We start from the raw sequence: 57,671 nt of genomic DNA, 5'->3' as shown, positions 1-57,671 counted from the left end.
TGAGAAATAAAAAATGACAGAGAACAATAACGCTTCGCAATCAGTAAGCACAAAAAAACGTAAAAAAGCTCCGCTTATTGCTACTGCGATCATGCTGTCATTAGGTCTTGCTGGTGCCGGATATTGGTACGGCTATGGCCAATACTTTGAATCTACCGACAATGCCTATCTACAAGGCGACATCACTAATATAAGCCCGAAGGTGTCGGGTTATATTGTTAAGTCTTACGTGAGTGATAACCAATCGGTTAAACAAGGTGACTTGTTGGTTCAAATCGATGATCGTGATTACCAATCTGCACTTGCTCAGGCGAATGCGCATTTAAGCGTCGTTCAATCAAGCGTACACAACCTTATCGCTCAACAAACGTTACAACGTAGCCAAATAAATCAAGCTGACAGCCGTGTTGATTCCGCACAAGCTGAATACGAGCGTGCAATCCAACAAGTCGTGCGTTCTCGTAGCTTATTAAAGCGTAACTATGCTTCGCAAGATGAAGTCGACAGCATGGTCGCACAACAAAAAGTCACCCAAGCAGAACTTGAAGAAGCAAAAGCAAACCTCGTCGCAAGTAATGATCAACTAATCGTGATTGCGAGTGAAATCGAACAAGCAAACGCATCCGTGACTGAAGCTCAAGCACAAAGAGATCAAGCACAACTTAACCTTGATTACACCAAGGTTTACGCGCCAGCGGATGGCGTGATTGGTAAACGTAGCGTCCGCGAAGGCTTGCTGATTCAAGCAGGCGCACCACTTATGAGCTTGGTACCAAACAACCAAGTGTGGATTGAAGCTAACTTCAAAGAAACACAGCTAAGCGGCATTCACAAAGGCCAAACGGTAGAAGTCGAACTGGATGCCTTTCCGGGTCAGCCACTTGAAGGCATGGTAGACAGTTTCTCCCCTGCAACTGGCGCCAAGTTTGCGCTCCTACCACCAGAAAACGCGACAGGTAACTTTACTAAAATCGTTCAACGTGTACCGGTGAAAATTACCATTCCAGATCAGCAAGAATTGAAAGGTCGACTGCTTCCTGGTTTGTCTGTGGTAGCGACCATCGATAAACGAGGCTAGACCATGAGTAACGCTGGTGTTGTCACCCACACTAATGATGATGGCGAGGTTTCAAGACGTCATTGGATCGCCCTATTTGGCGGTTTGATTGGCGCGTTCATGGCGATTTTGGATATTCAGATCACCAACTCGTCTCTTAAAGATATTCAAGGTGCGCTATCTGCCACCTTAGATGAAAGCTCGTGGATCTCTACGTCTTATCTTGTCGCAGAGATGATCGCTATCCCACTCAGTGGTTGGCTTTCTAAAGCGCTCGGTAAACGCCGTTATATCACGTGGACGACGGCCATTTTCACCATTTCATCTTTGTTGTGTTCGTTCTCTTGGAACATGACCTCGATGATCGTATTCCGAGCGATGCAAGGCTTCAGTGGTGGCGCTTTAATCCCGCTTGCTTTCTCGTTAGTGATTCAGTTATTGCCTGTTAACAAACGTGCTGTGGGTATGGCACTGTTTGGCGTAACCGCGACCTTTGCTCCATCGATCGGCCCAACATTTGGTGGTTGGTTGACGGAGAACTTTTCATGGCACTATATTTTCTACATCAATATTCCGCCTGCTTTGCTTGTGATCACCATGATCCGATATGGTTTGGATGATGAAAAGCTCGACCTTGGCACACTGAAAAAAGCCGACTGGTTTGGTATCGCCACCATGGCGTTAGGGCTAGGTTGTTTGGAAGTGGTACTAGAAGAAGGTAACCGTGAAGAGTGGTTCAGTTCGAGCTTTATTATTGGCTTGAGTATCGTGTCGGCGGTGAGTTTGGTTTACTTCGTGATAAACGAACTCCAACACAAAAAGCCATTAGTTAATCTGCGGCTATTGCGGGATGGGCAGTTTGCTATGTCTTGTATCGCCTATTTGATTCTAGGAATGGCGTTGCTTGGCTCTATCTATGTGCTGCCGATGTATCTCACTCAAATTCAGCAATATAACGCGATGGAAATTGGTGAAGTATTAATGTGGATGGGTTTCCCACAGCTTCTGATATTCCCAATTGTGCCTAAGCTAACACAGATTATTAAGCCTAAGTACTTGGTTACCTTTGGCTTCGCGATGTTCGGTTTTAGTTGTTACGTAAATACACACATGACAATCGACTTTGGCGGGCAACAACTGATTTTGTCCATGGTTCTGCGTGCTATTGGTAGCCCATTTATTATGGTTCCGCTGTCTTTGGTTGCCATGAAAAACATCAGCAAAATGGACACGCCAGATGCATCTACCTTAACCAACGTAATGCGCAACCTAGGGGGTGCTTTTAGTATCGCGATTATCGCTACGCTACTCGACAACAAAACGCGCGAGCATTTGGCGCATATCAAAGAGTCGCTGCCTTCCGTGAGTCAACTTGGTTGGCAAACGCTTCAGCAACAACAAGCGTTTTTCATTCAGTCAGGAAGTGATGCCGCAACGGCGATGCAACAAGCGCAAGCAAGCTTACTTGGTACAATGCAACGTGACGCTGCCATCATGGCTTACAACGATGTGTTCTTAATGATGACGGCGTTCTTGGCTCTAGCGGCAGTATTGATTTTTAACATGCGTGATTAGCGCTAGTTTTTTAGTTAGTAATGCTTCAAAAAGGCTACATTTCGGATAAAAAATCGAGTAAGAAAACAGAGAGGTAAGCTTATCGGCTTACCTCTTTTTTATTTCTAAAACACGGATAACCCCACAAAAATAAGGTAAACGCAGCCTGCGTTTGAAGGCTTTCATAAATGTTATCGAATACTCTTTAATTACCAATAGTTTATTGAGTGTTTGTATGTGATATAGGCACCTTGACAATGTGCAACCTGACACCTAAATTAAACATAACATTTGGTATTGAGGAAAATGGATTTGACCTTACCAACAGACCTTCGGGTTTTGATTGTCGACGACTCTAAGAGCGCAACAATACTTATTAAGCAGCAACTCTCGAGCTTGGGCATTTCACATGATTGCATCTTTATTGCGACCGATTATCGACAAGCCATCAAGGCGGTCGAGACGCACTCATTTCATGTACTCCTCATTGACTACCACTTAGAGCAATCCTTCACGGGGTTTGAGCTTTTGGGGATCCTTTATCGAAACAGGCTCATCGATCATACAGTCGCCACGATTCTTGTTTCTGGGGATATGCGTCAGGAAACCGTATTGACGGCCCTTTCAGGCGAAGCACATCACTTTGTTTCTAAACCGATCAATACTCAATCTTTAGGCAAGAAGATTCAAAGTGCTGTGTCCGTTTCGAAGAAACTCACCCAACTGAATGACTTATATCCGATCACTAATCTGGAACGATTGACACAAGCGTTAGCGATCTCCCCTAATGGCAATAGCGTTCAGTTTGAAGCGACGTTGATTGAGCACTTAATTGGAGGCAAAGAATGGGATTTGCTTTCAAGCACAATCAACAACTCGAACACGAAAATGCACCCGACCAAATTAGTCGCAGAGGCATTAATTCTAGACAGCTTGGGTAAACCGAACCTAGCCATAGAAAAGCTCCACAACTACCTGATTGCTCAGCCGTTGTCATTAAACGTTATTGATTGTTTAAGCTGCATCTATGAAAAACATAATATGTTACTGCCTGCACTTAAACTGGCCATAAGAGCGTTTGAAATGACGCCTAGCATCAGTCACCGTGCGATAAGAGCAATCGACTTGGCAGAAAACGTCGATAACACCCTTATGCTTATCAAGCTTGGTGAGATGTACGCGACGCATATATCGTCTGCCGACATTGATATTATTCATTCCATTGACGCTCACTTCAGTTCACTAAAGGCGACCTACCAACGTGAGACTCAATTAAAGTACAAACGTATCCTGCTGGAACATGCTAATCAATTCACAGAGTTGGTAAACCTCAAACTTCCCGTAAAACAACAGCAACAAGTTCTGGCCAGCCTTGCCCTATTTCAAAGTAATATTTTACTCATTGAGAACAGCCCTCAAGTTTCTCACAAGAAAGTGATTCGAGCCTCGACACTGTTAGCAAATAACTTTTACAACCAACCCACTCACTTATTGCTTCAATTGCTGCCTCTTCTGACTTACTTTGGCGAGTACTCCCTGTACCACTTAGTTGCAGAGTGCTTAAAAGCTCGAGGGGAGACAATAAACCATCAACTTGAATCAAAAGATGTAGATCCTTCTACTTGTGTAAATATCGAAAATTCCGATTCCATCCAAGAACTAAAGGACTACATTCACAATTACCCATATTCAATTGCGGCGAAACTTGACTATATATATGCCGTCCATAAAGCTCATATAGAAGAAAACCTTAGACACGAATACTTGAAACAGCTCGCACAGCTAGAGCTTCCACCAAGATGGAGCCAATGGCTCAGTGATTCATTAAGATCTGGTTTTTCTACTAAGCCGCCCAGCCCATTTTCAACATACAGCCGACAGGAGTCTATATGCTAGATTTTGATGCCCTAAATGCCTACTTAGATAATGACAAAGAAGTAATTTTCGCTGTGTTGTCTGTGTATCAAGAAGACCATGGCAATTCATTAGAAGAGATACAAGAACTGGTACAGCAACAGGATTGGGGCAAGCTTCATTTTACCGTACACACATTAAAAGGCATATTAGCCAGCTTCGGCGAAGAAACCGCCACCGTGGCCTTAGAAAGAGTCGAGCAAAACACACTTAATAAGCTTGCACCTCAAGATGATGATCTTTCTGTTATCTACAGCGAAATGAAGATCATCAACAAACAAATCGATGAGGTGCTCAGCACTTATTAGTCAATTCACTGAGCTTTTAGTATTCCGTAACAGCTTTTAGTCTCCACTAATAGTTTTATAGTTTTACGCAGCAAACAATGTCAGCTGAACAGGTTAAAGAGCTGAGGTGCTTTGGCAACATGGAACCTCGACTCTTGCCATTTTCTCCTCATTATCCCCTGTCAATTACATAGTCCAAACACACCTATAAATTCACCTCACTTATCTACATATAACGATGCATAACACGTGCTTTATAAACCCTGCATGTTCATGTTTTATCTGCAATAACGTCCCTCTCAATAAGATGTAACTTAGTTAAATATTTGTAGTTCTTTTTGTGACAAAAACATACGAAATTGCATTTTATTTATTGGTAAAGAAGAAACTGTTATCTACACTCTAATGAAACCAAGCGTTAATCACTTGGTGGCATAATAATAAAGTGAAAAAATAAAACGTTCAGTCGGCTAAAAAAGGACAAGGAAATGAACAATGACAGTTTTGCTGCGTTTCAGGGGCTCACGGATGACACACCCATTAAAGAATCATTTTCTACCACTGCAGAACCTTATGCTCACTATCTAAAGGATATTGTGGGGATTGATCTACTGTCGCGTGAAGATGAGGTGTATTACGCAAAATTGAATCGCGCGGGTGACAAGCAAGCACGTGACATCATGATCGAATCAAACCTGCGACTTGTTGTAAAAATCGCAAAGAGTTACCTAAAACGTAAAGGCAACAACTTCACGCTGCTCGACCTGATTGAGGAAGGTAACATCGGCTTAATCAAAGCAATCGATAAATACGACCCCGAACCCGGTTATCGCTTTTCGACTTACGCCGTATGGTGGATTCGAGAGAATATTGAAGCGGCATTGATGAACAAAGGTCGTACTGTCCGATTGCCCGCCCACGTATGCAAAGAAATAAACAGCCTCGCGTCCAAAAAGCTCGATGTAAGTAAAAAAATGAGTAGAGAGATTTCTATTTCAGAGTTGTCAGACAGCTCTGGCGTTAAGGCAAAACGTGTCGACCAACTCGTGGCGCTTAGCGGGTTTATTGACGTGACAACAACGGTTGGTATCAGCCACGCACCGATAGTACTTGAACAGTGTGAAAGTGAGTATATCCCCGACCCGCAAAAAGATTGTGAAGACCAGTCTTTTACCCAAGCTCTAGAGCAAATCATAAACACACTGCCACCCAAATTACAGAAGGTTCTCATTCACCGTTTTGGTTTCTTTGATAACAAGGTGAAAACACTGTCTGAGGTGGGACAAATGCAAGATGTAAATGTTTCTAATGAGCGTGTTAGACAAATGCAGAAAGAAGCAGTCGAGAGAATTCAAAAACGACTCAAATTTGATGGTTGGGTGTAAGTCTCACCCCTACTGAGAAGTTATAACGACAGGAAAGAACAATAACGTTAGACAAAAGCATCGTTAATTGAGAGCAACAACGTTAAGTAAAAAGAACCTTAAGGGTGAGCCTCAAAGCTTGCCCTTTTGTTTGCCTGTTTTGTTTACCTGATTCGCTAGAAAAACAAAAAGATCGTAAGCACACGAACCGTAAGTCGCTAATGGCTAATGGCTAATGGCAAGTGCCACTGCATTAACTTACTTTAAAGAAGTGACTCGCTCACTGCGTAAAATGAGATAATTGATGTAAGTGGTTTCAAGGCAATCTTGTTCCCACACAGATAAAATCCGTTTGGCCGCAAAATAATAATCTTTGTTTCTCAACAGCATCCCAACGGTGCCGCTGAGCTTTTCAAATCGAACGTGATCGCTCGCAGAGATGTAGTCATCTTCACTTTCAATAATGGGTGCTAAACCATCAGCAAACCAATTATTCAATATTTCTCGCATCTCTAATTCAGACTCAGGCACGTCCACACTAGACAACTCTCGATGTTGAGGTGGTGGCACGATGTACTTCGACGCTTGCGGTGAACTGACATAACGATACATGTCGTCCCTCCTTTCTAACTAACTCTTCTAATAATTAAGGACATTTTTATCTGTTCTCAAGTTTATTTAGCGAAACAAACAATATTATTTAGAACAACAAGCAATAAAAAAGCCATGTATCAATAACCCTACATGGCTTTAATGAGGGCAACTTTACGCTGCCCTATCTACTTGTTGGTTTAGACTAAATGTCGGTTCAGACTAAAACTAAGCCTTCTCGATTAAATCGAGCTTTGGTCGAAGTCGTTGCCTTGATCTGTTCCAGTTTGAGAATCTGAATCGAAGCTTCCAGAGTCGTCCGTGAAGTCAACACCTTGATCTTGACCACCTGAACTTGTCCAGTCGCTGCCTCCAGATTCCATACCCGCCATGTCTGGTTGCTGCTCTTGGGTAGAACCTTGCATGGTGTATTGATCATCGACCTCAACCTCAACAGAACCGCTAGCACCGTCTATTGAACTACCCAATTCGTCGTAACCTTGGAATTGGATCTCGCTAGTACCTTCATAACCTTCTGGAAGTTCAACGGATACAGGCTGCTCTAGGTTGCCACTGATTGTGAAGCTACCATCACCGTTATCCAGTGCGTTGCTCACAGTAGCGCCCTCAGGTAAGCCAGACATATCAGCGTAATCAACCGATTCGTTACCACTCACCTCATCTGGAATTGAGATAGAGATGGTATCGCCCGGTGCCGCGGTTACATCTGCTGTGCTGCCTTCAGCTTCAGCATCTTGAGCTTGGTCATCAGCTTGTTGAGCCACTTCCACTTGTTGCTCTTCTGTTGCTTGAGCAGCTTGGACTTGTGGTTCATCACTTTGCACTGATTCATCGGCCACTTGGATACTTACACTGTGGCTTGATACTTCACCGCCATCGTTAACGTCAACATTCATTGCTAAGTTGCCATCGAAGTCTTCGTTTGGCCAGTAGGTCCACTCACCTTCGCCAGATTCAGCAAAGAAGCCTGCATCATTCGCGTCTGCAACATCGACAACTTGTGCAGAATCACTCACGCCTAACTCATCCACCAGCTGTGACTCGGTAATAGTTAGTGAACCATCATCAGCTAAGGCATAACCTTCACTCGCCGCTGCTTCATCTCCGCCTTGGATATCCACATTGAAGAAGCTTTCGATGCGATTTTCGCCATCGGTCGCTATAAATCCAACTTGAACATCACCGGTGTAGTCTTCAGCAGGTGTGAATTGATAGTTACCTTGGTTATCGCTCTCAATTACGCCCTGACCTTCCATCAAGCTTACTGACTCAATGCTCAAGCTATCGCCTTCTGCATCGCTCAGGTTCGCTAACATGTCTTGATCAGTGAACGACAAGGTTGCATCCGCTGCGATTTCCGTCGTCGTGATGCTGTTAACTTCTGGTGCTGCATTCTCTTGTGAGTCTCCTTCTTTCACGACCACGCCAGTTTGCTCATCATGAAGCACGCCATCTTTATCAACCACGTAAGCAATGTCTGCTTCACCCGTGAAGCCAGGTGCTGGTGTGAACGTCCAAGTGCCATCGCCATTATCGACAATCTCACCTTGGCTGCGGTCTGCTAGATGAACCAGTTTCACTTCATCGTCGCTGTCAGCATCCACATTCTCAGCTAAACCGATTAGGTCGTCCGCGGTTAGGATGATGGAATCACCCGCTACCGTTTCGAAATCACCTGAATCGATGCCATCTTCGAACGCTTCTGGCTCATCTCCGTAATCGACTGTTGTTGCACTTACGGTTACGAAGAACTCACCATGGAAGTCTTCAGGAGGCGTCATTTGAATGTTTGAGATATCCCAGTCAAACAGGTCGATATATTGACCCGGCTCGGTGATCATCACGGTATTCACACCATCCGTCACCTCGAACCCAACAGGGAAACCTGTCATCACCAAGTTACTTAGTGTTTCTGAATCATCGACTAGGCCAACGTTCAACCCTAAGTGACCCGTTTCATCTTCACCGAAGACTAACGGACCGTCATGGTCAGTTGAAATAACCGCACCATCTGCGACTGGACGGACAAACACAGGAACATCGAGAACCGTTTCAAACTCACCGTCACTCACGACCACTTGTAGGTCAGAAACGCCTGCAAAGTCGCCCGTTGGTGTGAATGTCCAAGTGCCATCGCCGTTATCCGCTACCTCACCACCATCTTCACCGTCGGCGGTGATAATGCGTGAAACCACAAGGTCAGCCGTATCGATGTCACCGAACAAGTTCATCAAGTCGCCAGCATTGAAGGTGAACGCGCCATCTTCGTCTGTGGTCATCATCGCGTTACCGACATTAAATGGAGCGTCGTTAACTGGAATAACATCCACATTCAGCGAACCATCAACCACCTCTTCGCCATCAGTTGCTTGATAACCCAGTTCTACCAAGCCATTGAAGTCTTGAGTAGTCACTAAGTGATACATGCCGTCTGGCTGCTGAGTTAAGGTTGCATTGGCTGGAGCACGAACCGTAATGCTTTCGATGCTGATCTCGTCACCATCAAGGTCTGTGACTTGATCCGCGATGTAAGCCGGGTCAATCACCATGACCACATCTTCTTCGCCTTGCATCTCAATGGTTGGCGCTTCAGGTGCATCGTTCACTGGCGTAACATCGATGTTGCCGTCGACTGAGATTGTCTCTTGGCCATCGCTAACGTTAAACGTCATTGGCACATCGCCATTGAAGTTCTCGTTTGGTGTGAATGACCAAGTACCATCTTCGTTGTCTAGTAACTCACCCAAGCTAGGGTCGATTTGTAGACCAGATGCTGACAGCTCATCTGCGGTGTTATCAATGTCGGTAGCTTGAGCTAACAACATGTCTTGTGTGATAAGAATGGTGCTGTCTTCGGCTGTGGTTAGTTTCACATCCTCCGATTCAGGTCCATCGTTCACGGCCAGAACTTCGATACCCGCCGTTGTTGTGGCTGTTGCACCGTCATCATCGGTTACAACCACATCTAGGCTGATATCACCGTCAAAGTTCTCACTCGGCGTGAAGGTCACAGAACCATCATCGTTTTGAACCAATTCGCCGTCAGAGCCAGTGTAAGTCACGCTTTCAAGCGACACTTCACCATCAACGTCTGAGCTGTTCGCAATCAACTGCTCAGGGCTAATGGTAATCGTGCCATCTTCGTTCATTTGGTAAGACGTTGAACCCGCCACTGGTGCATCGTTAATGTCGGTTACGGTCACATCAATATTGGCATCGACTGTCTCAGTGCCATCGGACACTGTGAAGCCAAGGTTTACATCGCCATTGAAGTTCTCGTTCGGAGCAAAGCTGTAAGTGCCATCACCGTTATCCGTGAACACACCTTCTGCGCCCGTGTAAGACACATCCGTAATAGACAAGTCATCGCCGTCAATGTCTGCAGCGCCTGCTAACAGGTCTGCATCAGTGAAGATTAACGTTCCATCTTCTTCAACGGTGAAACTTTGGTCTGCGGCTGTTGGTAGGTCATTGACTGGGTTAACCGTTAGGTCGACGCCAGCTTGAACATTTTCAAGGCCATCTGACACATCGAAGCTTAGGTCAATGTCGCCGTTGAAATCAGCATCCGGCATGATAGTAAATGAACCATCTTCGTTTGCTGTTACGGTTGCATTGTCACCCGCAGATAGATTGCTTGCAGTCAGTGCATCACCATCAACATCGGAAGCATTCGCCAACAACTGTTCTTGAGATAGCGTAATTGAACCATCTTCATCAACCGAGTAAGCCACGTTACCTGCTACTGGTGCATCGTTGACAGCAATCACTTCAATACCAGCCGTGGTTTCAGCCGTTGCGCCATCGTCATCAATTACCGTCACATCAAGACTGATGTCGCCGTTAAAGTTTTCATTTGGTGCGAACGTTACCGAACCATCTTCGTTTTGAACCAAGATACCGTCTGCACCCGAATAGCTAACACTATCAAGTGATACTTCACCATCTACATCTGAGCTATTCGCAATCAATTGCTCAGGGCTTAATGTGATGGTGCCATCTTCGTTCATTTGGTAAGACGTTGCGCCCGCCACTGGTGCGTCGTTAACGTCTGTTACCGTTACGTCGATGTTTGCATCAACCGTCTCTGTACCGTCAGATACTGAGAAGTCCAGGCTTACTTCGCCATTGAAGTTTTCATTTGGAGCGAAGGTGTAAGTACCATCACCATTGTCGGTGAACACACCCTCTGCGCCTGTGTAAGACACATCAGCAACTGAAAGCTCATCTCCATCTATATCAGAAGCACCCGCTAGCAGCTGCTCATCCGTGAAGGTTAATGAACCGTCTTCTTCAATGGTGTAAGCCACATCTTCAACAACCGCGACATCATTCACTGGGTTAACAGTAAGGTCTGCCGTTGCGACAACCGTTTCAGTACCGTCAGACAGGTCGAAGCTTAGGTCAATGTCGCCATTGAAGTCAGCATCTGGAGTAATGGTAAATGAACCATCATCGTTTGCCGTTACTGTTGCGTTGTCACCTGCCGTTAAGTTAGCTGCGGTAAGGTCATCGCCATCCACATCAGAAGCTTGAGCCAGCAATTGCTCTTGGCTTAGGGTGATTGAACCATCTTCATCCACTGAGTAAGCCAAATCGCCAGATACTGGAGCATCGTTAACCGCAATAACATCTATACCCGCAGTCGTTTGAGCGGTTGCACCTTCTTCATCAGCAACGACAACATCAAGGCTGACATTACCGTTGAAGTTTTCGTTTGGTGCGAAGCTGTAAGTACCATCGCCATTGTCAGTAAAGATACCGTCTGCACCCGAGTAAGAAACGTCACTAACGGATACATCACCTTCAATATCTGAGCTGTTCGCAAGAAGCTGAGCATCAGAGATAATAATCACATTATCTTCATCAACGCTGTAAGTCGTTGAACCTGCAACCGGTAGGTCATTGACGGCAATTACGTCGATACCTGCCGTTGTTTCAGCGGTTGCGCCATCTTCATCCATAATGGACACATCAAGACTGATGTCACCGTTAAAGTTTTCGTTTGGCGAGAAGGTGTAAGTGCCATTACCATTGTCAGTGAACACACCATCTGTGCCGCTGTAGCTTACATCGCTAACAAACACTTCCCCTTCAACATCCGAACTGTTCGTCAGAAGTTGTGCATCGCTTAGGGTTATGCTGCCATCCTCTTCAACACTGTAAGCGGTGGTTCCAGCAACCGGTACGTCATTAATTGGGACAACTTGCACATCAATGTTTGCCGATACAACATCGGTACCGTCACTGACATCGTAAGTTAGGTCGACGCTGCCATTGAAGTTCTCGTTTGGAGCGAAGGTGTAAGTGCCATCGCCATTATCCGTGAACACACCGTCGGTGCCTTCGTAATTAACCGACTCGACAGAAAGGTCATCGCCATCAATATCCGTTGCACCAGCCAATAGCTGTTCATCGGTAAAGGTCAGCGAACCATCTTCATTAATGGTGTAGTCGTGGTCGTAAATTACAGAAAGGTCGTTAACTGCTGTTACGGTCACGTCTAGTTCCGCTGGAGTAACCCCACCGTTGCCATCGTCTACGTTGTAGCTAATCGAGAATTCACCATTGAAGTTCTCTTCCGGTGTAATGGTGTAAGTACCATCACCATTGTCAGTGATAAGAGCGTTCTCAATGGAAACATCTCCAACACTTGGTTCGTTTCCACCCGTATCACCAGAGTCATCACCTTCATCGCCAGTTAGCAATTCAGAGATATCAATGCCGTTTTCATTCGCGAGCGCTTCTTCTGCCGTTGGTAAATCAAACGCATTCTCGCTGCCTACATCTTGGCTTGGAACAATAACGCCATTCACGATATCAAATACATGCCAATGGTCACCTGATGGGTTATCAGATAAATCTGGGCTGAAGGTTTCAACCAATGTATCGCCTACAAATACCTGAACCTGTACATCTTCAACACCATCGACATCCCAACTTCTGCTGGTGTAGTTGTGTACTGAATAGTGCATGTCAGCATCTTGATAATTTGGAATAGTGATGGTTTCAGGACCACCGCCATTCGTGTCATCTACATCTTGCTGAACGACATTACCTTCACCCAAATCATGGCTCATGTCGCGATAGTAAATATGGTCTAGCTCACTGCCATTCTCTGTATCGTAGAGCCATAGGTGGTTGTCCATATCACGTGGACTGTCGCCCCATGTGACCACGATACGCATATCTGTTTCTTCAAGTACTTCGGATATAGCGGTTACGCCACCGTTGGTATCTTCGCCTGCTGGAACTAGGAAGCTGCTAGTAATTGAGCCTTCTTGTTCAATCGTAACGGTACCTTGGTCAACAACTGGACCGCTCACAGAGTAGTTACCAGATTGATCGGTCACCGCTGTGTAAGAATGACCTGCGTTGTCGGTTAGCGTGACATCCGCACCTGCGATTGGATTGCCAGTTTCAGCATCCAACACAGTACCGGTAACGGTCGTTTCATCGCCCTGCTCTCCGATAATTGCGGTCATGTCATCGTCTTCGATGTCAGTCGCGAATTGTAGGAGCTCTTCTTGAGTAATGGTGTATGAACCGTCTTCTTCAATGGTTATCGCCACATCAGCAGAAACAATTGGCGCGTCGTTAACTGGGTCAACGGTTAAGCCTAAGTTAGCGGCAATTGGTGTGTCGCCATCGCTGATGCTGTAGGCAACATCGATGTAGCCATTGAAGTTTTCGCTTGGAGTGATTGAGAACGTGCCATCGCCATTGTCGACAATCGTTGCATCGTCACCCACTAAGGTTAAGTCGGAAGCGACAAGGTCATCACCCTCAATATCAGCGGCATTCGCAAGTAGCTGCTCCTGCGTGATAGTGATGACATTATCTTCATCAACGTTCGCGTAAACATCAGATGTCGTTGGCAAGTCATTGACTGGGTTTACCGTCAGATCGGCGTTCGCCACAATTGACTCAGTGCCGTCTGAAATATCAAAGCTTAGGTCGATATCGCCATTGAAGTTAGCATCTGGCGTTACCGTAAAGGTGCCATCGCCATTATCAACAACAGTTGCATTATCGCCTGCGCTTAGGTTGCTTGCGGTCAGGTCATCGCCATCCACATCAGAGGCTTGAGATAGCAACTGCTCTTGAGTCAGAGTAATCGAACCATCTTCATCAATGCTGTATGCCAAGTCACCCGATACTGGTGGATCATTAATTGGAAGAACATCAATACTTGCGCTGGTGGCTACTGTCGCACCGTCTTCATCAGTCACCACTACATCGAGGCTAACATCGCCATCGAAGTTTGCGTTCGGTGCAAAGCTGAATGTGCCGTTACCGTTGTCAGTAAAGATACCGTCAGCGCCTGTGTAAGTAACGCTATCAATCGCCACTTCGCCTTCAATATCCGAAGAGTTCGCCAACAGTTGCTCTGCACTGATGGTGATAACTTCATCTTCGTTGACTGAGTAGCTGGTTGAGCCTGCGATTGGCGGATCGTTCACCTCAAGTACAGTGATTCCCGCTGTGGTCGCTTCTGTTGCCCCTTCTTCATCGGTAACAACAACCGCTAAGCTCACATCCCCATTGAAGTTCTCGTTTGGCGAGAAAGTATAAGTGCCGTCACCGTTGTCTTCGAACACACCATCACTGCCAGTGTAAGTCACGCTATCAATCGCAACCTCACCTTCAATGTCTGAAGAGTTGGCTAATAGCTGTTCGTTACTGATCGTGATTGAGTTGTCTTCATGTACGGTGTAAGACGTGCTACCCGCCACTGGTGGATCGTTCTCAGGCGTCACGCTCACATCGATGTTCGCTTGAACCGTATCCGTGCCATCTGAAACATCAAAGCTGAAGTTCACATCACCATTGAAGTTCTCGTTTGGCGCAAAGCTGTAGCTTCCGTCGCCATTATCAGTAAGAACGCCATCAGCACCCGTGTATGTCACACCTTCGACTGTTAGGTCATCACCTTCAACATCCGTTGCACCTGTTAACAGGTCAGCGTCAGTGAAGTTAAGAACCCCATCTTCACCAATAGTGAATGCTTGGTCTTGTGGCTCTGGCGCATCATTGACAGGTGTTACCGTCAAGTCTAGGCCAGCAGCGACCATGTCTTCCCCATCGGTGACATCGTAACTAAATTCGATATTACCGTTGAAGTTTTCACTTGGGGTAATGGTGAAGCTGCCATCGTCGTTCATTTGAACGGTCGCATTTTCATCATTGGTAGTTAGGTTGATTGCTGATAGATCATCACCATCAATGTCAACAGCGTGCTCTAACAACTGCTCTTGAGTTAGCGTGATGCTATTGTCTTCGGCTGTCACAGCACTGATATCACCATCAACTTCTGGAGCATCGTTCGCTGGCGAGATGTGAATCGTCACATCTTGCGTTGCCGTTGCGGTAGTGCCCGTATCAACATCAGTCGATGTCGCATTCACGGTTAGAACCACATCACCATTGAAGTCACCTGAAGGGATAAACTCTAGCCCTTCTAACTCGCCTGGTTGCAATGACCATGTGCCATCACCGTTATCGGTACCTGCAGAAAGCGAGCTGCCTTCCGGCACGTCTTCAATCAAGATAGCAAGGTTTTCTGAGCCATCGGTATCGGTTAGAGCGGCATCAATATCAAGCGGTACAGGTGTATCTTCGGTACCAATGATTTGGTAATCCGCGTCAGACACTGTGATTTCAATGTTATCGATGCCAAACGACTCATCACTCACACCTTGGTTCAAGGTTGAACCGAAGCCTAACTCAAGTTGGCCATCTTCGACGGGTACCGTTAGGTTGATTTGGTGTGCTTGGTCGTTCCAACCACTGAAGCCTTCACCTTGCGACGCGCCGTGAACAACTTCACCGACTTCATTGCCCGCTGAATCGTACAACGTTGTCGTGCCATCTTCGGTACGGAACGCAGAATTATCTAGCGAGGTAAGCTCTTCGCCGCCTACAAATATTTGGAACGACTCACCATCCCAAGAATCAATTTCGTAGAAGCTGAATGAGATATTCACTTCACTCACATCACTTGGAATGTCGTAAGTTTTACTGACCGCTTCATCGCCACCAGTGCCACCAATACGACCCAACATGTCACCCGACTCAAAGCCTTGTGAGCTTTCAGTACCCGCATTCCAGCCATTTGAGCCAGACTCGAAGTTATCTGAAGCAATCACCAAGTCAGAGGCAATCGACAGCTCAGGCATATCAACCACAGATTGAACATCAATCGTCGCTTCTGCTGGTACTGTCGCTGTACCGTCATTCACGTCGAACGTCACATTCACATTGCCGTCAAAGTTTTCATTCGGTGCGAATGTGTAAGTACCATCGCCATTATCAACCAAAGAACCGCTGTCAGAAGCGACATTTTCAACCGACAAGTTGTCGCCATCAATGTCACCTGCATTTTGCAGCAGTTGCTCTTCTGTGAAGGTAAAGCTGGTGTCTTCCTGAGTGGTGAATTGTGGTTCACCGACTGTTGGCAAGTCATTCACAGGGTTAACCGTGAGATCTGCCGTTGCTTGAATCGTTGCATCACCATCGGTAATGTCGAAGTTCAAATCGATGTCGCCATTGAAGTTCGCATCTGGCGTAATGGTAAAGCTACCGTCATCGTTTACAGTGACGGTCGCATCACCACCAACGGTTAGATTAGCCGCTGTTAAGTCATCGCCGTCAATGTCACCAGCTTGAGCAAGTAATTGCTCTTGGCTCAAGGTAATCGAACCATCTTCATCAACGCTGTATGCCAAGTCACCGGATACCGGAGCATCGTTAACAGGCAGAACATCAATGCTTGCGTTGGTCGCTACGGTTGCGCCATCTTCATCAGTCACGACAACATCAAGGCTTACATCGCCATCGAAGTTAGCGTTTGGTGCGAAGCTAAATGTGCCATCACCATTATCGGTAAAGATACCGTCTTCGCCGGTGTAGTTAACGCTATCAATCGCCACTTCACCTTCGATGTCTGAAGCATTCGCCAACAGTTGCTCTGAACTAATGGTGATGACTTCGTCTTCGTTGACTGAGTAACTGGTTGAACCCGCAATTGGTGGATCGTTCACCTCAAGTACAGTAATTCCAGCTGTCGTTGCTTCAGTTGCACCGTCTTCATCGGTCACAACAACATCTAGACTAACTTGGCCATTGAAATTTTCGTTTGGCGAGAAGGTATACGTACCGTTTCCGTTGTCTTCGAATACACCATCGACACCGGTGTAAGCCACGCTATCAATCGCCACTTCCCCTTCAATATCTGAAGAGTTAGCTAATAGCTGTTCGTTGCTAATGGTAATCGAGTTGTCTTCATGAACCGTGTAAGACGTATTGCCCGCAACCGGTGGATCGTTCTCTGGTGTCACGCTCACATCAATATTGGCTTGAACCGTATCGGTACCATCTGATACATCAAAACTGAAGTTCACATCACCATTGAAGTTCTCGTTTGGTGCAAAGCTGTAGCTTCCGTCGCCATTGTCAGTAAGAACACCGTCGGCACCTGTGTAAGTAACGCCTTCAACCGATAGGTCATCCCCATCGATATCGGTAGCACCTGTTAGCAAGTCTTCATCTGTGAAGTTCAAGATGCCGTCTTCGCCAATGCTTAACGTTTGGTCTTGAGGTTGTGGAAGGTCATTAACTGGATTAACGGTGAGGTCAGCCGTCGCAACCAGCGTATCTGCACCGTCATTAATGTCGAACGTTAGGTCAATGTCGCCATTGAAGTTCGCATCTGGTGTAATGGTAAAGCTACCATCATCGTTAGCAACGACTGTCGCGTCTCCATCAACAATTAAGTTAGAAGCAGTAAGGTCGTCTCCGTCTACATCGATAGCTTGAGAAAGAAGTTGCTCTTGGCTCAAGGTAATTGAACCGTCTTCCTCTACGCTGTATGCCAAGTCTCCTGATACTGGAACATCATTGATTGGTAAGACATCAACCGTAATATGAGTATCAACTTGAGCGCCGTCTTCATCTTGAATGGTCACATCCAACTGTACTTGGCCGTTGAAGTTTTCATTCGGTGCAAAGCTACATGTGCCGTCACCATTGATGGAGAAGATTCCGTCTGGGCCGTCGTAGTTGATCTCAACAAGTTGTACGTCACCTTCAATATCAGAGGCATTCAGCAGAACTTGAGACTCATTAAAGGTCAGTACCGAGTCTTCATCGATAGTATAAGACGTTGGGCCAGCAACTGGCGGATCGTTCACTTCTAGAACCGTAATGCCCGCAGTCGTCGATACGGCTGCATCATCTTCATCCACAACAACGACATCGAGGCTAACTTCGCCATTGAAGTTCTCGTTTGGAGAGAAGGTGTATGTGCCGTTACCGTTGATTTCGAGAACACCGTCACTACCACTGTAGGTCACGCTATCAATCGCGACTTCCCCTTCAATATCTGAAGAGTTTGCGAGCAATTGTTCGTTACTGATGGTGATGGAGTTGTCTTCATGAACTGTGTAAGACGTGCTACCGGCCACTGGAGGATCGTTCTCTGGCGTTACGCTCACATCAATGTTGGCTTGAACCGTGTCCGTACCATCTGACACATCAAAACTGAAGTTCACGTCACCATTGAAGTTCTCGTTTGGCGCGAAGCTGTAGCTTCCATCGCCGTTATCTGTGAGAACACCGTCTGCGCCAGTGTAAGTCACACCTTCAACACTTAGGTCGTCGCCTTCAATGTCCGTTGCACCCGTTAATAGATCTTGGTCATTGAACGTTAACACGCCGTCTTCACCGACGGTGAATGTCTGGTCTTGTGCTTCTGGGCCATCATTCACTGGTGAAACGGTTAACTCAAGATTGGTAGAGACAACATCATCACCATCCGATACATCAAATGTGAAGTTAACATCACCGTTGAAGTCAGCATCTGGCGTTAATGTGTAAGTACCATCACCGTTATCGGTAATCGTAACGCTGTCATCATCAGTGGCTAAATTCAGAGCGGTCAGCTGGTCGCCATCGAGATCACGAGCATTAGCTAACAAGTCTTCTTGCGTAATGATGATAGAACCATCTTCTTCCACAGTTGCAGCAACAGGAAGTGCTTCAGGTGCATGTTCAATGTGGGCGCCTGTCGCGTTAATGTAGATGGTTTGAGAGACCGTTTCAGAATCATCATTCGATAGCTCTGTTGCGGTTGCTGTTACATGAACTTCAAGCTGTTCGTTGAAGTCTTCTGGTAACTGGATTTGTAGTGCATTTTCGATAGCCGTTGTTGGTAGGTTCACCGTACCATCAGGACCAACCGTCACTTCACCACTGTAGATTTGGCTGTTCACTTCACCGACATCGATTGTGAAGTTGAAGTCTGAATAGTCAGCATCACCGCCGCCATACAAATCTTCAAAGCCGTAAACCAGCTCGCCGTCTTCATTAACCGTTGTGCGCGTATGTTCGATACCATCTTGGTTGAGCTGAGAGCTTGAGCCACCATGGAAGATCGCGTCACCATTCTGCCCTTGAACTACAGTTTCAGTTCCATCGGCAGCAACAAATACAAGTTGAGGATCAACCGTATCCATGTTTGCAGGCGAACCATCCGCTGCACGGAACTCGTACTGACCTTCCTGCATCGCGTCAAAGTCATTGTGCTGATGCCCGTTTGGAATCAAGAACAGGTTGAAACTTTCACCTTCTTCAACTTGGAAGCTGAACTGATCTTGCCCAGGGACAAGGTCACCGCCGCCACCCACTTGTGATGCATTCTCGTAGACAACTTCAACACCTGTAATGTTGCCGTCTTCATCGACTTTGTAGTAACCCGCTGCGTTTTGGTATCCCGCGGTTTCACCTTCAAACGTTACTGTGATTTCAGTATCGTTGTAACTGGTGATACCGTTTTCTTGGTCATTCAGAACGCCTTCATTATCGTATTGAATAACCGAACCTTCTGGCACACCATCTACTGTTACCGTCAGTGTTTCTGATAGATCTTGGTCTACTAGCGCAGCCGCAATATTCAGTTCAACAATGCCGCCTGGCTCAACCAAAATCGCTTGGTCATCGACGTTAACGCCATCGCTATCGGTAATCACAAGATCCGGCGCATCTGCGACCGCTTCAATGTGAACATTGAGGTCTTGTTCTACTTCAGTTGTGCCGTCGGTAACTGTAAAACTGAACTGTAGATCGCCACTAAAGTGCTCTTCAGGTACGAAGCTGAACGTGCCATCGCCGTTATCGGTGACTGTGCCTTCATCGCCAGAATAATTGATACTGGTAACGCTTAAGTCATCACCATCAATATCAATCGCACCACTCAACAGATCTTCTTGAGTGAACAGGATGCTGCCATCCTCTTCAATGTGATACATGCCTGGAGCAACGATTGGAATGTCATTCACCGGATTCACGGTCAATGTCATGTCATTAGACGTGCTCAGCTCACCGTCGCTCACCTCATAAGTGAATGCGATATCACCATTGAAGTTTTCCGAAGGCGTCACTGTGTACGTGCCATCACCATTATTTACGATGGTGGCGTTTGGATCATTGGTTTCCAGCGCACTCGCAAACAGCTCATCACCATCTTGATCGCTCGCGCTTTCCAACAACATCTCTTGCGTAACGAGAATTGAACCATCTTCGTCGACATCTGCAACCATTGGCGTCGCTTCTGGCGTATCATTGACGAACTCAACTTTTAGGTCGATGTTTGCCGCCACCACCTCCATGCCGTCGCTCACATCAAACGCTAAATCAACATTGCCGAAGAAGCCCTGCTCTGGCGTTAATGTGTATGTACCGTCACCGTTGTCCGTGACTTCTACCGTGTCGCTCGCGCTAGTCACATTCACAACAGACAGCTCATCGCCTTCAACGTCTGTCGCTTGTGCTAATAGTTCAGCTTCGGTAATGGTGATTGCTTGACCATCTTCCGTTGTGAAAGACATATCCGGTACGTCTGGCGCATCGTTGATTGGATTTACGGTCAGGTTAAGATCGGCTGCCACTGTCTCAATTGCGTCAGTGACATCGTAAGTGAACTCAATCTCACCAAAGAAGTCTGCACTTGGTGTGATTGTGAAGCTACCGTCTGAGTTTTCTACAATAACCGCATTTGGATCGTTGGTCGCAAAGTTAACCGCTTCAAGGTTGTCACCATCGACATCGGTTGCATTCGCCAACAAGTCCTCTTGCGTAATGGTGATTGAACCATCTTCATCAACCGCCGCTTCAATTGGGCCGCTAACTTCAGGGCCTTCGTTGACAATTTCAACGTCGACTGTTGCAATGCTTGGCGCGCTTGCTTGACCATCACTGATATCGAAAGTCAGATTCACTTCTCCAGAGAAGTTCTCTGTAGGCTCGAAAGTGAACGTGTTATCGCCATTATCCGTTAATGTACCTTGCGTTGGGTCTGCAAGTAGTAAGTTTTCAACATGAAGAATGTCGCCATCAACATCGGTCGCACCAGACAATAGATCTTTTGCTTCGATGATTATGGAGCCGTTTTCAAGCATTTGGGTGTGTAGCGGCTCACCTGGAACAGGAATATCGTTGACTGGTATAACTGTTAGGTCTAGATGTGTTGCTACTTCATCGGTGCCATCAAAGACTTTGTAATCGATGTCGATTTCACCATTGAAGTTTTCATTCGGCATGAAGGTAAATGTGCCATCGCCGTTATCGACCAAGTCACCGTTATCACCACCATAAGTGATGTCAGAAATAGACAGCGTATCGCCTTCCACATCTGTGGTGTTCGCTAACAAGTCATCCGCACTAAACGTGATACCTTCATCTTCATCTGTCGACAGAACAATCGGGCCAGAAACGATTGGTGCATCATTCACCGATTCGAAGTTGATATTGATGATGTTGTTGTCTGTCAGCTCACCATCGGTAACTTGGTAACCGAGTTCGATTTCACCATGGAAGTTTTCATCCGGAGTTACTGTCCAAGTACCATCACCATTATCGGTGAGCGTTGCATGCTCTGAGTTTTCACCCACCAGCTCTAGATTTTCAATATCAAGATCGTCGCCATCAATATCAGATGCTTGAGCCAATAATTGTTCTTCAGTAATCACAACAGAAGCAAACTGAGCAGAACCATCGGTATCGATAGTGATATTTGGAAGATCAGCCGTTAGCTCGATTTCGTTGTCACCCGCATGGATGTTCAACTCAACCGTTTCAGTGATTTCAGAACCGTCTACACCAATCGAAGTGAACACCGCTTCATCATGACAGGTTTGTGACACTGTCATGTTTTGAACGACGTAAGTACCATTTCCTTGTATTGTACCAAGTTCAAAGTAAGACACAGGTTCAGAAACAGTAAGCGTGTAATCAGTCTCGTAACCACCACGATCTTCCTTGTGGTAAGTCATCGAGTCAATTAGGTCGCCATCCTCATTGAATGCTTTGATTTCTACTTCTGTAAAGTGACGTGACTCTTCCATGAACCAACCACCTAAACCATCTAGGTGGAAACTGATTTCATTGATGTCTTGGCCTTCAACTGAAACTGTCAGTTTCTCATCACCACTCAACCCTTGGCGGTCTGTATCACCAAGGCCATGACCAATGTGAGTATTGCCATTCCAAGCACCTAGAGGATCATCGTTACTTTGAACGGTTACTGTTAAGTCACCATCTGAGAACTCACGAGTATAAGGGTCAACTTCTGTACCCCAGTCATCCACACTCGCGTTATCGTCAAACGTACCGATTTGTGTAGTGTGTGTGCCTTCAGCCAGAGCATCTTCACTTGGAACAAAGCGCACTTCGGTATCTGCAGGAACTTCTTGTCCTACTTCCAGTACCACCCATTCATCATTGACATTCGCTTCAATAATGCCGTTTTCTGGCGCTTGGTCTAAACGCAGTGCGGGCTCTTCACGCAGAGTCACACCAACTGTTTGGTCTTCTTGCGCTTGGATGAAGATTTCATCGCCCGCTTCCGGCGCATCGTTGACAGGGTTAACCGTCAAGTCGAGTGTTGTCAGAACTTCATTGTCACCATCACTGATACTGTATGTGAAGTCCAACTCACCATTGAAGTTTTCTGTGTGCGTAATGGTGAATGAGCCGTCGTCATTCGCAACAATTGTCGCGTCTGGATCGTTGGTTTGTAGGTTAGTTGCCGTTAACTCATCACCTTCAACGTCAGTTGCGTTTGCAAGTAACTGCTCTTGAGTAATGGTGATTGAATTATCTTCGTCGACCTCTGCCTGAATGCCCGAAGTTTCAGGTCCATCATTCACAGCAATAACATCGATGCCAGCGGTTGTTGTTGCGGTTGCACCGTCTTGATCAACGACAATAACGTCTAGTGAGATGTCTCCGTCGAAGTTTTCATTTGGCGTGAAGGTGTAGGTGCCATTACCGTTATCAACGAACGAACCGTCGTCACCAGCGTAAGTAACGCTCGATAGAGCAACATCACCCTCTACATCTGAAGAGTTCGCTAATAACTGCTCATCACTGATCGTGATTTGGCCATCTTCTTGAACTGTGTAAGATGTCGAACCCGCAACTGGTGGATCATTCTCAGGCGTTACGCTGACATCAATAACAGCAGCCGTTGAACCTGTGCCATCGGAAACATCGAATGAGAATTGAACATCGCCATTGAAGTTCTCGTTTGGAGCAAAGCTGTATGTGCCGTCGCCATTATTGCTAAGAACACCATCTGCACCTGTATAGAGCACGTTTTCAATCGACAGTTCATCACCATCAATATCCGACGCACCTGCAAGCAGATCAGCATCGGTGAAGAGTAACGTACCGTCTTCTTCAATCATGAACTGTTGATCTTGCGCTTGTGGCAAGTCATTCAGTGGATTAACTGTGATATCTAGGCCAACTTGAACCTCACCACCATCGTTATCGATGATATCGAAGTTCAGGTCTAGGTCACCGTTGTAGTCTGCGTCTGGTGTAATGGTGTAGCTGCCATCGTCGTTTTGTTGGATGGTCGCGTTTTCGTCGTTCGACAGGTTAATAGCTTCTAGGTTTTCGCTATCAATATCTCCGGCACGTGCTAGCAATTGCTCTTGGCTTAGCGTGATGGAGCTGTCTTCATTGATGGTGTAAGCCAAATCGCCCGATACTGGCGCATCATTGATTGGCAATACATCAACGTTAATCTGTGTTTCAACGGTTGCGCCATCTTCATCTTGAATGGTCACACCCAGTTGAACCTGACCATTGAAGTTTTCATTGGGTGCAAAGCTGCATGTACCATCACCATTTACAGTGAAGATACCGTCCGAGCCATCGTAGTTAATGCCGACTAACTCTACATCGCCTTCTACATCCGAAGCATTCACAAGAATCTGAGATTCGCTGAATGTCAGTACCGAATCTTCGTCAATGGTGTATGACGTTGGGCCCGCAACCGGTGGATCATTCACCTCTAGAACGGTAATGCCCGCAGTGGTTTCATCAATCGAACCGTCTTCATCGGCAACAATCAAATCAAGGCTGATATCGCCACTGAAGTTTTCATTAGGAAGGAAGGTGTAACTGCCGTCACCATTATCTTGGAACACACCATCGGTGCCACTGTAGGTCACGCTATCAACCGATACCGCACCTTCAACGTCAGAAGAGTTTGCTAACAATTGCTCATCAGAAATGGTAATCGCATTGTCTTCGTTGACCATGTACGAGGTTGAACCCGCAACGGGCGGATCGTTCTCAGGCGTCACAGTCACATCAATGTTAGCGCTGACCGTTTCTGTACCATCAGACACATCGAAACTGAAGTTCACATCACCATTGAAGTTTTCATTTGGCGCAAAGGTATAAGTACCATCACCGTGATCGGTCAATACGCCATCGCCACCTGTATAGCTAATACCTTCAACGGTTAAGTCATCGCCATCAATATCGGTGGCACCGGTAAGTAGATCGGCATCTGTAAATTGCAGAGTGCCATCTTCTTCAATGCTGAATTGTTGATCTTGAGGAACCGGCAAGTCATTAACTGGATTAACCGTAAGATCGGCGGTTGCTTGAACTGTGTCAGTACCATCAGTAATGTTGAATTGAATATCAATGTCACCATTGAAGTTCGCTTCTGGAACGATGGTAAAGCTACCATCATCATTGGCGGTTACTATTGCGTTGCCATCTACCGTTAAGTCGCTCGCGGTTAGGTCTTCGCCTTCAACATCGGACGCTTGCGATAGCAACTGCTCTTGGCTCAATGTAATTGAACCATCTTCGTTAACGTTGTAAGCCAAATCACCCGATACTGGCGCATCATTGATTGGCAATACGTCAACATTGATGACGGTTTCAACTTCTGCACCGTCTTCATCACGCACGGTCACATCAAGCTGAACTTGGCCATTAAAGTTCTCATTCGGAGCGAAGCTGCAAGTACCATCGCCATTTATCGAGAAGATACCTTCAGGGCCATCGTAGCTAATACTAACAAGCTCAACATCCCCTTCTACATCAGAGGCATTAAGCAACACTTGAGACTCATTAAAGGTTAGTACTGAGTCTTCATCAATGGTGTATGACGTTGGGCCTGCAACTGGCGGATCGTTCACTTCAAGAACGCTAATGCCTGCAGTTGTCGCATCGGTTGCACCTTCTTCATCGGCAACCACTACATCTAGAGCGATTTCACCATTGAAGTTCTCGTTTGGTGAGAAGGTATAAGTGCCATTACCGTTGATTTCAAGGACACCATCGCTACCCGAGTAAGTCACGCTGTCTATCGATACATCACCTTCGATGTCTGAAGATGTTGCCAATAGTTGTGCATCAGAAATGGTAATCGAATTGTCTTCATTAACTGTGTAAGACGTAGAGCCAGCAACTGGCGGATCGTTCTCTGGAGTCACGCTAACATCAATGTTTGCAGATACCGTATCGGTACCATCAGACACATCGAAGCTAAAGTTAACCTCACCATTAAAGTTTTCATTTGGCGCAAAGCTGTATGAGCCGTCACCATTGTCTGTTAGTACGCCATCAGTCCCTTCATAACTGATGCCTTCAACCGTTAAATCATCACCTTCAATATCGGTTGCACCAGTTAGCAGATCTGCATCGGTAAATTGTAGAGTTCCATCTTCTGCAATACTGAATTGTTGATCTTGAGGAATCGGTAAGTCATTAACTGGATTAACCGTAAGGTCTGCTGAAGCTTGAACTGTGTTGGTACCATCTGAGATATCGAAGCTGATATCGATGTCGCCATTGAAGTTCTCATCTGGCGTGATGGTGAAACTGCCATCATCGTTTTGAGTAACGGTTGCATCACCGCCAACCGTTAGGCCGCTGGCTGTCAGGTCATCGCCTTCAACATCGGATGCTTGAGACAGCAGTTGCTCTTGGCTTAGGCGGATAGAGCCGTCTTCATCGACTGAGTAAGCTAAGTCACCTGATACTGGCGCATCATCAACAGCGGTAACACTCACATCTATGTTTGCCGCTACCGTATCGGTACCATCAGACACATCAAAACCGAAGTTCACGTCGCCATTAAAGTTCTCGTTTGGCGCAAAGGTGTAAGTGCCATTACCGTTGTCGGTAAGAATGCCGTCGCCACCATCGTAGGTCACACCTTCAACCGTTAAGTTGTCACCTTCAATGTCTGTAGCACCTGTTAATAGGTCTGCATCGGTGAAGATTAGCGTGCCATCTTCTTCAACACTGAATTGTTGATCTTGTGGAACCGGCAAGTCATTGACTGGATTAACGGTTAAGTCAGCTGATGCTTGAACCGTATTAGTACTATCTGAAATATCAAAGCTGATATCGATATCGCCATTGAAGTTCTCATCTGGCGTGATGGTGAAGCTACCGTCGTCGTTTTGAGTAACCGTTGCATCACCGCCGACCGTTAGGCTGTTGGCTGTCAGGTCATCGCCTTCAACATCTGATGCTTGAGAAAGCAGTTGCTCTTGGCTTAGACGGATAGAGCCGTCTTCGTCGACTGAGTAAGCTAAATCGCCAGAAACTGGCGCATCATCGACCGCAGTCACACTCACATCGATGTTAGCAGAGACTGTATCGGTACCGTCTGATACATCGAAGCTGAAGTTTACGTCGCCGTTGAAGTTTTCATTTGGCGCAAAGGTGTATGTGCCGTTACCGTTGTCGGTAAGAATGCCGTCGCCACCATCGTAAGTAACACCTTCAACAGTTAGGTTATCGCCTTCAATGTCTGTAGCACCTGTTAACAGGTCTGCATCAGTAAAGATAAGCGTGCCATCTTCTTCTATTTCAAACGTTTTATCTTCTGGTACAGGCGCGTCATTAATAGGACGAACCGTTAAATCAATTGCGCTGCTTACGGTTTCTTGGCCGTCGCTGATATCAAAAGTTAGATCAAGTTCACCGTTAAAATCTGCAGAAGGAACAACCGTGAAAGTGCCATCACCATTATCTTGAACCATTGCATCTGCGCCAACTTGAACGTTAGAAGCAACCAGTTCATCGCCATCAACATCACTTGCGTATTCGAGTAATTGTTCTTGAGTGAATGTTATCGAGCCATCTTCATCCATGATGTAAGCCAGATCTTGTTCAGCTTCTGGTGCATCATTTTCACTTTCCACTTTGATTTTGAACGTTTCGCTTACCGTCTCTGAATCAAAGTCGTCTTCTACTTCACTGATGGTCTCTTCGTCAGAAGCTTGAACATCAACGGCAAATGTCTCTTCTACCGTCTGTGAATCTAAATCATCACCGACTTGTTGGTCGTCGGACTCAGAAGATGCAGCACTTGGAGCTGCAGACGTACGTGCAGCTTGGCCTTGTTCTTCGTTACCTTCAGCGCTCGAAGCACCTCCAGAACCTGCGGCATTTTCGCCACCGACAGCTTGAGCGCCAGCACCCGCTCCGCCGCCACTACCAGCTGCATTATCTGAGCCAGCTTCAGAAGCCGCACCACCAACTACATTGGATTGGGCTGCATCTGAATCTCCATCGCTTTCTGGCGTCTCTTCTTGAACAGCCCCACCAGAAGCAGACGCATCTTCTGCATTACCTGCGCCACTTGGATTGTCTTCTAGCGCTTGGTTGATTTCGTCTGCCGCATCCGTGTTTTCAGCACCCGTCGCGATTGTCGACGCAATCGTATTCTGTTGATTTTGTTGATTCTGCTGTTGGGAGGGCGTACCCGCGTCGTTCGTGTCCGTTTGTTCTACCGCGTCATTTAGATCTTCATTTTGGTTGTTTTGGTTATTTTCGCCTGCCATTACAGCCTCCGTTGCTACTAGCTAACTGATCGTATTTAGAGGCATTAAAGGACACCATTTTGAAAAACCAAGTTTTTATACAACTTTTTTCATATTTTTCTTTTTATACATAAAGAATGAAAAAAAATTTGAAAACTGTCTTTAAAGATCCTTAGTTATTGTCATTAAAGCAATTAAGGCAGTGGAATGATGATAGACATGACGAATTTGTTGCGTTCAATCGGCAACAACCACAAAGGGCTGCAATTGCTGTTAGGCGACTTTTATCAAGATTTTTCAGACGCAGATATAAACATAGATACTCTCCATGACATGCAGCGTTTTGATGAACTCAGCAGTTACTCAAAAAAACTGAAAAGCATCTTAACTTTGCTCTGCGACCAAGACCTACCACCCAAGATGGCCAAATTGGAACATTTGAGTAAACACCACTTCCCTGCGCCTGAAGCGCTTTTAGAGGATGTAAAAACTGAGCTACAAAACGTCAATCGACAGATCAATCACTTGTTGGATATTAAGGAAGTAATAGATGGCAAGTCATCGAGGTAGGCCATGAGCAATAACCAAATAGAGCATCACCTTAGAAAAGCGCTCGTTTCTAATAACGAAGCGTCTAAGGTAACAGCGGATGACACCATCGTGCTCGCCAGTGCCATGACCAGCGTTCACAAAACGTTGCTCATCATCTTTCTGCTCGCTTTGGTCGCTATCGCTGTAGCGTCACAAGCACGTATCGACATTGTCGTTTCTGTGCGCGGTGAATTGCTACTGGAATCCGACGTCGAGAAAGTCCAACACTTAGAAGGCGGCATATTGGAAGAGATGTTAGTCCGAAAAGGAGAAGTTGTTTATGAAGGACAACCAATCGCACGAATACGCTCACTAGATCGCAACACACAACTTGATACCGTGAATACCGAAATCACTCAGCTAGAGCTAGACAAAATTCGTTATGAAAGCTTGCGTGACATGATCGAACCAAACTTCGCTTCTTACATCGAAAGGTTTCCGGAACAAGTACAGGTAAACATGAATACGTGGCAGCAAGAGTTCTCTAAAAACCGCTCTAACGAAGAGCTCATTACACACGATATTAAACACAAGAGTTCTCTGATTAAATCGATGCTTAAGCGTCGTAAAAGTTCAGAGAACCAACTATCGCTCATTCGCAAACAACTCAACATCAAAAACACGCTTTATAAAGAAGAGATGGCGTCGTATGTCGACGTTCTCAACATGAAAGTACAAGAATCCAATATGGTACGTGAGATTGAAAACCTCGATGAGTCGGTCATGAATGAACGTTTTCAGCTCGACAAACTTGAAAAGCAGCACCGAGACTTGGTTGAGAATCGAAACTCAGAGTACCAAGCACAAATCATTCAGGCGAATAAAGACCTCAAGCTTAAACGAATCTTACAACCACAACATTCCGACAAGGTTGATCGATTAGTCGTCTACTCTCCGGTTGATGGTGTGGTCGATAAATTGCACTTCAACTTCCGCTCGGCAGTAATTCCACCAGGTGAGAGTATCGCTGATATTGCACCGATTAATAACTCCCTACACGGAGAAGCAAAGATCCCTCGTAAAGACATGGGGTTTGTTGAAATTGGTCAGGCTGTGAAAGTAAAAATGGACACTTATAACTTTGCAAAATACGGATTTGTTGAGGGAACGATCGCCTCAATCAGCCGTTCATCATATGAAGAGGAAGATGCCGAATTCTATTTAGCAGAGATCGAAATTGACCGAAACTTTCTTGAGCGAGGAGGCACACAATACAAACTATCGCCTTACATGGAATTTACCGCCGATGTAAAAACAGGCTCGCGTCGCGTAATCGAATACGCAGCGAAACCTGTGATGTCTGCCATTGAAGATGCATTCGATGAGAGGTAGTCAATGAGCGGAAAACCTTCATACAACATTTCAGTTCCAGCGCTACGTCTTAGCATAGGGTTTAGCGTCGTACTGGCGGCGCTCGCTTTCTATTTGTACTTTTCTTGGTCAAAAGTAGATTCCGTCGCGCAAGTGCAAAACGCCCCGCTGCTGATACAAGCCCAACAGTTAAATCAAACCATAGAGCTCGATATTCAAACCTTACAGCAATGCCTAAAAGCTAATAACTGCAGTACCCGTGAATTGAACCTTTCTATTTTGAAAGGTGAAATTGATGAATTTCGGTCTTTGGCTTCATTGAACAAAACCGAATTCAGTTTGGTTGGTGCGACCGAATATACGCAACTTGAATTGGCGATTAACCGATTTTCTGACAGCGTGAAAGCCCGTAACGATGTTTTGGACTTGTATTTATCACTGACTAACAACTACCTACAAATGGATGATAACTATCGCACCATGTTTAACAACCATGCGAGCGACTTGATGTCTGAGAAAAACGAGTTCTTTATCTGGTTGTTTATGGTGGTTCTGATATTAACTGTGATTACGGTTTTATCTAACTCAGTCGCGATGTTGAAACTGAAGAAATCCAGTTCGAATGAACGAGAAATCGACTATGAATTCGATGCTCTGTACCAAGAGCTCAAACACTTAGATTTACAAAGACTAGAAGAACTTCTTAACGAAGTAAGCATCAATCCTAAACAACGCCAGATTTACTCTCACCTCAAATTGATCTTCAGTAAATTAGAAGACCAGAAGCGCAACAACGACCTCTATAAACAGCTGTATGCGCTAATCGGATATGAGATTCGTGGAATCACCAACACCATTAATGGTGGTGTGCAATATCTCGTTCAAGAAACCGATGAAAATGGTGTATTGATGGCGAAAGATATTACCTCTGCGTGTAACACCTTATCTGAGCTCGCTGAAAACTATAACCGATTGATTTCACAAGGGACAGAAAGTAAATCGAAAGAGTTTTCGCTTCTGAGCGTGTTGTCTGAGTTGATGATTCATATCAGCGCAAAAGTGCAACGTAATGAAGGTCAGCTCGACTGCTTTATTTCTGACAATTTACCGAACCGTGTTGAAGGCCAATCCACCAGCTTGTTTTGGATACTGTTCTTACAACTTTCCAATGCCATTCAACTCAAGTCGAATAAGAAGTTATTTGTGACGATAGAGTCTGGCGCGGCTTCGGATATGGAAAATACGCGTGTCACCATCAATCTCAACTTCCTTTCAACGTTAAATGTCTCTGTCGCCAAGCTCAATAAGCTTCATTGGAGCGCTCATAAGCACCATACAGCTAACACCGACGACTTAGCGAAAAGCGTTTTAAAAGATTACGGGTATTACGAAAGTCACTGGTTCCAATCGGGTACACAGGAACGTTTTCAGATCGAGCTTGATCTCAAGGCGAAGAATTTCCATACCGAGAAAACTCGCTTCGACGGCAAACGTTTACTGCTTTGTGCCAATACTCAAGTTCGTATCGATGTAATGAAGAAAATGCTCAACAACTTGGGGCTTGATATCACTGAAATCCGCACTGCAAATGAGTTGTTTTCAGCGGCGAAGACCTTTGGTGAGTACGATGCCATCATGCTGACCGATACCTTTGAACCTAACAAGCTGCCATCACTGAGCAAAACAGTGAAATCTCAACTTAAGAATCATCCAAATACCAAGCTGTTGCTGTCAGTAACCAATACTCAGCATGCACAAGAGTGTCACAGCTTCGTCGATAAGATCATCAACTCCCCTGCGATTCCTTATGAGTTTATTCCGAACTTACTCACCATTATGGAAGCAGAAGCATCAGAAGAGCAGATGGAAAACAGTTCATTCCTTATCGTAGAGGATGACCGAGTTCAACAAATCTTACTTAAACGAATCCTCACCAAACAAGAGTATGAACCAGACACGGTTGGCGATGGTGCCGACGCAGTTGAGCACTTTATGAATAAACGTTCTGACATCATCTTCATGGACTGCATCATGCCAGGTATGGGCGGCATTGAAGCGACCAAACGCATTCGCCAGTTTGAACAAGAGAACGAGAAAAACCCTTGTACCATCATAGGGGCAACCGCATTGACCAGCAGTAACGAACACCAGGCTTGTATTGAAGCCGGAATGGATTACGTGATCAGCAAACCTTACAAAAGCGACCAAATCATCAAGGTGATCAACAAGTATGTGGCGGTACAGAAACTTAACTAGCAGCATTATGGCTGCGCTTGCATTCAGCACGACACCTTCAGCATCGGCGACAACCCTGCTTGAGGCAGTAGAACTCGGCCTGCAAAACAGCCTGTCCCTTCGCGCCAGTGATAAGGGTGTGGAAGAGAACGAATACAACATTGGTATCAGCCGCTCTAAGTTTCTTCCTTCACTTAACGGCGCTGCCGATACCACATGGAATGAAAACGAAACCTTGTTATCTAGCGTGCCTGATGAAACATCAAGCTATAACTCAAATAGCTACAGCCTTTCCCTTTCGCAATCAGTATTTAACCTAGGCGATATTTTCAAATACGGAACGGCAAAGCTCGACTTCAATATCGAAGAGATTAAACACGAGAATAAAATCCAAAGCACCATCTCTGAAATAGGCTCTCAATACTTCGAGTATTTGAAAAACAACGCGCAGATAAAAGCGACCAAGGTCGAACTTAAGTCATCTGAAACGCGTGAACATCAGATGCGACGCAACGTAGAGTTAGGCAACACCGCCGCTAGTGAACTGTACGAAGTTATCGCTCAGAAAGAAGGAGTGTCAAATCGGTTAAGAACTTTGCAGAAAGACCGTCGCGTCATTCTCAATGGGCTCTCTATTCAGATTCAGTACCCTATCACTCCGTCGCAAGATATATACGAAAGCGTGCCATTAAAAGAGATCAACGAAAGCGAACAACGCTCAATCATGGATCAAGCATTAAAGCTCAACAACGACTTGTTAGTAGCGAAAAAAAACGTCGAGAGAAGCCGGAGAAGCTTAAAAGAGAGCGGTACAAACTTCTTACCTACCGTGTCGCTTTCAGCTAGCTATCGTCACGATGACGCCAATAATTACGATAAAACCGACATCACTGCGACAGGCGAAAGCAACTCTACCAGTGTTGGCTTGAATCTAGCCTTGCCTATCTTGTCTGGTGGCTCTGACTACTATGGATATCAAAAATCATCGACAGCGATTGAACGTACCGAGCTACTTTATCAAGACTCGCTTTACACCACACGCAACAGCGTCAACACCTCTGTACTCAACATTAATGATTTCTCCCAGTCTATAAGCAGTTACGAAAACATCATTCGCGCCAACTACGCCTCTTACAAAGGTATTCAACGAGCTTACCAATTAGGTACGCGTACGATCACTGATTTATTGGCCGCCGAAAGTAAACTGTTCAGCGCCCTAAGAGATTACGAAAGCGCTCGATACGACTACATCATCGAAACCATTAAGCTTGAGCAAGTCAAAGGCGTGCTTTCGATTCAATCCATAGAAAGCATCATGCAATTGATGAGCGATATTGAAGGGCGCAACAATCAAGAACTCGTGCCGAAACACCTTCTCTCAACGGAGTCGTTGAAAACAGGAGGCCGCAATGCAAACTGAGCAGTTTTCACAAAAGATCAATATGGCAGATAAGTGCTACCTGACTTTCTCTACGATAATTTCCACCCTGTTTGGCTTGGTACTGCCCTTCTCTATTCTGATCATTTTTGACCGAGTGTTACCCAACCAAGCACAAGATACTCTGTTCTTATTGTTCGCGATTATCTTGATTTCCATCTTCCTCGACTATCACCTGAAAAATCAGGAAGAGGAGATATCTTCCGTCATCATGAGGCAGTTTGAGACCAACTTAACCAACAAGGTGTTCCAATCCATCTGTTTGGCTGAAATATCTAAATTCCGCCGTTTAGAACCGGGCGAATACTTAGAGCGAATCTCAACCATTCCTGAACTAAAAACCTTCTTTGGAGGAGAATCGGTTCGAGCGCTGATCAACCTAGCTGTCAGCGTAATAACCATCCTCATTATTGGCCTTATCAACGTATGGGCTGGCGTTACGCTTTTGATTGCCTCACTCATTTTAGCTATTTTCGCTTGGAGCCTTTCTAAACAGAAGATTGGCAGCCTACAAAATAAGTCAGACATAGAAGGCTTAACCACTTCCAAAATCATCGAGATCATTTCTAGCCCGCTGGATATCAAAGCGCGAAACATGGAATACCGCGTTGAAAGCCTGATGACACAAATGGTCGAGGAACGTGAAGTTGAAAACATCAAATACGAACAGATTGAATCGAACTTCGGCTTGATCTTGGCGCTGATCCAACAGCTTTCCATTGCTTGCGTTGTTGTAGTACTAGCAACCGCCGTTATCAACATGGAATCAAGCCAAGGCATTATGGCAGCGATCATCATGCTGACCAACCGTTACTTCGCGCCCTACCAACAAGTGATGCGTACCGCGAGCCGTTGGGAATTGAACAAGCTTCACATACAGCGTATCGCCGAGCTTCTTGAACTGGCAGCGTCTGTTGAACACCAACATGAAACCACAGAAGTAGAACGTATTTCGGTTAAGTATTCTGAAAAGCAGCGTATCGAGTTCGAACTCGGCCAAGCCTATCTGCTGACAGGGAAAAGTGGTTCAGGTAAGACCCACCTTGCTAACTGTATTACGCGACAGAACAGTGACAGCAAACTCGATATCATGATTAACGACACGCCTTTAGATGACGTCAATTACAACGTTTGGCGTAACAGCGTGCTGATGGTTGATAAAACAAGCTCGTTCGTAGAAGGGACGATTATCGATAACCTCACCTGTTTCCGACCAAGCTTGAATAACACGGCGTTTGCACTGTGTGAAACCATGAACATCAAGGCGCAAATTGACGGGCTTCCTGCCGGTTTTTATACCGAACTCAAAGGGCACATGCGCAATCCATTCTCTCGCCAAGTTGGATACGCTCTGTTATTAGTCCGAGCCCTGCTCGCCAGTAAACGTGTATTGATATTTGATGACATCGATTGCGTGTTTGATGAGGAATTTGCACGAGTGGTACTTACCAGCACAGCTTACCGTGCCAATGACAAAATTCTAATCATCGCCAGCAATAAAATGGACAAACTTAACCACCGCCTCAAACGCGTAAAACTTACCGGAGGTGACCAATGAGTATCCTTGTAGACTTCAATAATGTTCCACAGCGTGTCTTGGATTTTGAATCTAGCGGATACGACGAACGTTACAGTCAATCTCCTCTTATTCGTGGTTTAGCCTACACCCTGATAGCACTCGAATGGGAAGGCACTCCCGCAATACTCAGCGATGCTTTTATTCCAAAATCCAAAGACGGCGACAGCTTTACAGCAACCATCGAGCGCCTTGGGTATCGCTGTGATGTGACCAAGCTAAAGACACTCGAGAATATCGATAAGCACCCTCACCCATGCTTTATTGAAATAGAGAATCTAAGTGCGATTTTCTTAGGCACCAAAGATGGAAGGCTGCTGTTGTTTGATTACACAAATAACAACACCATTGAATACCCAATGTGTAAAAAACCCTGTTTGCTGATTGCTATTAGTGAATATTCTCGTCTGTTCCGAGAACCACCACCGGAATCTCAAGACAGAAGCAATTGGATTAAATACGCTTTTTATCGTTACAACAATGAACTCAAAAGCCTGATTATCTTGAGCTTCGTGATCAGTATTTTAGGTGCGTTGCAGCCGTTCTTTATTATGAGCGTGTATAACTTCGCTCTTACTTCTAGCTCTCAAGCAACACTCTATTGGCTAACCTTATTTGCTGTGATTGTTGGCTTCTCTGAGTATTTCTTTAAGAAGATGCGAGTCAACATCATTGCCACCTCCGGTAAAGATCTCGCGGTACACATATCCCAAGCCGTAATATCGAAGCTTCTTTGGCTGCCCTACGCGATGACATCAACCGCAGGGGTCTCGTCACAATTGGCTCGTTTGAAAGATATCGATACCTTCCGACGCTTAGTGACAGCAGAATCGACCCTCAGCTACTTTGATATGCCGTTTGTGATTGTGTTTATCATCGCGATAGCCCTTATGTCGGGCACAGCTGCTCTTGTGGTAATGGGCGGCTTAATATTGATGTTGGTGTTCTGTGTTTACTCACGTTATATCTATTCTCAAGCCACATCCAAAAGCTCTCGCGCCAATGCCATGGTCTCTTATCAATGGAATGAAATCCTTCGTGGTATCAAGACCATTCAGGGTTTGCCTTTACTGCGCGTGGTTCAATCTCGTTTTAGTGCCTCCCATATGCAAAGCACTAGTGATGCGGAGAATGTTGCTGTAACCAACAGTAAAATTCAGGCTGCAGGCGGTAGTTTGATTCAGGTGATTGGTACGGCAAGTATCGTGACCGCAGTAATCGGAGTCATGGAAGGCACTTCTGATGCGGGTGCGATGCTTGCAACCGTTATTCTCGTTTGGAAAGCACTAGGCCCGATAATGGGCATCTATAACTCAATTTCTAAGTTTCAATCCATCAAGGCTTCGTCGGCACAGATCAACAACTTGATGTCGATGAATGACGATAAACTGACCTTAGAGAAGAGCCCGCCTATTCGCTTGTTCCAAGGTAGCATTGTGGGCAGTGGTGTGAGTCACCGTTACACAGGAGCAGCAACAGGATTAACCAACCTTGGCTTTAAGATACCTCCCAGTGCAAAAGTCGTCATATGTGGACCGACAGGCAGCGGAAAGACCACGCTCATTTCAATCATGGCTGGTTTAGAAGATCGTTATCAGGGCGCGGTGTCTGTCGATGGCTATAACATTAAACAATTCAACAGCTATCGCTATCGCACATCGATTAACTACATCCCCTTCAATTTGCACATTTTCGAAGGTTCTTTGGAGACCAATTTCATTTTACACAATGGATTGATTCCGACAGAGAAAATGCAGGAGATGGTGAGCTTCTTCGAGCTAGACGAATGGCTGCCAGAAGGCTTGGCGACTCAATTGAGTGTCGATAAGTGCAAAGGTCTTCCGAATGGCATTCAACAAAAGCTGCGTTTGGCGCTTGGGTTAGGCAACTGTGAGCAATATCTGATAATCATTGATGAACCGTTCAACGGGGCTGAAAATGAAAACGCGCAGTATTTTAACCGCCTGTTCAGCGATAAGTTGTTGAACAAAACAGTCATTTTTTCAACCAATGATCCCGGTTTGATCGCTACTTCAAACATGAGTTTAGTTCTAGAGCCTGATGGCAACTTGAAATATTTTGGCTTAACAGACAAATACTTAAACAGTTTAAGTTAAACACGACGATGCTTACTCACAGATCACTCGTTCAATAAATGGATGTAATTGACAAAAACATAAGTGAGAGAGATGATTCGCTCTTAAATCACATTTAACAAGGAAGCAAATGTACACATTCGTTGCAGACAAGCTTGATGTCGCTTACTTATCCGCAATTCCTGAAAACCATCAACTTCAGGGCTGCGATGTGCCTGAAGAGGAGATCGAACTTCGAGAGATCGTTGAGGTTTGGTATGAGTGTGCCTTTCTACCCGCTTTCAACCTTCAGAAAGTCGATATCGAGAACAAAGCTGAGCTAACCGTCATACAAACACATGTTTTGAACAACGATACGAGTACGCTCGCTTTCCTACTCAAAAACAGAGTGTATCGCGCCGCACTGAACAGAATGCTAGGGGTTTGGACATTAGAACCCTCAGCAAAAACCGTGTTAGAGCAACTTCTGTTTGAACTAAGCCTCGATAAAAAGCTCCCTCATTAACTCGCTTTATAAGCTATTCATCAATAAGCATAAAAATTAAACCGACTGACAATCGCTATAAGTTGCTAGTAAGAGAACATATTTCAAAATAAGCTCTGGAATCACAAGAACTTATACCCCTCCCACACTTCCATTAAATTTACCGTTTCAAGGTTTCCATATCCGCATTTTTATTCTACTGTTTTTATATAAAAACAGTTGGATGGATCCTTATATGGCGATTACGGTCTGGAATAACCTTTCAGTCAAACATAAACTCTTTGGCTTAGTTCTACTTCCCATTTCACTACTGCTCTTTCTAGCAGGCAGACAAGCGTATATTTTAACGACTCAGTTAACCGATTTTGAACGAACCAATCAGTTATCTGTGTATCTTCAAGATATTTCAGTCTTATATCGGAGCACTCTGGCTTCTAGCCCTGAAGAATTCGCGACGCAAAGCAGCCAAGTAAAGGCAGAACTAAAAACACTTTCTCCAGCTATATTTTTAAACACTTCTGATGAAATGAACCAACTGGTTGCAGACTTCAGCGAAGCGACTCTATCAACGATGGAAGCGACTGATAGTTACGATAAATTGGATGCACTTGAATGGCAGAGTGATTTGTACAAACAGTTGCTCCTTGAGATAGAAAAAGTCCCTTTCGAAAACACCAAGCGTGAAATTCAACAACACCTCACCGCGTTACAACAGCTTGAATGGCTGATGTTTTGGTCAAATGAAGAATTTAAACTGGGTACCTCATTGATTGAGATATTCCAAAATAGCCAAGAATACGATCCAGAACTCGCTGAACAGATCGAAACTCTGAGTGAAAGACAACAACTGTTCCTAGAACGCTTTGTGTCATTGAATGCCAACGAACATCAAGTGTCATTGATGGTTGAAGTGTTTAGAAACGATGTATTTGCTCAAAGCCAAGAGATCCGCAGCGCCCTACTCGACCTAAACGCAATCAGCCAACTGACGCCACAAGAGATTTCAGTCGGATTAGAGGCTATGAGTGCTCGACTCAGCTTATTGCAAAGCCTCGGTAATGTTATCAAGCAAGAGTTCCAACAGGAAGTTGAGCAAGCCATCTATGAAGCGCAAATCCAACGAACACTGTTTATCTCCATCGTTGCTTTGCTCGCGACCATTGTAATGGGATTAACCCTAAGCTTGGCACGACAAGTCACCAACAACCTGAATTTGGTGTTGGCTTTCTTGAAAAGCGAAAATGATGAAACTCGACCTTCTTTGGATAAGCTGATTCAAGGCAAAGATGAACTCAGCCTATTTGCTCAGCAAGTTGAACGGTTGACCATCGAGCGAGAACTTGCAAAAGACAAGCTTACGATAGCGAAAGAAGACGCTGAGCGAGCCAAAGAAGACGCTGAAGAAGCGAAAGATCATGCAATACAAGCGAGCAAAGCGAAAAGCAGCTTCTTAGCTAATATGTCTCATGAAATTCGTACCCCACTCAATGGCGTTATTGGTATTTCCGAGATTCTTGCAGATACCCCACTCACACCCACACAGCGTGATTATGTGGATACGATTGAAACTTCATCCCAACTGCTACTGAGCTTGATCAACGATATCTTAGACTTCTCGAAGATTGAATCTGGCATGCTGTTAATCAGCCCGCACTCGGCGTCGATTAGAGAATCGATATACGACATAGCCTCTATTGTTGCGCCAAAAGCGAAAGAGCAAAAAATATCGGTTAACGTTGATATCAGCCCAGACACACCTGCACGCGTGATGATCGACGATCACCGCTTAAGACAGATCCTAATGAACTTTATGTCGAATGCAGTGAAGTTCACGGCAGAAGGTGGCGTCACATTATCAATCCAAACGCTCGAACAATCTGACGATAATGTCACCATTCGATTTGCCGTTCGCGACACAGGTATTGGTATCGGCAAGCAACAACAGAAACAAATATTCGAGCCCTTTGCTCAAGAAGATGACTCAACTACACGTCAGTTTGGCGGTACTGGTCTTGGCCTCGCCATCAGTACACAGTTGGTCGAACTGATGGGTGGCCAGATTCAGCTCGATTCAGTTAAGGGGAAAGGCAGCTGTTTCTACTTCGACTTAGAATTACCCGTTGACATCATGCTACCTAAACCAAGCACGGCAACCGCTGACATTTATATTCTGGGTAACGAGAGCATGCTTTCTACACGAATAGAATGCGACCTTAACCTTTATGGCTTAAAGGTAACTCAGCGAATGAATAACACTTCCGCGATGACCGAACAACTCGCGACTCAGAAACACAATAAACCGATTACTGTCGTTTTCGCTGAAGATGATGCATTCCTAGCTAATACCCACGCAGATAACTTAGCTAAGCTGCACCAGAATGGCATCACTATCTGTTTGATACGTTCTTTCTTAAGTGAGCCTGCGGATCTTGGCGACAGTGTTACTGCACAAGTCGCACAACCCCTACTCGGCTTACGTTTAATTAAAGCTATTGAGCTCTGTGATACGCAGGGTTTAGCTGAGCTTTCAGAGGCAAGCCAACAACCTCTAGAGATCCAACATAAGATACTCATCGTCGAAGACAACAAGATCAACCAAAAAATTGCTGGGCTTCATGTCGGTAAAAGTGGTTTTGAATTCGAGTTCGCTAATAATGGTCAGGAAGCTGTGGACATGTTCACCGCAAATCCTCATTACGCAGTGATACTGATGGACTGTATGATGCCCATCATGGATGGCTTTGAAGCGACAAGCAACATTCGACGCGTTGAAAAAGAGACCAATGCCACGCGTCGTATCCCTATCATCGCCTTAACCGCCAGTGTGATTGATGATGATATTCAAAAGTGTTTCGACGTAGGTATGGATGACTATGTACCAAAGCCTTTCAAATTTGAAATGCTAAAAGAAAAAGTACTTGCCGCCGTTGAAGCGATGCCACTTCCTGCTGCCTACAAAACTAAATCTACGAAAAAACCCACGACCGTAACACCGATTCTTAATGCTGCGGCTAAGCGAACATTGCCAGAAGAAAGAGTACAAAACACGGTTCCGAGTAAATCTGAAAGAATACTGCTCGTCGAAGACAATCGAGTTAACCAAAAAGTCGCTTCTGTGATGTTAACAAAGGCGGGCTACGCGTTTGAAATCGCCGACAACGGACAAATCGCCGTCGACATGTACCAAAACGACAGTAGCTTCGACATTATTTTAATGGATTGCATGATGCCCGTTATGGACGGCTTCACTGCGACCAAAGAGATCAGAGAGCATGAGAAAAACCTAGGCTTAAGCAAAACTCCTATCATCGCGTTAACCGCCAGTGTTATCGACGATGATATTCAAAAGTGCTTTGATTCAGGCATGGATGGATATGTAGCGAAGCCCGTAAGAAAAGAAAAGCTATTCCATCAAATAGAAAGTGCGACTTGTTAGGAGATACCCATGGATTGGATTAGAACAATAAAAACACTTCCCCGCAGAGTCATGTTGCCAGTCGCGGTAGGGCTATTAGGAAGCTTGCTTCTTCTCAGCCCTGCTCACGCCGCTGAAGATTATGCCATATTTTCTTTAGACTCCGGATTTGAAGAGATATCAATAAACAAAGCGCGAAAGCTCTATAGAGGGAAAACTAAACGCCTCAATGGCAAACGTGTTGAACTGTCTGATTGGCCTGAGAACAGTGCCGAAAGAGAGGACTTTTATCAGCTTTTGCTTGGAAAAAATGCCGCTCAAATGAATGCACACTGGGCTGGTTTATCTTTTTCAGGAAAAGCGCGTTATCCAAGAGAAATCAAAACGGCGTCAACCGACAGCTTAGTGGACTGGCTTGATGACAAACCAAACCGTATTGGTTACTCCCCACTCTCTTCGGTTCCTCAAAATGCCAACATTCTCTACGTTATAAGTTCGGAGAAATAATATGAAAAGAATAATTACGTCAGTACTGTGTGCTTCAGTTGCCTCTCCGGCTTTTGCGATTATTGAACTTACCGATAATTTTTCGTTAAGCGGATTCGGTTCTACTTCTTGGGCAACCTCAGATAACGATAATCCATTAATCATCAACCGCGGTTTTACCGATGAAAATTGTTACGACTGTGATACCACATTTGGGGTTCAGTTAGACTACTTCTACAACTCATTCAAAGCTTCTGTGCAAGTTGTCAAACCACCCCAATATGATTGGAGTGACCCTCAATTAGAGTGGGCTTACGTCGGTTATGAGTTTAACGACTTCGATGTCAGTGTTGGACGCTTAAGGCTGCCACTGTTCCTTGCCTCTGAATACTACTATGTCGGCCAAGCCTATATGACGGCGAGACCCCCAACAGAGGTATATAACGCCGTATTAGGTATTACTGCCTTCAATGGTATCAAAGTGAGTTGGACTCACGATGTAAGTGATGAGGCGACTCTATTACTCTCCCCGTTCTTCGGTATAAAAGACAACAATGAGGTCGACTTCAATTCGACAACTGAGCTGGAGTTTGAAACAAATCGAATGTTTGGTGCCAATCTACAATTGAGTGGAGAAGATTATCGTTGGAATTTGTCATTCCTCGATTCCAATTTTGACCAAACCGTAAAGATTAAAAACATCGGTTCACTTCCAACAGCAGACAACCAACACATCCAACTTTGGTCGTTAGGTGCTGAATATGAATTTGGTCAAGCTGTACTTGCCAGTGAAGGGCAAATTAGCGACTTCTCTTCATCCATGTACGCAAGTCTTGGCTACCACTTAGGGTCATTCACGCCTTACGTCGTTTATGGCGCACAATTTGACTCCAATGAACACTTAGAGGGGAACAGCTACTTAATTGGCGTTGACTATGATGTGTTACCTAACGTGTCTATTAATGGTGAAGTGCAATATTTTGAGGCTCGTAAAGCAAACGGTGCCTTTGTTGAGGATTTCAACGCACTTACTGGTTTTGATGACAAAGATGCCGTCCTTTACACCATCATGTTGAGTTTCGTTTTCTAACCCAGAATTAAACAATCACCATTAAATAAAAGCCCAAGGTAATCAAATAACCTTGGGCTTTTTAATGTTGGTAAGCAAACAACGCTTAGTATTTAAATAATACTTTCACGTCACCTGTTACAGCGGCTTCGTCGACATAACCAATTGCGTTGGTTTTTGAAGCAACCGTTGTGATTGCTTCGTTGTAGTCTGCAACCTGGATTGGCGCTTCAGCTTTACCGGTAAATACAAGTCGCGACCACGCTGATTGAAGTTGTGATTCGCTGCGCCCCGTCGCCACCTCATGGAAGGCTAGTCGACCTTCAGAACCATCAGCCAGCTCGATGATCTGTGCTTTGGTACCATTCGATAGCTTGCTTTTCTTACCCATGAATAACTTTTTAACGTCAGATTTAGATAGAGAATCAACGCCAGCATTGTTACCAATCACTACCATTCCAGCAAAAGCGTTAAATGAAAGAACCGCTACGGTTATTGCTGCCAGTAAACTTTTCATGTTGCCTCCTTAGAATACGAAATCAAGACGTGCTGAATAGACAATAGAGCTGTCTTCAAGGTAGTTACCCGTTGCAATATATGGGTTTGCTGTTGTTTCAACATTGCTTTGGAACCCACCACTAGTATCTCGGTAATCCACATACGTCACATCCGCTTTTAAAGACATGTTCTTAGCGAAATCCCAACGACTACCAACAGAGTAAGAAAGACGCTCGTAATTCATCGACTCTTTAATTGCCGTCGTAGTCATGTTTTCACGCTCTTCGTTGTCTGTTGTTTCAACCCAGCTAACAGAAACGTAAGGCGTAAATTCATTAATTCGGTAACCGACCAAGCCAGAAACCGATTGATAGTCATAAAACTGCCCTTCCAACTGAACATCCGCAGCTTCAACATTAACTAACAGATCACCATTGTCATATTGAGCACCCAAGGAGATGAACTGACCATCTTGGCTATCTAGCATTGCACCCAATTGACAATACGGGTCTTGTGAGTTTTGGAAATCACAAGAAGGGTTTGACTCAGCAACAAAGTACGAACCACGGAAAGTAAAATCATCAACGTTCCAGTTGGCACTGATACCGAATAGTTTATCCAGTTTAACTTCACCAACAATTGAGTCGTCTTCATCAATAGTACCAATACCGACCACAGGCTGAAGAAGAATGCTTGAATCTTCAAGCTCAATCGGAATCAATAAATCAGCGCCCGTATAGCCCTTTAAAACAATGTTTTCATACAATTCTTGAGAAGGTCTGATCATAGGGTATGCATAACCAAGATCAGTGTAGTCAGAGTAGAAAAACAGAGGTAGACGCAGCTTACCTGCACGGGCAGTAAATGAATCAAAATCATAAGAGGCGTAAGCCATTTCGATTTTTGGTTCATAGTCATAACGGCTGTTTGCAACAATTTGCGTCACGAACTTCGCTCGCTCGTTAACTTGAAAATCAAACTGCAAGCCCGCTAGTGTTTCTTGCTCCCAATCCAACTTTTCGTCCGTGTAGCCAGCATAACCGATCGCGTTATCTGACTTACCGATACCTACAGAACCAAATCCGCTAATACGAAGGTTATCCATATTTGCAGCATTTGCTCCAAACGCCATACTTACTAGGGCAGCAACCACTGTCTTCTTCATAACTAACTCCAATTTGTTATGTTGTTTCTTGTTTTTATGTAATTAACCCAAATGTTGGGCATACTCCCGCCCTCCTTGAGGCATAGCCAGAAAGAGAGAAGGAATGATTCTAGGGGGCTTAACTCACCTTAAAGTGGCCAGTTAATGTTGATATGTTACGAGTGACTTCCTGAATGTCATGAGCAACTGCATCGACTTGTTGAACGCTGTTGCTTGTACCTTCTGCCATTTTTCTAATTTCTTCGACAAAAGTTTCTATACGAGTTGAAGTTTGTTCCTGCTCTTCAGTTGCAGCGGCAATACTTTCGTTTCGCTGACTGATTTCAGTGATCTCGGAAGTGATTTTTTGTAGCGAGTTTTCAGCAACAAGTGACTTTTCAACGCAAGTTTCAGCTTTCGTCACGCTATCCGAAATGATCGTAGAGGCTGTTTTAGCTTGCTCTTGTAACTGCAAAAGTACAGATTGGATTTCTTGTGTCGACGTTTGTGTTCTTGATGCTAACGTTCTAACTTCATCAGCAACAACAGCAAAACCACGACCTTGCTCACCAGCACGTGCCGCTTCGATTGCAGCATTTAGTGCCAGTAGATTTGTTTGCTCAGCAATAGCGCTTATCGCCTCTAAGATAGATCCGGCACTTTGAGTCTTGTCATTCAATTGCTTAACCACTTGTGAAGCATTGCCTACATCTTGCGTCAGTTCTTGCACGGCTAAAATGGTACTTTTAACCTGCTGCTCTCCTAGTGTCGCCTGTTCACTGGCACTCGAAGCAGAAGTCGAAGCATCATTCGCGTTCGTTGCGATCTCTCTGGCAGCAACAAACAACTGATTTAATGAACTAGATACTTCTTCAATAGAAAGATGTTGTTTGGTTGAAAGTTCGTTCGTGACCTGACTAGATCTCACCAAAGAGCCAGAAATAGTGTCCAATTGAGTGACGTTTTCGATTGTATGCGTCACGTTTTGTTGTAGGTGAGAAACAAAGCTATTGAATGATTCAACTAGAGGTTTTAGTTCGTCGTTTTTCTCGTGTTGTAAGCGAACGGTTAGGTCACCATCTCCTTCCGCAATATCACGCATTTTATCACTGATGTTTGCTAAATCTTTCCGTATACCTTTTACAACAAACCACCCAAAGATACACATAGCAAGCATGGCTAATGCACCTGAAATACTCATGATCTGGTTAGCTGCTTTGTTATTCGATTCCAACTCTTGCACTGCGTTCTCAAACTCTGACTGACGAGCCGACGAAAACTCACTCATCCCCGTAGTAAGCTCTTCTAAAATTGCAGTGCTTTGCTTCGCGAGACGACCTGCCTCACTAAGGCTAATTTCTTCGTCGATCATGCCTTGCGCGATACGATAAGCCAGATCGAAATATTGATTGGTTTGATTTTGCAAAAGTGCGGATGAACCCTGTAAAGATGGGTCCAATGAAATTTGAATATTGAAGTTGCTTTGGATCGCAGCAAGAGTTTGCTTATTCATCTCCAAAATCTCTTCATCACCGAGAGTCACGGCTAAATTAAAACGCTCTGCTAATTGAGAGATTAAAACACTATTCAACGAAGCAGAATTCATGACAGGATAAGTCACTTGATCAATTCGATTAACCTGCTTTGTATTGTTGGTTAATGTATCCCCTCCAACAAATAGAATACTAATAAACCCGACTAACGAAACTAAACATAACGCTAGAATTCTATTCTTGATCGATAGTGTAAACATAAGCTTTCCTTGCTAAACAGTATGATAAACTGCACTAATTATTCGAACAATAACAGATCTGACCAGTATATCAATCTGTCACACCAAAAATAGTGACAGAAATGTTAATATTATTTATAAACTGTTATCTCAGAAAAATAACCATATAAATCAACATGTATAAATAACCATTTTATTAAAAACCCTTAGTCATCAAAATATCGGCCCTTTATTTAAAATATAGTTCTGCGGTTTTTGTCCTCATTTTTATTATTTAAGAGCAGACCTATCGTCACGATTAAATCGATATAAAGAAGCCAAAACCCTTCTTACATTCAACTTGGTAATAAATTAACGTCGCAGAGTGATCTACAATTTAATGGTTCTGTCAGAGCCGTCAGCATTGTGTAAAAAGGCTGCAAACTCACGAACTTCACCGCCCTTACTCGGTCAATCTTAGAGCGAATAAACAGATACCTTAAACGGAGAACGCATGCGAGTAGCGACTTTATCTTTAAGTTTGGTTTCAGCGGTCGGTTTCGCAGCTGAGCCAAATCCTTTTCCAATTACGCCAGATGAAAGTGGCGAAGAGTTTATGGTCAGTGCAACGAATCCATATGTAAGCAGCACCGGGTATTCGGTACTTAAGCATGGCGGTAATGCGGTCGATGCGATGGTGGCGATGCAGATGACCATGTCGGTGGTTGAACCGGATATGACAGGGATTGGCGGTGGTACTTTTGCGCTGTTTTATCAAAAAGACAAAGATCAATTTCTCGCACTGGATGGGCGTGATGAAGCGCCCTCAAGTGCGACTCCAAATATGTTTATAGCAGATGGTAAAGCACTCAGTCGAAATGAGATTTTAGGCCCTCGTTCTGTTGCTATCCCTGGCACACTTCGCTTGCTCTATAGCACTCATCAACAATACGGAAAGCTACCATGGTCTGAGCTTGTTCAACCCGCGATTGAACTGGCAAGCAAGGGTTACGCGATGAACAGCTACACCTACGACATCGTGGTTCGTGAACAAGAACGATTGATTGAAGATCCAGAAATCGAAGCCCTGTATTGGAGTGACGACCAAATCAAACCAACCGGCACATTGATGAAGAACCCAAAGCTTGCTGACACTCTTAGCAACATTTCTCAACAAGGCGATAAGTACCTTTATGGTGGCGAGTTTGGTAAGCACATCGTTGAAACTGTGAACAGCAGAATAGATGCCGACCACGCAAAGCTCTCTATTGAAGATTTTGCACAATACCAAGTCAAACAGCGTGAGGTTATTGAAAGCGACTACCGAGGCAACAAGATTGTCTCGTTCGGTTATCCAGCCTCTGGTGGCGTGATGGTTGCTCAAAGCCTTGAAATATTAGAAGCTTATGACTTAGCCGCCATGTCTAAAACTGATGTTGAACCTTGGCGCTTGATGACTGAAGCCATGAGAATCGCCAAAGCCGATCGCATTGCGTATGCAGGTGACCCAGATTACATTGAAGCGCCAATTGCTGCCCTACTCGACAAAACCTACATCGACGAGCGACGTAAGCTCATTCCGGAGAGTGGCATTGCCAAAACAAAACCGAAAGCAGGCAAGCTATCTGATACCGATTACGCTCAATATCAAGGTTTTGAGAGCCAAGATACAGGGCACATATCTATCATCGACAAAGACGGTAATGCCATTGCAATGACCAGCACCGTCGGCACAGGCATGGGGTCAGGGGTAATGGTCGACGGCGTGATTCTTAATGCCCAAATGGCAAATTTCTCCACCAAACCCACAATAAACGGTAAACCGACTCAAAACTCTATTGAAGCAGGTAAGCGACCTCGTTCCGCGATCACCCCGTTAATGGTTATGGATAAAAAAGACGACCTGCGTTTAGTGGTAGGTTCTCCTGGTAGCTCACAAATTCCGGGGTACGTGTTGAAAACTGTGGTTGGTGTTTTAGATTGGGGTCTGTCTGCGCAGGAAGCAATTGACCTGCCGAACATTCAGTACGGCACCAAGATCGACCGCACCAAACCTTATGATCCAACAGGTTTGTTGGTCGAGAAGAAGACTTACGCTGAAATGTTGGTTCCAGAATTTATGCAGCTCGGTTACCCAGTACATGTCATTCCAGTGGTCAGCGGTTTGAACGCCATTGAAATCAAAGATGGCAAGATCCATGGCGCGACCGACAGACGCCGTGCATCAAGCTCTATAGGGGAATGATAAAACGAAACGGGCAAGTAATAGGCTTGCCCTTGTTTTGTCTCTAGTCACTTGAGCCTTGTATAAGCAGTTCATTGATACGAAAAAGCCAGTCGAATATTTCGACTGGCTTTTCATAAGCGGCTTATCTATTTACTCATTCAAATATTATGAACTTGGCGCTACTCGCTTCTCTTTCAACTGCTCAATAACATAGTCAGGAGCCACTTTACCTAGCTCACTTAAGCAATCATCGGTCTTGTCGTTGCCGTATCGCACGTAGATATCACATACCGCATATAACTGCTCTGGAGAACCAGAGATCAAATACGCTTTCTCGAACGATTTAGTCGATTTGTCGATATCCAGCTCTTCTTGTAGTACCCCATTCAAGTACCAGTAGTAGCTGTTATCTTTTGCAAGTTCTGCTGCTACTTCAATCTCTTTGGCTGCTGCTGCCTTGTCTTCAAGGCGAACCAAAGTTAATGATTTAGAATAGTGCATCGCTGCATTGTCCGGCACGTTCTTCAAACCACGATCCAACACCTCGACCGCTTGTTGATCTTTATTCTGAGCTCGGAAGTTATCCGCGTAGCTCAGCCAAACTTGAGGGTCTTTCTGGTGAGTATTAATCAACTCAAGATAAATCGTTTCCGCTTTATCCCATTCATTGTGCCAACGGAGCACGTCAGCGAACAACAATTGAAACTTTTCAGATTCTTGTGATTCCAAGAATGTGATTAACTCAGCGACGGGTTGTTCAATTTGTGCTTTCTGTTCTTTATCTAACGTATTGTAATCACGTACTAAGTTCGATGTTGCCGAGTGACGAACCATAGAATCTGTATCGCTCAGCAAAGGTGAAACTAACGCCCAACGATGCTCAAGTTGATATGGCGAAGAACCGATAATCGAAGCCTCACGAACTTCAGGGTTTTGATCTTTCAAACCTCTTGCCACCGCCACCAGCGCATTCTGGCTTGGGTATGAAGCAAGCTCTTGCAGTGCACCAGTACGATTCTCTATAGATTGGTTCTGATCTTGTGCCATGTAAGACAACTGTTGAATACGGGTTTGTGTGTCCGTCATTTCGAGCACTTGATTGATATTTTGTGCCGGAGCGTCAACAGTTTGCTGAACGCTATTCGCTGCCATCGCAGACGTTGAAATCAATGCGGACGTTGAAACTAATAGAGCAACAGCCGTCGCTAAACTCTTCTTCATCATAGTATTACCTTAAACTGGAGAACTTAGCCTGTCCTTAGACTCGTATCTGATTAAATTTGTCTTAGACCTGTTGACCCAAAAAACGAGTTAAAACTTGGTCTCGAACGTAGTTTGTTGCGCCTGTTTTGCACGATGTGCCATCAATACTGAGTCACTGAATTTGCCATGAGCAACCGGATGCCCCATCGCACGAGCGATATAAGCCATCGACTTGTCGACATGAGAAAAGAACTTGTGCCAACCTGCACATAAGTAGTTCAAGCCCGGTTCGCCTGCGCGAGTTTTGATAAAGCGGTTTTTAGGACATTCACCATGACAAGCAAACTTGTAATCACACTGCTGACATTGACTGGTCATTGTGCGTGATTTAGCGAAACCAAACTTTTGCTGTGGTGCGCTGTACGCCAAGTCATCAAGCTTCTCGTGATGAATATTGCCAATCTTGTATTCAGGGTAAACATAGTGGTCGCATGAGAATACGTCGCCATTAGGCTCCATCGCGAGGCCTTTACCGCAGATTTCATTCAGAGTACAAAGCGGGTTAGGACGCCCTATCCATGTTTCTAAACTTGCTTCAAAATACTGAACGAACACTTTACCGATGTCGTTCTTCGCCCACTCATCAAATACAGAAATAAGGAAGTTACCCCAAGCCAAGTCCGACACACACCACGATTCCATAATCGAGTCTTTATGGCCGGGGATAAGGCGTTTGTCGCCTTGTTTAAGCTGCTCACTCACTTGAGACGTTTGTGGCGCAACCGTTCTAAAGGTTTTTTGCTCAACGATAGGGATAAACTGCATTTGCGGTGACTTCACCACATCACGTAGGAAGCGATACACCTCAAGTGCATTTTGACTGGTGAGGTTATTCACACAAGTCAGCGTTGCGAATTTCACTTGGTGTTTGTGCAGCAGTTCAACGGCCGCCATCACTTGTTTGAATGTACCACGGCCTGCTCTGTTGACACGATACGCGTTGTGTAGCATTTCAGGGCCATCAATACTCAAGCCGATTAGGAAATTGTTCTGTGCTAAGAATCGCCCCCAGTCGTCATTCAATAATGTGCCATTGGTTTGCAGATCGTTTGAGATCAACACACCTTCAGGTCGGTACTTTTTCTGTAGTTCAACCACTCTTTCAAAGTACGCTAAACCCAGCATGGTCGGTTCACCGCCCTGCCATGAGAAGATAATTTCAGGCGTATTTTGACCTTCGATGTATTGTCGGATGTAGGTTTCTAACGTCTCATCATCCATTCTTGGAGAACTGCCTTTCTTGTACTCCAACAAATCTTGCTTACTTAGGTAATAACAATATTTACAGTCAATGTTGCACGCTGCGCCAATTGGCTTAGCCATAACATGCAAGCGTTTAGACGCTTTACCATTGTATTGTGGACCTTGAGTAATATGCATGATTTATCTACCTATCTTAGTGTCTGTAGCCATCATAATGCCTATTTCAGTCAGTGGCATGTTATACCCTTTATAACCAATAGGAATGACCTTAAACGTTAAAATTGCCCTCTATTTCGAACATTCGAGGCACGTGATGAAATTTTTCAATTACAAACAATTAGCGGCGATCAGCAGCGTCACCATGACTATTTTCCTAAGCGGCTGTGCGAGCGTGCCTACACACCCTATCGCCCAACAAATCGACCAAGAGATGGTGCTAGTTGAAGGTGGTACATTCACCATGGGTTCGAACGATCCTGAAGCGACCAAAGCAGAACGACCAGCGCGAGATATAACTGTAGATAGTTTCTACATTGCGAAGTTTGAGGTGACTCAAGAATTGTTCGAATCGGTGATGGGTTCATCTCTCAGTTATTTCCAAAACCCACAAGTTCCGGTCAATAACTTAAGTTGGCAACAGGCGAACTACTTCGTTGAACAATTGAACGAACTTACAGGTGAAGAATACCGCCTGCCGACTGAAGCTGAATGGGAATTTGCAGCGAAAGGTGGCAACAAGAGCAAAGGCTATACTTACAGTGGTTCCAATAACTTAGATGATGTCGCGTGGTACTCAGCAAATTCTAAAAATAGCGCACATCCAGTCGGGCTAAAGAAGCCAAATGAACTAGGCTTATATGACATGACCGGAAACGTGGGTGAGTTTGTAATTGATGCCTTCGATGACACCTTCTACCGATTCGGTCCAACAGACAATCCTAACAACGCAAAACACAGCGACGTTGGTTTATCACATAAATCGGTTCGCGGTGGCAGCTTTGCTTATGACCAAAACGAATCTGAAAGTTACCGTCGCGACTTCGCAAGCCAATCGATCACTATGTCGGACATGGGCCTGCGTTTAGTTAAGGATACGAACTAGCTAAGGCTCTGAACTAGCTAGAGATGCGAACTAACTAAAGATGTGAACCAGCTAAATGTGCGAACTAACTAAGGTGCCGACGGTTATGACTCAATAATCTTCACCAACAATCCTAAAAATACGATTCGCACTGTATACACGTTAGAAATCTGACCAAACCTTAGAACTCTGCGGCAATACTGAATAAGGAAACTCTATGCAATACACCAAGCTTTCAGGACTGACACTCGCGTTACTCTGTGCTCTCCCAGCTTCGGCTGCGGAAAAGCCAGATCTAGTCCTTCAAATCACGGTAGATGGCCTGCGCGCAGATCTAATCGAACGATATAAGCATAACTTCGGTGAAGGTGGTTTCCGGTACTTAATGGATGACGGCACTTACTACACCAACGCGAACTACCAACATGGCAACACGGAAACGATCGTGGGCCATGTGTCGCTTGCAACCGGTGCGCCACCGAGCGTACACGGCATGGTAGGTAACGTTTGGTATGACCGTAGCGAAGAGCGTTTGGTGTATAACGTAGAAGACGGCAACTACAAAATGTTGACCTCTGGCGCGGGTGTCGACAAAGCAACTGAGATCGACCCAACGCAAAAGACAGCACAGGGCGATGGACGTTCTCCGGAGCCAATACTTTCCACCACGTTTGGTGACGAGTTGACGGTTTCCAATAGTGGCAAATCAAAAGTGTTCGGTGTATCAGTGAAAGACCGCGGCGCAATCTCATTGGCGGGACACAGTGGTAAAGCCTTCTGGTTCTCCAAAGCGCAATCTGAGTTTGTCACCAGCAACTATTACTACGACGAGTATCCAGATTGGGTATCACGTTGGAACGAGAAAGCGATTGCTGCTCAGTACTCGAAACAGAAGTGGGAGCTCTCATTACCACGTGAGAAGTACACGCTTCAAGAACACGATACCGAACACAAAGTGAAACTCGGTGACTTCCAACGCACCTTCCCTCACCCTTATGGCCCTGCAAGTTACAAGTACTACAGCACAACGCTAACCGTTAGCCCGGCCGGTGACGAGATCACAGAAAACTTTGCAAGCACACTGTTGATGCAAGAGAAGCTAGGCCAAGGTGAAGTGACTGATTATCTGTCTGTGAGTTTCTCATCAAACGACTACGTGGTGCACTTATACGGCCCTGAAAGCCTAGAAACAGAAGACAATCTAATTCGACTTGATAAGACGATCGCCAAGCTTCTTAAAACCGTTGATAACCAAGTCGGGCTAAAAAATACATTAATTGTGTTGTCTGCCGATCATGGTGTCCCTGAATCTTCACCTGCGGCAAATGCGCTTGGCTTTAATCAAGCTCAATACTTCAATAGAGACACACTGCTCTCGAGTGGCGTAGAAAAAAGATTGAAGGATCAATTTGGTTTATCCAAAGACGCAATTCGCTTGTATGCACAGCCTTATATCTATCTGAATCACGATTTAATCGCAGAGAAGAAACTTGACCTAGCTAAAGTGCAGGAAGCGATCGCCGATGAAATAGCGAAAGTGAAGGGTGTAGCGTTTGCAGTATCAAGCAGCGATATTGCAGCGAACCGAGTGCCTGATACTCATGTGATGCAGCTAATCAAAAACAACTACCACCCTGCTCGTTCTGGTGACGTGTATGTGGTATTTGCACCGCGTAGTTACATTAACGACATGGAAGGCCTTCAAATCGCCTCTACACATGGCTCGCCATGGAAGTACGATACGCATGTCCCTGTAATCTTCGCAGGCTACGACGTTGAAGCTCAGAAGATCTCACGTGCAATCACGCCATACGACATTGCGCCAACACTTTCGAACAAACTGGGTATAACCCAACCAAGTGGATCAATTGGAGAGGTATTACAAGAGGTCACTGAGTAGAGTATACCTCTAAGGTTTCGAGAGCTAGATTTCGAATCCAGAACCCACTCATTAAAAGAGTCGTTTATCATATTCAGACTGATTCAGTCGAAACAGATAAGCGGCTCTTTTTGATCGATAAAGGATAGATTGAATCTAACCTAGTTCTTACCAGAATATCGAAACGCTTCTCTGGTCAGCTGATCCAACTGGTCATTATTCATCTTGTTGTGCACAACCGTGATACGGCCTAAATAAACCAGTGGGACTTCTGCTTCACGCTCTTCCAAATGAAACTTGATCGCTTCGGCCGTTGCCACACCAAGGTCATCACTCATTCTCATTGGAGTCGCATCCAGTTCATCCGTACGAATCTTTTCAATCTCTTTCGCTGTACCGCCCCAACCCGTCACATAGATTTCAGACAACATGTCGGCATTGTTTAATGCATCCACCGCTCCCATGGTCATCGCAGTATTGGCGTTGTGAACCATGGTCACCTCGGGGAAATTACCGAGCACTAAACGAATCCCATCGGCACCGCCTATCTTCTGGTATTGCCCAAAATGCTCATACACTGTTAGCCAATCACCTTTCTCTTCTACGCAATCAATGAAACCTTGTGAGCGTTGAGTATCGGTTATTCCCGGAATCCCACGATTCGCTGAAAATTCCACGTCGTTACCGAGCTCTTTCACCACATGGTCACACAGGACATCGGCCCCCATCGCGCTTGAAAAATCGAACCAGCTATCCGGTTGATGTTTCCATTGTTCATTAGGCGTGTGAAAAGCCCAAATAAAGGTTTTGAACTCTGTCGAAGCAGACAGTTTTTGAATATTCTCAGCTTGAATACCCAGCTCAGAAGGGCCGAAAATAACGAAGTCGTAAGGGGTTTCAGAGTTCAACACTTGTTCGGTGTATTGGGTCTGCAATGAGTGCTCAATTTGCCTTGAAGTGAACTCGCTGATCTCAAATGGTAACTCCAAAGCGACGAGCCTTTGCTTCAATGCTGTGTAATTTCTTGTCCAAAAGTCAGAAATATCTGCACTTGGGTAAATTAATGCAATTCTAACCGGTTTTTCTACCGACATTGGAGCCAAAAGAATCGGTTCGCCACTCACAGTCTCTTGAAATTTTTCGAGTTTCTGAGCATCAGCCTCCACCCTTACCCGGTCAGACTTGGCGTACAAAGGGAAGGAAAAACACGCTGTCAGTAGGGTTAGCAAGACGTTTTTACAAATTTGATCCGGCATAACTGTTACCAAATGTTTGAATGTTTATTAACATTATTATAAATATAGAGCGATTATAAGTTAAAGCGTTTTATAAGCCATATGAATAATAGATTAAATTTTGCGAGTTTGTTGCTCGCTATTACTTGCTACTCTCAGAGTTTTGCGGGTAATCATGAAGACGATTTCTTCCAATATGCTGAAGAAAAAGTGATGCGTGCGGTTTCCAACCAACGAACGTGGAATGGCCCCACACAAGGCCCTGCTGTGCGCCATGAAAAGAACGTTATTTTTGTCGCGTCTGATTTACGTAATGGTGGCGTTTATGGCGTTGGGAAAGGCATATCTGAAGCCATTTCTAACATCAATTGGCACCTTAGATTCATCGATGGATTAGGCTCAGAAGTGCGCCAAGGTGCAGCTATCAGGAAAGCGATTGGTTTTGAGCCCGATGCCATTGTTTTGGGCGGCATTGACGCTGTCCGACACAAAACCATTTTGAAACAAGCTGAAGATCTGGGAATCGTTGTCATTGGATGGCACGCGACTGAACTTGTCGGTGGTAATCCAGAAATAGGTTTATACACCAACATCACCACCGACCCTCTCGATGTGGCGGAAGTGGCCGCGCTACTCGCGATTGTAAACTCAAACGGTCGAGCGAGAACCGTGGTGTTCACCGACCCTAACTATGAAATCGCGATGATCAAAGCCAACGCAATGGTCAATACCATCAAGCGTTGCAGCACTTGTGATGTACTTGAGCTTAACTATTTACCGCTCGATAAAATTGCCGAGCAAATGCCTGCGACATTAAAGAACCTAGATGAGAAGTACGGCGAGAAAGTCACTCATCTTCTGGCAATCAACGACCTGTACATTGACTACGCTATCCCGTCTTTGGAATCAAACCTAGAGGAGTACCGGTTGATACCACAAAACATCTCAGCGGGTGACGGTAGCAAGGCAGCGTACAAAAGAATTAATAGCGGTCAATTCCAACTGGCAACAGTACCTGAACCCTTATATCTACAAGGCTGGCAAATAGTCGACGAACTCAACCGAGCATTTAATCACATGCCGCCAAGTGGCTACTCTGCCCCTGTGCATCTCGTCACGCCCGATAATGTTGAAGAACTCATCAGCCAGTCAGACAAAGGCATCTACGACCCTAAAAATGGCTACCGTGAAGCGTATCTGAAAATTTGGAAGCCACAATGAAATTACCTCAGATAAACATCACCCAACGACTCATTATTTCGAACCTGCTTTCGCTTTTGATTGTCAGCTTTGCTGTCATCATGGTGATTCGATCTCTCTATTACGTCGAGTCAACGCTTAAAAACGAAACTTCTACACACGTATCAGACTTGATTGTTAACTCTGAAATCAGCCGACGCGTATTTACGCTCACCTCTCGAGTTAAGCTACTTGAACAAACTTTTTTGTTCAGTGAAACCACACTGTCGGAAGAAGCATTTAATGTGGATTTCCAGCTTCAACGACTCAGAGACCTATCAACTAACGAAGGTTTCTCGCAAAAAATTGATGCCTTTATCGATAACTTCCATCGTTTCTTAGGCAGTTCGCTCGCATTAAATCGAATTCTAAAGCAGACCAATCAGATCGACGCCACCTTAGCCGAACAGCTTGATCAGCTCGAATTTGCGATAGCCGACAGCAAGCTTAGGCACTTAGACCAACCCAATTTCATTCGTTATAACAATGAATTAGATCTTATCAACATGTTGAGAGAGTCGTTCCTCACCTCAGGAAAAATGGTTGGAGACATTCACAGTCGCATCACGCCAGAAACGGAGAAAGTACTGCTTATCGAAGTCGAGAAAGAACTCGATATATTCTTACTCCACTTAGAAAACGTTGATATCGAAACGACGGCGGTTATTGCTGAGAAGAAAAGAATCAATCGAACGGTGAAACGATACAACGCCGCTTTAAAGCGCATTAGAGCTAATCTGGAGCAGCGTTGGTTGGTGATGGCTTCACTCTTAGTCGCTCAAAGCGACCTATTGGAGATGGTAGAAAAAACCGAGTCACGCGTACAAAGCCAAGCCTTAGAATTAACCGACCAGCTTGAAAAAGAGATCGGTTTATCAAGACTAAACGCCATTATTATCAGTTTTTCAGCCGTTGTATTATCGATGTTGTTGGTTCACCACGTTGTTCGACATCACATTCGAAAGCCACTCAATGCACTGAGACATGGCTTCGATCGTCTAGAGTCTGGAAGCCTAAAAAACCCCATTAACTTGGGCCGAAGTGACGAATGGTCTCACTTAGAGAAAGCCTATAATGATATGGCTTCAAGGCTATCTAAAGCATACCTAGACCTCACTGAAGAAAAAAAGAATTTCGACTTCCTCGCCCACCACGATCCACTGACCAGTTTGGCAAATCGACTATTGGCAACCAAACAGTTAGATGAAGAGATCAGGAAATCCTATGAGAACAACGCCTCTTTCTTGCTGTTCTACCTCGACATTGACGAGTTTAAGACCATTAATGATTCTTTAGGGCATGCACCAGGTGACAACTTATTAGTCAATGTCGGGCACATATTGAGTAACTTAGTGGGTGATAAAGGCTTTGTTGCGCGAATGGGCGGAGACGAGTTCTTGGTTGTTTACTCAAACATTGGGTTAGACGAAGGCGAACCTATCGCAGACCGCTTAAATCAAGCGTTAAGAAAGCCTTATTACATCGATGATAATTCTATCTTTGTATCGGCGAGTATTGGTGTGTGTGAGTACCCTACTCATGGTTTAGATCGTGAA

At 45.0% G+C, this 57,671-nt stretch carries 28 protein-coding genes (1 of these 28 only partly in view); 20 read left to right on the top strand and 8 right to left on the bottom strand.

Annotated elements, in window-relative coordinates:
* The first annotated feature begins 13 nt into the window (after nucleotides 1–13).
* From L3V35_RS00400 to L3V35_RS00380, 5 genes are all read left to right on the top strand, one after another.
* Nucleotides 14–1,078 (top strand): HlyD family secretion protein, encoded by a 1,065-nt coding sequence (locus L3V35_RS00400; protein WP_237298083.1) that lies wholly within the window; start codon nucleotides 14–16, stop codon nucleotides 1,076–1,078.
* Nucleotides 1,079–1,081: 3 nt separating this feature from the next.
* Nucleotides 1,082–2,632, top strand: a complete 1,551-nt coding sequence (locus L3V35_RS00395) for a DHA2 family efflux MFS transporter permease subunit (RefSeq protein ID WP_004730582.1) — start codon at nucleotides 1,082–1,084, stop codon at nucleotides 2,630–2,632.
* Between the two features lie 285 nt (nucleotides 2,633–2,917).
* Nucleotides 2,918–4,507: a response regulator gene (locus L3V35_RS00390; protein ID WP_237298082.1), complete on the top strand. Its 1,590-nt coding sequence runs from the start codon at nucleotides 2,918–2,920 to the stop codon at nucleotides 4,505–4,507.
* Nucleotides 4,501–4,833: an Hpt domain-containing protein gene (locus L3V35_RS00385; RefSeq protein WP_017079133.1), complete on the top strand. Its 333-nt coding sequence runs from the start codon at nucleotides 4,501–4,503 to the stop codon at nucleotides 4,831–4,833. Before L3V35_RS00390 ends, L3V35_RS00385 begins: the two co-directional genes overlap by 7 nt.
* A gap of 467 nt (nucleotides 4,834–5,300) precedes the next feature.
* Complete coding sequence (locus tag L3V35_RS00380) at nucleotides 5,301–6,197, top strand: sigma-70 family RNA polymerase sigma factor (protein ID WP_237298081.1); 897 nt, start codon at nucleotides 5,301–5,303, stop codon at nucleotides 6,195–6,197.
* Between the two features lie 237 nt (nucleotides 6,198–6,434).
* Here L3V35_RS00380 and L3V35_RS00375 read toward each other — a convergent pair whose 3' ends face one another.
* Together L3V35_RS00375 and L3V35_RS00370 are read right to left on the bottom strand one after the other, a co-directional pair.
* A complete protein-coding gene (locus tag L3V35_RS00375) occupies nucleotides 6,435–6,788 on the bottom strand; it encodes a hypothetical protein (RefSeq protein WP_237298080.1) in 354 nt (117 codons plus the stop codon).
* Between the two features lie 221 nt (nucleotides 6,789–7,009).
* Nucleotides 7,010–27,955 (bottom strand): tandem-95 repeat protein, encoded by a 20,946-nt coding sequence (locus L3V35_RS00370; RefSeq protein ID WP_237298079.1) that lies wholly within the window; start codon nucleotides 27,953–27,955, stop codon nucleotides 7,010–7,012.
* Between the two features lie 186 nt (nucleotides 27,956–28,141).
* On the opposite strand from L3V35_RS00370, the gene L3V35_RS00365 reads away from it, so the two are divergent.
* From L3V35_RS00365 to L3V35_RS00320, 10 genes are all read left to right on the top strand, one after another.
* A complete protein-coding gene (locus tag L3V35_RS00365) occupies nucleotides 28,142–28,504 on the top strand; it encodes a hypothetical protein (protein WP_237298078.1) in 363 nt (120 codons plus the stop codon).
* A 3-nt stretch (nucleotides 28,505–28,507) separates the two neighbouring features.
* A complete protein-coding gene (locus L3V35_RS00360; RefSeq protein WP_135456908.1) occupies nucleotides 28,508–29,857 on the top strand; it encodes an HlyD family type I secretion periplasmic adaptor subunit in 1,350 nt (449 codons plus the stop codon).
* 3 nt (nucleotides 29,858–29,860) lie between these two features.
* Nucleotides 29,861–32,092, top strand: a complete 2,232-nt coding sequence (locus L3V35_RS00355; RefSeq protein ID WP_237298077.1) for a response regulator — start codon at nucleotides 29,861–29,863, stop codon at nucleotides 32,090–32,092.
* On the top strand, nucleotides 32,067–33,491 hold the full coding sequence (locus L3V35_RS00350; protein ID WP_237298076.1) for a TolC family protein: 1,425 nt from the start codon (nucleotides 32,067–32,069) through the stop codon (nucleotides 33,489–33,491). Before L3V35_RS00355 ends, L3V35_RS00350 begins: the two co-directional genes overlap by 26 nt.
* On the top strand, nucleotides 33,481–35,067 hold the full coding sequence (locus L3V35_RS00345) for an ABC transporter transmembrane domain-containing protein (protein WP_237298075.1): 1,587 nt from the start codon (nucleotides 33,481–33,483) through the stop codon (nucleotides 35,065–35,067). The genes L3V35_RS00350 and L3V35_RS00345 overlap by 11 nt, the downstream gene beginning before the upstream one ends.
* Nucleotides 35,064–37,202 carry an ATP-binding cassette domain-containing protein gene (locus tag L3V35_RS00340; protein WP_237298074.1) on the top strand — a complete coding sequence of 713 codons (2,139 nt, stop codon included), beginning with the start codon at nucleotides 35,064–35,066 and terminating at the stop codon, nucleotides 37,200–37,202. The genes L3V35_RS00345 and L3V35_RS00340 overlap by 4 nt, the downstream gene beginning before the upstream one ends.
* 109 nt (nucleotides 37,203–37,311) lie before the next feature.
* On the top strand, nucleotides 37,312–37,686 hold the full coding sequence (locus L3V35_RS00335) for a hypothetical protein (protein ID WP_237298073.1): 375 nt from the start codon (nucleotides 37,312–37,314) through the stop codon (nucleotides 37,684–37,686).
* Nucleotides 37,687–37,900: 214 nt separating this feature from the next.
* Nucleotides 37,901–41,101, top strand: coding sequence for a response regulator (locus L3V35_RS00330; protein WP_237298072.1), 3,201 nt, complete (start codon nucleotides 37,901–37,903; stop codon nucleotides 41,099–41,101).
* Nucleotides 41,102–41,110: 9 nt separating this feature from the next.
* Nucleotides 41,111–41,587 carry a hypothetical protein gene (locus tag L3V35_RS00325; RefSeq protein WP_017080103.1) on the top strand — a complete coding sequence of 159 codons (477 nt, stop codon included), beginning with the start codon at nucleotides 41,111–41,113 and terminating at the stop codon, nucleotides 41,585–41,587.
* A gap of 1 nt (nucleotide 41,588) precedes the next feature.
* Complete coding sequence (locus L3V35_RS00320) at nucleotides 41,589–42,656, top strand: sulfate ABC transporter permease (protein WP_146453759.1); 1,068 nt, start codon at nucleotides 41,589–41,591, stop codon at nucleotides 42,654–42,656.
* Between the two features lie 85 nt (nucleotides 42,657–42,741).
* Here L3V35_RS00320 and L3V35_RS00315 read toward each other — a convergent pair whose 3' ends face one another.
* From L3V35_RS00315 to L3V35_RS00305, 3 genes are all read right to left on the bottom strand, one after another.
* Complete coding sequence (locus L3V35_RS00315; RefSeq protein ID WP_237298071.1) at nucleotides 42,742–43,152, bottom strand: phosphate ABC transporter substrate-binding protein; 411 nt, start codon at nucleotides 43,150–43,152, stop codon at nucleotides 42,742–42,744.
* Nucleotides 43,153–43,161: 9 nt separating this feature from the next.
* The gene (locus L3V35_RS00310; protein ID WP_146453763.1) at nucleotides 43,162–44,298 is read right to left on the bottom strand and encodes an outer membrane beta-barrel protein; all 1,137 of its coding nucleotides are present in this window, start codon (nucleotides 44,296–44,298) and stop codon (nucleotides 43,162–43,164) included.
* Between the two features lie 118 nt (nucleotides 44,299–44,416).
* A complete protein-coding gene (locus L3V35_RS00305) occupies nucleotides 44,417–45,883 on the bottom strand; it encodes a methyl-accepting chemotaxis protein (protein ID WP_237290159.1) in 1,467 nt (488 codons plus the stop codon).
* A gap of 619 nt (nucleotides 45,884–46,502) precedes the next feature.
* Here L3V35_RS00305 and ggt point away from each other — a divergent pair.
* Nucleotides 46,503–48,233 carry a gamma-glutamyltransferase gene (ggt, locus tag L3V35_RS00300; protein ID WP_237298070.1) on the top strand — a complete coding sequence of 577 codons (1,731 nt, stop codon included), beginning with the start codon at nucleotides 46,503–46,505 and terminating at the stop codon, nucleotides 48,231–48,233.
* A 147-nt stretch (nucleotides 48,234–48,380) separates the two neighbouring features.
* Here the strand turns inward: ggt and L3V35_RS00295 are convergent, their stop codons facing one another.
* Nucleotides 48,381–49,439, bottom strand: coding sequence for a HEAT repeat domain-containing protein (locus L3V35_RS00295; RefSeq protein ID WP_237298069.1), 1,059 nt, complete (start codon nucleotides 49,437–49,439; stop codon nucleotides 48,381–48,383).
* Between the two features lie 87 nt (nucleotides 49,440–49,526).
* Complete coding sequence (locus L3V35_RS00290) at nucleotides 49,527–50,858, bottom strand: anaerobic sulfatase maturase (protein WP_017080106.1); 1,332 nt, start codon at nucleotides 50,856–50,858, stop codon at nucleotides 49,527–49,529.
* 136 nt (nucleotides 50,859–50,994) lie between these two features.
* On the opposite strand from L3V35_RS00290, the gene L3V35_RS00285 reads away from it, so the two are divergent.
* Nucleotides 50,995–51,783: an SUMF1/EgtB/PvdO family nonheme iron enzyme gene (locus tag L3V35_RS00285; RefSeq protein ID WP_017082350.1), complete on the top strand. Its 789-nt coding sequence runs from the start codon at nucleotides 50,995–50,997 to the stop codon at nucleotides 51,781–51,783.
* A 196-nt stretch (nucleotides 51,784–51,979) separates the two neighbouring features.
* On the top strand, nucleotides 51,980–53,662 hold the full coding sequence (locus tag L3V35_RS00280; protein WP_237298068.1) for an alkaline phosphatase family protein: 1,683 nt from the start codon (nucleotides 51,980–51,982) through the stop codon (nucleotides 53,660–53,662).
* 140 nt (nucleotides 53,663–53,802) lie between these two features.
* Here L3V35_RS00280 and L3V35_RS00275 read toward each other — a convergent pair whose 3' ends face one another.
* Nucleotides 53,803–54,897 (bottom strand): substrate-binding domain-containing protein, encoded by a 1,095-nt coding sequence (locus L3V35_RS00275; protein ID WP_237298067.1) that lies wholly within the window; start codon nucleotides 54,895–54,897, stop codon nucleotides 53,803–53,805.
* A gap of 81 nt (nucleotides 54,898–54,978) precedes the next feature.
* Here L3V35_RS00275 and L3V35_RS00270 point away from each other — a divergent pair, with 81 nt between their 5' ends.
* Both L3V35_RS00270 and L3V35_RS00265 read left to right on the top strand, forming a co-directional pair.
* Entirely contained in the window at nucleotides 54,979–56,097 is a 1,119-nt protein-coding gene (locus L3V35_RS00270; protein ID WP_237298066.1) for a substrate-binding domain-containing protein, read from the top strand.
* On the top strand, nucleotides 56,094–57,671 hold the 5' portion of the coding sequence (locus L3V35_RS00265; protein WP_017094544.1) for an EAL domain-containing protein. Its footprint extends 897 nt past the window's final position; only the first 1,578 of its 2,475 coding nucleotides appear in the window; it begins with the start codon at nucleotides 56,094–56,096; the stop codon falls past the right edge of the window. Before L3V35_RS00270 ends, L3V35_RS00265 begins: the two co-directional genes overlap by 4 nt.

Origin of the sequence: Vibrio sp. L5-1, from assembly GCF_021728315.1 — a bacterium.
Classification (GTDB): domain Bacteria; phylum Pseudomonadota; class Gammaproteobacteria; order Enterobacterales; family Vibrionaceae; genus Vibrio; species Vibrio splendidus_K.
This window is presented reverse-complemented; position numbering and strand designations above follow the sequence as displayed.

What these genes read in the sequence shown, in the direction of transcription:
- L3V35_RS00345 (WP_237298075.1), top strand. Translation starts at nt 33,481, where the DNA reads ATGCAAACTGAGCAGTTTTCACAAAAGATCAATATGGCAGATAAGTGC.
- ggt (WP_237298070.1), top strand. Translation starts at nt 46,503, where the DNA reads ATGCGAGTAGCGACTTTATCTTTAAGTTTGGTTTCAGCGGTCGGTTTC.
- L3V35_RS00315 (WP_237298071.1), bottom strand. Translation starts at nt 43,152, where the DNA reads ATGAAAAGTTTACTGGCAGCAATAACCGTAGCGGTTCTTTCATTTAAC.
- L3V35_RS00395 (WP_004730582.1), top strand. Translation starts at nt 1,082, where the DNA reads ATGAGTAACGCTGGTGTTGTCACCCACACTAATGATGATGGCGAGGTT.
- L3V35_RS00330 (WP_237298072.1), top strand. Translation starts at nt 37,901, where the DNA reads ATGGCGATTACGGTCTGGAATAACCTTTCAGTCAAACATAAACTCTTT.
- L3V35_RS00320 (WP_146453759.1), top strand. Translation starts at nt 41,589, where the DNA reads ATGAAAAGAATAATTACGTCAGTACTGTGTGCTTCAGTTGCCTCTCCG.
- L3V35_RS00340 (WP_237298074.1), top strand. Translation starts at nt 35,064, where the DNA reads ATGAGTATCCTTGTAGACTTCAATAATGTTCCACAGCGTGTCTTGGAT.
- L3V35_RS00390 (WP_237298082.1), top strand. Translation starts at nt 2,918, where the DNA reads ATGGATTTGACCTTACCAACAGACCTTCGGGTTTTGATTGTCGACGAC.
- L3V35_RS00360 (WP_135456908.1), top strand. Translation starts at nt 28,508, where the DNA reads ATGAGCAATAACCAAATAGAGCATCACCTTAGAAAAGCGCTCGTTTCT.
- L3V35_RS00310 (WP_146453763.1), bottom strand. Translation starts at nt 44,298, where the DNA reads ATGAAGAAGACAGTGGTTGCTGCCCTAGTAAGTATGGCGTTTGGAGCA.
- L3V35_RS00350 (WP_237298076.1), top strand. Translation starts at nt 32,067, where the DNA reads ATGTGGCGGTACAGAAACTTAACTAGCAGCATTATGGCTGCGCTTGCA.
- L3V35_RS00400 (WP_237298083.1), top strand. Translation starts at nt 14, where the DNA reads ATGACAGAGAACAATAACGCTTCGCAATCAGTAAGCACAAAAAAACGT.
- L3V35_RS00325 (WP_017080103.1), top strand. Translation starts at nt 41,111, where the DNA reads ATGGATTGGATTAGAACAATAAAAACACTTCCCCGCAGAGTCATGTTG.
- L3V35_RS00370 (WP_237298079.1), bottom strand. Translation starts at nt 27,955, where the DNA reads ATGGCAGGCGAAAATAACCAAAACAACCAAAATGAAGATCTAAATGAC.
- L3V35_RS00280 (WP_237298068.1), top strand. Translation starts at nt 51,980, where the DNA reads ATGCAATACACCAAGCTTTCAGGACTGACACTCGCGTTACTCTGTGCT.
- L3V35_RS00335 (WP_237298073.1), top strand. Translation starts at nt 37,312, where the DNA reads ATGTACACATTCGTTGCAGACAAGCTTGATGTCGCTTACTTATCCGCA.
- L3V35_RS00270 (WP_237298066.1), top strand. Translation starts at nt 54,979, where the DNA reads ATGAATAATAGATTAAATTTTGCGAGTTTGTTGCTCGCTATTACTTGC.
- L3V35_RS00365 (WP_237298078.1), top strand. Translation starts at nt 28,142, where the DNA reads ATGATGATAGACATGACGAATTTGTTGCGTTCAATCGGCAACAACCAC.
- L3V35_RS00295 (WP_237298069.1), bottom strand. Translation starts at nt 49,439, where the DNA reads ATGATGAAGAAGAGTTTAGCGACGGCTGTTGCTCTATTAGTTTCAACG.
- L3V35_RS00375 (WP_237298080.1), bottom strand. Translation starts at nt 6,788, where the DNA reads ATGTATCGTTATGTCAGTTCACCGCAAGCGTCGAAGTACATCGTGCCA.
- L3V35_RS00285 (WP_017082350.1), top strand. Translation starts at nt 50,995, where the DNA reads ATGAAATTTTTCAATTACAAACAATTAGCGGCGATCAGCAGCGTCACC.
- L3V35_RS00305 (WP_237290159.1), bottom strand. Translation starts at nt 45,883, where the DNA reads ATGAATTCTGCTTCGTTGAATAGTGTTTTAATCTCTCAATTAGCAGAG.
- L3V35_RS00385 (WP_017079133.1), top strand. Translation starts at nt 4,501, where the DNA reads ATGCTAGATTTTGATGCCCTAAATGCCTACTTAGATAATGACAAAGAA.
- L3V35_RS00275 (WP_237298067.1), bottom strand. Translation starts at nt 54,897, where the DNA reads ATGCCGGATCAAATTTGTAAAAACGTCTTGCTAACCCTACTGACAGCG.
- L3V35_RS00290 (WP_017080106.1), bottom strand. Translation starts at nt 50,858, where the DNA reads ATGCATATTACTCAAGGTCCACAATACAATGGTAAAGCGTCTAAACGC.
- L3V35_RS00380 (WP_237298081.1), top strand. Translation starts at nt 5,301, where the DNA reads ATGAACAATGACAGTTTTGCTGCGTTTCAGGGGCTCACGGATGACACA.
- L3V35_RS00355 (WP_237298077.1), top strand. Translation starts at nt 29,861, where the DNA reads ATGAGCGGAAAACCTTCATACAACATTTCAGTTCCAGCGCTACGTCTT.